46 protein-coding genes and 5 pseudogenes (1 of these 51 only partly in view) are annotated in these 55,057 nt (G+C 55.5%); 32 read left to right on the top strand and 19 right to left on the bottom strand.

The genetic code is table 11. The annotated features are described in order from the left end of the window. The 5 genes from B2J69_RS12710 to B2J69_RS12690 all read right to left on the bottom strand — a co-directional run. A partial coding sequence (locus B2J69_RS12710) for an Ig-like domain-containing protein (protein WP_236722723.1) occupies positions 1–1,346 on the bottom strand: 1,346 nt, incomplete at its 3' end. 95 nt (positions 1,347–1,441) lie between these two features. Beyond that, positions 1,442–2,653, bottom strand: coding sequence for an Ig-like domain-containing protein (locus B2J69_RS12705; RefSeq protein ID WP_081139667.1), 1,212 nt, complete (start codon positions 2,651–2,653; stop codon positions 1,442–1,444). A 41-nt stretch (positions 2,654–2,694) separates the two neighbouring features. Further along, a complete protein-coding gene (locus B2J69_RS12700) occupies positions 2,695–3,516 on the bottom strand; it encodes a hypothetical protein (RefSeq protein ID WP_081139665.1) in 822 nt (273 codons plus the stop codon). A gap of 286 nt (positions 3,517–3,802) precedes the next feature. Beyond that, positions 3,803–4,444, bottom strand: coding sequence for a helix-turn-helix domain-containing protein (locus B2J69_RS12695; protein WP_081139663.1), 642 nt, complete (start codon positions 4,442–4,444; stop codon positions 3,803–3,805). A 49-nt stretch (positions 4,445–4,493) separates the two neighbouring features. Continuing rightward, positions 4,494–5,084: a helix-turn-helix domain-containing protein gene (locus B2J69_RS12690; protein WP_081139661.1), complete on the bottom strand. Its 591-nt coding sequence runs from the start codon at positions 5,082–5,084 to the stop codon at positions 4,494–4,496. Positions 5,085–6,086: 1,002 nt separating this feature from the next. Between B2J69_RS12690 and B2J69_RS12685 the strand changes: the two genes are divergently transcribed. The 10 genes from B2J69_RS12685 (at position 6,087) to B2J69_RS12640 (ending at position 17,651) form a co-directional block, all read left to right on the top strand. Continuing rightward, positions 6,087–6,404, top strand: coding sequence for a hypothetical protein (locus B2J69_RS12685; RefSeq protein WP_081139659.1), 318 nt, complete (start codon positions 6,087–6,089; stop codon positions 6,402–6,404). Between the two features lie 316 nt (positions 6,405–6,720). Further along, positions 6,721–7,230 (top strand): fimbrial protein, encoded by a 510-nt coding sequence (locus B2J69_RS12680; protein ID WP_081139657.1) that lies wholly within the window; start codon positions 6,721–6,723, stop codon positions 7,228–7,230. A gap of 59 nt (positions 7,231–7,289) precedes the next feature. Then, on the top strand, positions 7,290–8,027 hold the full coding sequence (locus B2J69_RS12675; protein WP_081139655.1) for a fimbrial biogenesis chaperone: 738 nt from the start codon (positions 7,290–7,292) through the stop codon (positions 8,025–8,027). Positions 8,028–8,049: 22 nt separating this feature from the next. After that, positions 8,050–10,635 (top strand): fimbria/pilus outer membrane usher protein, encoded by a 2,586-nt coding sequence (locus B2J69_RS12670; protein ID WP_081139654.1) that lies wholly within the window; start codon positions 8,050–8,052, stop codon positions 10,633–10,635. Positions 10,636–10,648: 13 nt separating this feature from the next. Then, positions 10,649–11,704: a fimbrial protein gene (locus tag B2J69_RS12665; protein WP_081139691.1), complete on the top strand. Its 1,056-nt coding sequence runs from the start codon at positions 10,649–10,651 to the stop codon at positions 11,702–11,704. A 32-nt stretch (positions 11,705–11,736) separates the two neighbouring features. Further along, positions 11,737–12,420 (top strand): response regulator transcription factor, encoded by a 684-nt coding sequence (locus tag B2J69_RS12660; RefSeq protein ID WP_143806286.1) that lies wholly within the window; start codon positions 11,737–11,739, stop codon positions 12,418–12,420. A 24-nt stretch (positions 12,421–12,444) separates the two neighbouring features. After that, on the top strand, positions 12,445–13,767 hold the full coding sequence (locus tag B2J69_RS12655) for a TolC family protein (protein WP_081139650.1): 1,323 nt from the start codon (positions 12,445–12,447) through the stop codon (positions 13,765–13,767). A gap of 24 nt (positions 13,768–13,791) precedes the next feature. Then, on the top strand, positions 13,792–15,051 hold the full coding sequence (locus B2J69_RS12650) for an HlyD family secretion protein (protein ID WP_081139649.1): 1,260 nt from the start codon (positions 13,792–13,794) through the stop codon (positions 15,049–15,051). 16 nt (positions 15,052–15,067) lie between these two features. Beyond that, a complete protein-coding gene (locus B2J69_RS12645; protein ID WP_081139647.1) occupies positions 15,068–17,224 on the top strand; it encodes a peptidase domain-containing ABC transporter in 2,157 nt (718 codons plus the stop codon). Further along, complete coding sequence (locus B2J69_RS12640) at positions 17,217–17,651, top strand: DcrB-related protein (protein ID WP_081139645.1); 435 nt, start codon at positions 17,217–17,219, stop codon at positions 17,649–17,651. The genes B2J69_RS12645 and B2J69_RS12640 overlap by 8 nt, the downstream gene beginning before the upstream one ends. 45 nt (positions 17,652–17,696) lie before the next feature. On the opposite strand, the gene B2J69_RS12635 is transcribed toward B2J69_RS12640, so the two are convergent. Both B2J69_RS12635 and B2J69_RS12630 read right to left on the bottom strand, forming a co-directional pair. Next, positions 17,697–18,191, bottom strand: a complete 495-nt coding sequence (locus B2J69_RS12635; protein ID WP_081139643.1) for a FidL-like protein — start codon at positions 18,189–18,191, stop codon at positions 17,697–17,699. Beyond that, entirely contained in the window at positions 18,188–18,997 is an 810-nt protein-coding gene (locus B2J69_RS12630) for a winged helix-turn-helix domain-containing protein (protein ID WP_081139641.1), read from the bottom strand. Before B2J69_RS12630 ends, B2J69_RS12635 begins: the two co-directional genes overlap by 4 nt. A gap of 691 nt (positions 18,998–19,688) precedes the next feature. Between B2J69_RS12630 and B2J69_RS24085 the strand changes: the two genes are divergently transcribed. The 5 genes from B2J69_RS24085 to B2J69_RS12615 all read left to right on the top strand — a co-directional run bounded on the left by B2J69_RS24085 (position 19,689) and on the right by B2J69_RS12615 (position 24,663). Continuing rightward, a complete protein-coding gene (locus tag B2J69_RS24085; RefSeq protein WP_158083435.1) occupies positions 19,689–19,844 on the top strand; it encodes a hypothetical protein in 156 nt (51 codons plus the stop codon). 476 nt (positions 19,845–20,320) lie between these two features. Then, on the top strand, positions 20,321–21,523 hold the full coding sequence (locus tag B2J69_RS12625) for an AAA family ATPase (RefSeq protein WP_081139689.1): 1,203 nt from the start codon (positions 20,321–20,323) through the stop codon (positions 21,521–21,523). Next, positions 21,520–22,491 carry a ParB/RepB/Spo0J family partition protein gene (locus B2J69_RS12620; protein ID WP_081139640.1) on the top strand — a complete coding sequence of 324 codons (972 nt, stop codon included), beginning with the start codon at positions 21,520–21,522 and terminating at the stop codon, positions 22,489–22,491. Before B2J69_RS12625 ends, B2J69_RS12620 begins: the two co-directional genes overlap by 4 nt. 157 nt (positions 22,492–22,648) lie before the next feature. After that, on the top strand, positions 22,649–22,837 hold the full coding sequence (locus B2J69_RS23840) for a hypothetical protein (RefSeq protein ID WP_143806284.1): 189 nt from the start codon (positions 22,649–22,651) through the stop codon (positions 22,835–22,837). A gap of 785 nt (positions 22,838–23,622) precedes the next feature. Continuing rightward, positions 23,623–24,663: a RepB family plasmid replication initiator protein gene (locus B2J69_RS12615; RefSeq protein ID WP_081139638.1), complete on the top strand. Its 1,041-nt coding sequence runs from the start codon at positions 23,623–23,625 to the stop codon at positions 24,661–24,663. Between the two features lie 725 nt (positions 24,664–25,388). Here the strand turns inward: B2J69_RS12615 and B2J69_RS12610 are convergent. Genes B2J69_RS12610 through B2J69_RS12600 form a run of 3 tightly spaced genes read right to left on the bottom strand, consistent with a single transcriptional unit; the run spans position 25,389 to position 27,659 of the window. Next, positions 25,389–25,619: a non-oxidative hydroxyarylic acid decarboxylases subunit D gene (locus B2J69_RS12610; RefSeq protein ID WP_081139636.1), complete on the bottom strand. Its 231-nt coding sequence runs from the start codon at positions 25,617–25,619 to the stop codon at positions 25,389–25,391. 10 nt (positions 25,620–25,629) lie between these two features. Continuing rightward, on the bottom strand, positions 25,630–27,060 hold the full coding sequence (locus tag B2J69_RS12605; RefSeq protein ID WP_081139635.1) for a non-oxidative hydroxyarylic acid decarboxylases subunit C: 1,431 nt from the start codon (positions 27,058–27,060) through the stop codon (positions 25,630–25,632). Positions 27,061–27,062: 2 nt separating this feature from the next. Next, positions 27,063–27,659, bottom strand: a complete 597-nt coding sequence (locus tag B2J69_RS12600; protein WP_081139633.1) for a non-oxidative hydroxyarylic acid decarboxylases subunit B — start codon at positions 27,657–27,659, stop codon at positions 27,063–27,065. 204 nt (positions 27,660–27,863) lie between these two features. Here B2J69_RS12600 and B2J69_RS12595 point away from each other — a divergent pair, with 204 nt between their 5' ends. Together B2J69_RS12595 and B2J69_RS12590 are read left to right on the top strand one after the other, a co-directional pair. Beyond that, a complete protein-coding gene (locus B2J69_RS12595) occupies positions 27,864–28,274 on the top strand; it encodes a MarR family winged helix-turn-helix transcriptional regulator (RefSeq protein WP_081139631.1) in 411 nt (136 codons plus the stop codon). 163 nt (positions 28,275–28,437) lie between these two features. After that, positions 28,438–29,235, top strand: coding sequence for a carboxymuconolactone decarboxylase family protein (locus B2J69_RS12590; RefSeq protein WP_081139687.1), 798 nt, complete (start codon positions 28,438–28,440; stop codon positions 29,233–29,235). Positions 29,236–29,257: 22 nt separating this feature from the next. Here the strand turns inward: B2J69_RS12590 and B2J69_RS12585 are convergent, their stop codons facing one another. Together B2J69_RS12585 and B2J69_RS12580 are read right to left on the bottom strand one after the other, a co-directional pair. After that, positions 29,258–30,154, bottom strand: a complete 897-nt coding sequence (locus tag B2J69_RS12585) for a LysR family transcriptional regulator (RefSeq protein ID WP_081139629.1) — start codon at positions 30,152–30,154, stop codon at positions 29,258–29,260. Positions 30,155–30,232: 78 nt separating this feature from the next. After that, entirely contained in the window at positions 30,233–30,634 is a 402-nt protein-coding gene (locus tag B2J69_RS12580; RefSeq protein ID WP_081139628.1) for a (R)-mandelonitrile lyase, read from the bottom strand. A gap of 220 nt (positions 30,635–30,854) precedes the next feature. Between B2J69_RS12580 and B2J69_RS12575 the strand changes: the two genes are divergently transcribed. The 4 genes and pseudogenes from B2J69_RS12575 to B2J69_RS12560 form a co-directional block, all read left to right on the top strand. Then, a complete protein-coding gene (locus B2J69_RS12575) occupies positions 30,855–31,646 on the top strand; it encodes a DsbA family protein (RefSeq protein ID WP_407944742.1) in 792 nt (263 codons plus the stop codon). A 407-nt stretch (positions 31,647–32,053) separates the two neighbouring features. After that, the gene (locus B2J69_RS12570) at positions 32,054–32,365 is read left to right on the top strand and encodes an antibiotic biosynthesis monooxygenase family protein (RefSeq protein WP_236722725.1); all 312 of its coding nucleotides are present in this window, start codon (positions 32,054–32,056) and stop codon (positions 32,363–32,365) included. A 25-nt stretch (positions 32,366–32,390) separates the two neighbouring features. After that, positions 32,391–32,531 (top strand): annotated as a pseudogene (locus tag B2J69_RS24355) (amino acid-binding protein); the annotation flags it as partial. After that, a pseudogene (locus tag B2J69_RS12560) lies at positions 32,532–32,903 on the top strand (ArsR/SmtB family transcription factor); the annotation flags it as partial. 25 nt (positions 32,904–32,928) lie between these two features. On the opposite strand, the pseudogene B2J69_RS12555 reads toward B2J69_RS12560, so the two are convergent. Then, a pseudogene (locus B2J69_RS12555) lies at positions 32,929–34,004 on the bottom strand (Tn3 family transposase); the annotation flags it as partial. Between B2J69_RS12555 and B2J69_RS12550 the strand changes: the two are divergent. From B2J69_RS12550 to B2J69_RS24350, 4 genes and pseudogenes are all read left to right on the top strand, one after another. Further along, a pseudogene (locus B2J69_RS12550) lies at positions 33,987–34,356 on the top strand (recombinase family protein); the annotation flags it as partial. The pseudogenes B2J69_RS12555 and B2J69_RS12550 overlap by 18 nt on opposite strands. A 55-nt stretch (positions 34,357–34,411) precedes the next feature. Next, positions 34,412–36,286 (top strand): phospholipase effector Tle1 domain-containing protein, encoded by a 1,875-nt coding sequence (locus B2J69_RS12545; protein WP_081139624.1) that lies wholly within the window; start codon positions 34,412–34,414, stop codon positions 36,284–36,286. After that, positions 36,277–36,936 (top strand): DUF2931 family protein, encoded by a 660-nt coding sequence (locus B2J69_RS12540; protein ID WP_081139623.1) that lies wholly within the window; start codon positions 36,277–36,279, stop codon positions 36,934–36,936. Before B2J69_RS12545 ends, B2J69_RS12540 begins: the two co-directional genes overlap by 10 nt. A 102-nt stretch (positions 36,937–37,038) precedes the next feature. Next, positions 37,039–37,375, top strand: a pseudogene (locus tag B2J69_RS24350) (transcriptional regulator); the annotation flags it as partial. Positions 37,376–37,411: 36 nt separating this feature from the next. Here the strand turns inward: B2J69_RS24350 and B2J69_RS12530 are convergent. From B2J69_RS12530 to oxlT, 3 genes are all read right to left on the bottom strand, one after another. Next, positions 37,412–39,823: a membrane-bound PQQ-dependent dehydrogenase, glucose/quinate/shikimate family gene (locus B2J69_RS12530; RefSeq protein ID WP_081139621.1), complete on the bottom strand. Its 2,412-nt coding sequence runs from the start codon at positions 39,821–39,823 to the stop codon at positions 37,412–37,414. Positions 39,824–40,214: 391 nt separating this feature from the next. Then, complete coding sequence (locus B2J69_RS12525) at positions 40,215–41,228, bottom strand: tyrosine-type recombinase/integrase (protein WP_081139620.1); 1,014 nt, start codon at positions 41,226–41,228, stop codon at positions 40,215–40,217. 425 nt (positions 41,229–41,653) lie between these two features. Further along, positions 41,654–42,916: an oxalate/formate MFS antiporter gene (gene oxlT, locus B2J69_RS12520; protein ID WP_407944741.1), complete on the bottom strand. Its 1,263-nt coding sequence runs from the start codon at positions 42,914–42,916 to the stop codon at positions 41,654–41,656. Between the two features lie 393 nt (positions 42,917–43,309). Between oxlT and B2J69_RS12515 the strand changes: the two genes are divergently transcribed. After that, the gene (locus B2J69_RS12515; protein WP_081139618.1) at positions 43,310–44,395 is read left to right on the top strand and encodes an aldo/keto reductase; all 1,086 of its coding nucleotides are present in this window, start codon (positions 43,310–43,312) and stop codon (positions 44,393–44,395) included. A gap of 25 nt (positions 44,396–44,420) precedes the next feature. Here B2J69_RS12515 and B2J69_RS12510 read toward each other — a convergent pair whose 3' ends face one another. Next, positions 44,421–45,899, bottom strand: coding sequence for a Sapep family Mn(2+)-dependent dipeptidase (locus B2J69_RS12510; protein ID WP_081139617.1), 1,479 nt, complete (start codon positions 45,897–45,899; stop codon positions 44,421–44,423). A gap of 222 nt (positions 45,900–46,121) precedes the next feature. On the opposite strand from B2J69_RS12510, the gene B2J69_RS12505 reads away from it, so the two are divergent. From B2J69_RS12505 to B2J69_RS12480, 6 genes are read left to right on the top strand one after another with little or no spacing between them, the layout of a single operon-like run. Then, positions 46,122–48,191, top strand: a complete 2,070-nt coding sequence (locus B2J69_RS12505; RefSeq protein ID WP_081139616.1) for a hydantoinase/oxoprolinase family protein — start codon at positions 46,122–46,124, stop codon at positions 48,189–48,191. After that, positions 48,188–50,200: a hydantoinase B/oxoprolinase family protein gene (locus B2J69_RS12500; RefSeq protein ID WP_081139615.1), complete on the top strand. Its 2,013-nt coding sequence runs from the start codon at positions 48,188–48,190 to the stop codon at positions 50,198–50,200. The genes B2J69_RS12505 and B2J69_RS12500 overlap by 4 nt, the downstream gene beginning before the upstream one ends. Further along, a complete protein-coding gene (locus B2J69_RS12495) occupies positions 50,193–51,269 on the top strand; it encodes an ABC transporter substrate-binding protein (RefSeq protein ID WP_081139614.1) in 1,077 nt (358 codons plus the stop codon). Before B2J69_RS12500 ends, B2J69_RS12495 begins: the two co-directional genes overlap by 8 nt. A 20-nt stretch (positions 51,270–51,289) precedes the next feature. Beyond that, on the top strand, positions 51,290–52,348 hold the full coding sequence (locus B2J69_RS12490; RefSeq protein WP_236722721.1) for an ABC transporter ATP-binding protein: 1,059 nt from the start codon (positions 51,290–51,292) through the stop codon (positions 52,346–52,348). Continuing rightward, positions 52,348–53,217, top strand: coding sequence for an ABC transporter permease (locus B2J69_RS12485; RefSeq protein WP_081139612.1), 870 nt, complete (start codon positions 52,348–52,350; stop codon positions 53,215–53,217). The genes B2J69_RS12490 and B2J69_RS12485 overlap by 1 nt, the downstream gene beginning before the upstream one ends. Beyond that, positions 53,207–54,013: an ABC transporter permease gene (locus B2J69_RS12480; RefSeq protein WP_081139611.1), complete on the top strand. Its 807-nt coding sequence runs from the start codon at positions 53,207–53,209 to the stop codon at positions 54,011–54,013. Before B2J69_RS12485 ends, B2J69_RS12480 begins: the two co-directional genes overlap by 11 nt. Positions 54,014–54,109: 96 nt before the next feature. Here B2J69_RS12480 and malG read toward each other — a convergent pair whose 3' ends face one another. Beyond that, complete coding sequence (gene malG, locus B2J69_RS12475) at positions 54,110–55,000, bottom strand: maltose ABC transporter permease MalG (RefSeq protein ID WP_081139610.1); 891 nt, start codon at positions 54,998–55,000, stop codon at positions 54,110–54,112. Between the two features lie 9 nt (positions 55,001–55,009). Next, positions 55,010–55,057, bottom strand: the end of a protein-coding gene (gene malF, locus B2J69_RS12470) for a maltose ABC transporter permease MalF (protein ID WP_081139609.1). Its footprint extends 1,485 nt past the window's final position; the window shows 48 of its 1,533 coding nt (coding positions 1,486–1,533); the start codon falls outside the window, past its right edge; its stop codon occupies positions 55,010–55,012.

Here is a 55,057-nt window from a genome sequence, read left to right as displayed (position 1 = left end):
TCGTCATCGGTGCCGCTCACCTGCGGCCCCTCGTTGCCCGCCGCGTCCACCGCCGAGACGGTCAGGGCGTGCGCCCCGCTCGCCAGGGCGCTTTCCGGGGTCCAGCTCCAGCTGCCGTCCACGTCCACCGCCGCGCTGCCCACCAGCTGCCCAGCGTCGTAGATATTGACGTGGTCGATATCCGCCGTCGCCTGGCCAGAGTAGGTCGGGCGTGCATCGTCGGTCACCCCGCCGTCCGGGATCGGCCCGGTAACCGGGCCGACGTCATCGAGCAGGCTGATGGAGTCAATAACGATGCCTGAGGACTGGTTGTCAGGCGCCGAGGTGTCCACGGTAAAACTCCAGCCGTCGTCAGCGGTGCCGCTCGCGCGCGGCCCTTCGTTGCCCGCCGCGTCCACCGCTGAGACCGCCAGCTCATGCGCCGAGCCGTCCGTCAGATCCTGCTCCGGGGTCCAGCTCCAGCGGCCGCTCTCGTCCACCGTCGCCGTTGCGATCAGCTCATTGTTGTCGTAGATATTGACGTGATCGATATCGGCCGTTGCCTGGCCGGAGTAGGTTGGGCGCGCGTCGTCAGTCACCCCGCCGTCCGGGATCGGCCCGGTAATAGTGCCGACGTCATCGATCAGGCTGATGGAGTCGATAACGATGCCAGAGGTCTGGTTGTCAGGTGCAGAGGTGTCGACGGTAAAGCTCCAGCCGTCGTCAGCGGTGCCGCTCGCGCGTGGCCCCTCGTTGCCCGCCGCGTCCACCGCCGAAACCGCCAGGTCGTGCGAGGAGTTGTCTGCCAGATCCTCGTCCGGCGTCCAGCTCCAGTGGCCGTTCTCGTCCACCGTTGCGGTGCCAACCAGGCTGCCGTTGTCATAGATATTGACGTGATCGATATCCGCCGTGGCCTGGCCGGAGAAGGTCGGACGTGCGTCGTCAGTCACTCCGCCGTCTGGGATTTCGCCGGTGATGGGCCCGACGTCGTCAATCAGGCTAATAGAGTCGATAATAATGCCGGAGTCGATATTATCCGGCGGCGTGCCGTCGGCCGGGCCGTTAATGATAATCGTGCTGCTGTTGCCCGCCTCGTCGGTGGCCGTCACCTCGACATTCTCGGCATCGACGCCCGCCGGGTTCGGCTGAATGCTCCAGTTGCCGTCCGCGTCCGCCACGGTGCTGGCGACGGTGTCACTGGCTGGATCGGTCACCACCACCACCGCGCCCGGCTCGGCGGTGCCCGCCAGCTCCTCTTCGGTGTTGGTGTTAACCACCGGCGCCGGCGTGCTGGTGTCTACGGTGAAGCTCCAGCCGCCGTCAGCGGTGCCGCTTGCGGTCGGGCCTTCGTTACCCGCCGCATCCACCGCCGAGACGTTGAGATCGTGCGTGGAGCCATCGACCAGATCCTGCTCCGGCGTCCAGCTCCAGCGGCCGCTTTCGTCGACCGTCGCCGTACCGATCAGCTCACCGTGTCATAGATATTGACGTGATCGATATCGCTCGTCGCCTGGCCGGAAAAGGTCGGGCGCGCGTCGTCGGTGACGCCGCCGTCGACGATTTCACCGGTGATGGAGCCGACATCGTCGGTCAGGGTTATGGAGTCAATAATGACGCCAGAGGTGATATTGTCTGGCGCCGTAGTGTCTGGACGCGAGGCATCCGTGGGTGGTGAGATATTGCCTGCGGGATCGACCACCACAACGGTAACGTCGCTATCGCCTTCGTTGACGGGATTAGGCTGAACGCTCCAGTCGCCGTTTTCATCGACGTCAACGGTAACCGTCTCGCCCGTTTCGCCGTCGGTAATGATAACCGTGGCGCCCGGTTCAGCCCTACCCGCCATTTGCTCATCGGTGTTGATATCGATGATGGCCGCGTCTGGCGGCGTGCTGTCGATATACTCATCCGTCAGGCTGGCGCTGTTGCCGGCGTCATCGATCACAGTCACCGTGATGGTGCCGTTCGGCTGTGAAGAAGGTGCCTCAATCGACCAGTTGCCTTCGCTGTCGGTTTGCGTCTCGATCTGCGTGCCGTCAGGCAGTTGAATAACGATCTGCGAGTGAGGGCTGTTTGATGTTCCGGAAAATTCCGGCCGACCGTCATTATCCAGGTCGGTATGGGGATTAAGAGTTACGGTCAGCTTTGTTGGCTCAGCGTCATCGCCTCCACCGCCGCCCTGCGAGGCGGCAATAGCAATGCCGGCCGCGCCGGCGGCACCGCCCAGTAGCAGAAAGGGCAGCCAGCCAAAGCTGTGATCGTTTCCGGCCAGCGGATCGGCGCTGGGGTAGCCTGCGTCGCCCAGCACCAGCTCACCGCTTTTACCCTCGGTAAGCGCAGGCGTATATTCCGCGACGTCGCCTGAGGTAGGGATATATTCGTAATAGTAGCCATTTTCGCCAGGACCGACTAAATGCACATTGTCGTTGTCGTAATACTCTTCCAGCACCACGTCAGGGTGTTCGAAATCATCCTCGCCGATGACCAGCAATAAATTATTGCCGACACGCTTCGTCATCACCATTTGCGGCGCATGACCGGTTGCGCTGTCGATAAGTTCAATATTGAACGCGCCCTGATGCGGGACTTTAATGGTTGTAGTTTGTTCAGTTTCGGTATTAACGGTAAAAGAGGAAACGATCCCCTTAACACTGCGCATATTTATTTTAAGCATAACAGCCTTCTTAATTCACGAAGAGGGTTTAACTGATTAAATTAATGAAGTGAACGCGTTGATTTTTTAACGCCATACACCTCAACATCCACGCTTCTTCGATATTTCAGGCAAGCCTGATCGTCATAGCGACGAGAAGAAATGTCGTGGCAGTTTTTAAGATCCCTGCCTTCTGCCTGATAGACCGGCGCGTTAATCTCGGAGTTGACCAGCCAGGTCGCCACGGTGTTGGTGCGCATTTGCGAAAGCGGATGCTCGAGCGTTAGTATTTCATCCACTTCGCTGTGGTTTCTGACGACGAGTTTATCGATCTGATAAAATTCGTTTTCAATGGTTTTCACCAGATCCGCCAGCACGTCATTGCCGGGTTCGCTTAATTCCATGCCGTGCCCCTGCTGGCTGACGTAGAGCTTATCGGGGCTGATGCTGTAGATCACTTCCGGGCAATCGCGCTCTTTGATTACGCGCGACAGCGTACGCTGCTGCAGATTCAGGCGCATCAGCGCGCTTTCCGCTTCAGATTTTGGCGCCCAGCGCGTGGCAATTTTTCCCTGCGCGTCTAATGTCACCTCAAGGTAGTAGCGCTCGCCGATATCCAGCTCAGGCGAGACCCCGCGCGCCACGCCGGGGCGCGCATAGCGATGCTGACTGAGCTGGCCCACGCTGACGTTAAAGGTTTTTTTACCCGGACAGAGCGCCAGATCGACCGCGCGATCCTGCGGCAAAACGCTGGTGTGATAACGGTCATTGATAAAGACGTTGAGCACGCTACTGGCGGAGGGCGAGGCGGCAATATCACTGCGATAGACAATAATATGCGCATGCGTTTCCAGCGCCTGCCAGTAGCGGCTGCTGGTGGGCAACGTGATTTCCCTGGAGGAGATAACCGGGCTATGCGCCGTTGTCGCGGCGGCATAATGGCTAAAAATATAGCTTAATAACACGGCCAGGATACCAGTAACTATCCCCACCACAACTTTGCGCGATATAACAAGGCTGGGGGGATGTCGTTGGGGACTGTTATTCATATGTTTCTCTCACAAACATGAATTAAAAAAATAACGGATGCGACATCTGAATGAACGGTAACGCACCGACTATTGCCGGAGGATCATCTTTATAATTGTGCGCTTTAACGTGAACGCGTAATCAGAAGGCGTTTTTTTCTTCCACCACCCCCTTATATAACTCAAGTAAAGTCAGATCGTTCAGAAAGGAATAAAATTCTTTTTCTCCTTTGAGATCGAATTTTTTCATTACGTTATACTTATGCGCATAGATCGTTTTTATCGAGAGATCCAGACTCTGCGCTATTTGACGAACTGATTTTCCTTTTTTGAGAAAGCTCAATACCTGCAGCTGCACCAGCGAAATGCGTGAATAGCTACACCCCACGCAGTCAGAGGGCAGATAGGTTTTTGTGCCTTCATCCTGTGCTTTGAGCCATGCGCGCGCAATTTTGTCTCTTACCTGCCTGATGGTTTCTTTGCGGCCAATAACCGTTAGCGCCTGATAGCAGACCGGCAGGATTTCCGATTTGAAGTCATTAGCGCTTTCGGTAAAAACCAGCAATAAGCTGCCGGGCTTACGGAAACGATAAGCTGGCTGACACATAAACAGCCGCCACTGCGAAACGTTAATAATGTTCAGGTCCGCCTGTTGCAGGCTATGAGCGTGCGCACCCGTGAGAAAGGTCACGCGGGCGCCAGGCAGCATTAACTCTTTGAGGATCTCAGCGATGCCCAGCCTGAAGTAATAATTTTCATCCATGCAAACAATTTTCACTTCCATGACGGCTTTCCTTTCGTCGCCCGGCAGGATCTATTCCACAGGAAAAGCGTTAGCTGAATTTGCCATTTACCAGCTCCAGTTCGCCTTTCTCTTTCAGCTCTTTCAGCACCCGACAGATCGAGCTTTTTGAAAGATGAGAGCTATGCTCGATCAGATAAAGTGCGGAAAAGCGTTTTTTTAGATGCGGCGGTAGCTTTGTCCAGCGCGCGATCAATGACAGCACCTCATCGTAGGAATTTCCCTTCGGCAGCTGGATATAGCTCATCAAATCGGAATCGTGACCCGATACAATCGACATAGCATCGTTAAACAGATCTTTCTCAAACACTAATTGCCAGAAGGTGTCGTAATCGATAAAGCTCACTTTGCCGTAGTCTATTCTTTCCAGATAGACTGGAGGATCCTCTAACGCAGGCGTGACGCCGACCACAAAGGGGGCAGAAATAATATTTAAGACTTTATGCCCGTTTTTCAGCTTAAGCAGAAAATCGCCGTCCAGGATAAACATTACCCGGCGAACGTTATCTTTACTCAGATGATAACGGCGTTTACCTCGCGAGATTTCATCGGGGCCAGCAATCTGGGTATAACCCGCCAGCGCATCGATAATTCGCTCATGATTTTCAGTCACTCTGTACATATTAGTTAACTCAATCAAACTGACATTCGCAGCCAGTAATTAGCTTCAACGATGATGAAAAATCCCTCTTTTCACGCTTTACGTCACTTTCCCTGGTTCGTTGAATGTTGCTTTCTGGCTACCTCCTGTGTTTCGTCTTGTAGAAAATCAGTGAACGGACGAGCTATATTAAGTAGGTTCAGAAGAATTTCAATCCCACTACGGGAGCGAAATCAGCACGAAATACAGCAAAAAATTTTCACATCAAAATTTAACGCTATATACACACCACCTTTTCAGTCACTTCGACTAAAAAATGGAATTTTCATGATCGCTAATATCTATTTTCCTAAAAAAAGAATTAATACCCGCCAAATCGGCATACTTGTTAAGGCTGCGCATTTGTTTAATAAAAAATAAACCATTAAACCTATAATGCTACACACGCATCCTCATTAAGGAATAGATGTTGCTTTTTAAAATTCCATCTAACGCTCGCGTCAACTGACACAGGCAACTTTACTGAATTGTCTCAAAATAGACAGTTAAATATAAAACAACCATCTATTTAGTTTTTTATGCCGATATTTGCCTTCTAAAAAGGATAAAAAACCAGATGCAATTTTCCTTTCTTTTATGCCAGATTGCCCGATAACAGCCAACACGTTTACATTCTTTTTTACCAAAAAACAGGTCATCCAGCGCTTTATCACCTGACTGCAACATCAGTTAGTGCATCCTTTAAAAGCCCCCGCTAACAGAGCAGACTTCTTTTCCTGTTTGATAAGGTAATACTAAAAATCGAAAATAAACTATAGGACACAAGACAAAAAAATCATAAAAATATGTAGTTGATGAATACTCAAGTTAAATACATGTTATGTCAAAAAGGCGAAATACAAGCAATTACCTGATAATTATCATTATGGCTTTTTTGCTATTTAACTTCCTCTGACAAATTCATCAAATAAGCACAATCCTAATCAGTAAATTTGCAAAAACTAACCAGAGGAAAATCCTCAAATGAGAATATTAACGCCATATGAAATAGAGCATGTTTCTGGCGCAGGCCTTTTTGATTTTGTCGGTTCAGTCGTGATCGGCGCCGTCGCAGGCATAACCGCTTTTGGTCTTAAATGGGCGATGAGCGGTGGCAGCACCGGAGGCATTATAGGCGCAGGCGTGGTTGGCGGCGCAGGTGGTTTAATCGTTGGGGCGGTAGTTGGTCTGGTTGACGGCGCGCTTTATGGCGCCATTAATGGCTGGAGCACCACATCATCATGGTTCAATAAAATTGTCGAAAATCAGCTTGACCTCAATGCTGATGTAATTACAGGCTAAAAACCCGTGGATATAACACTAATGCCTATTTAAATCTTCAGGGGATGAACATTATTAATTCTTGTTTTTGTATCGTGAATTGTTTATTGCCTGAAATTGAAGCTGAGACCCTCTATCCTGATAACAATGCGCCAGCGCAGCCGGTAAGCGGCTTAGATCGCTGAGCCTTACTGGAAATTCAAGCTGCATTTGCTCCTGATGCTGTGATTTTTTCTGGGAAGGTTTTTTCCAGAGAAGCAACGATGAGTAAAAAGCTCAGGCTGAATGACTCATCACACAGGTAAGTTCGTCATTACATTTATACAAAGGAAAGTATATGAAAAAGGTTTCTGTATTAGCACTCAGCCTGATGGCTGCGGCTTATATTTCTGCTGCTCAGGCCTCAGACGGCACGGTTACGTTTACCGGCCTGATTAAAAGCCAGACCTGCACGGCTAACTCTCCCGTGGTTGTTCTGCCAGAGCTGGGTACTGGCGCATTGACAACGGCCGCGCAGGTTGCGGGTGCGATGGATTTCAAAATTAGTTTGACCGACTGTTCGCCCGCCACGGGAAACGTCTATGCCTATTTTGAACAGGGCGCCAACGTAAATGCTAATGGCCGTCTGAATAATACCGGCGCGGCAACCAATCTTGATCTGCAGCTGCTGGACAGCGCGAAGAGTCCAATTAATATCGGCAGTGCCGATCAGACTTCCTCAGCAACGACCGTTCCGCTGACGAATGGTCAGGCCTCGCTGTCCTATTCGGCGCAGTATTACGCCACCGGACCGGTGACGGCAGGTTCTGTTGCTTCATCAGTGACGTTTTCCATTGTTTATCTTTAATTAATTAAGGTAAGGGCCTTGCCCTCACCTCTTTTTCTGCACGCCCACACTATCGGCTTATGAAACAAATTATTTGTCATCTCATTGCGGCGCTGCTGAGCGCCTGTCTTTTTTCATCGTCTGCCTTAGCTGGCATCACGATTACCGGCACGCGTATTATCTATCCGGCCGCTGAGAAAGAGGTCACTGTGCGCCTGAATAATCGCGCCGATCGGCCCGCTCTGGTTCAGGCCTGGATTGACGACGGCGACGCCCATCAGGCACTGGATAAAATTGATGTGCCCTTTGTTTTGCTGCCGCCGGTCAGTCGCGTAGAGGCGCATAAAGGGCAGACGCTGCGCCTCATTTACACCGGTCATAACCAGGCCGCGACGAAGGAGTCAGTTTTCTGGCTCAACGTACTGGATATTCCACCAACAGATAAAAAGCTGGCGGGTAAAAATCAACTGCAAATGGCGCTGCGGAGCCGCATCAAAATTTTCTTTCGCCCCGGCTCGTTAAGCGAGGAAGGCGCGAAACAGGCGGCGGCTGGCCTGATCTGGCGTAAGGGCAGCAAAAGCGACCGGCTGACGGCAAGCAATCCTTCGCCCTACTTCGTCAATGTATCGCGGGTAACCGTTGACTCGCTCTCAGGGCGCCAGCTCACCACCCAACGCGGCGAGATGCTGGCGCCCGGCGCCACCCAGGAATTTACCCTGCATGGCGGAGCGTTAACCCAGATTAAACCCGATATTCATTATCAGTACCTGGATGATTACGGCGCGGCACGCAGCGTTGATAGCCAGCTTACTCAGTAGTTTTTTCAGGAAACCGTCAAAGATGGCATCTACAGCCTCCTCATTTCAGCCTACAGGCAGAGGCCTTCGTCGCTCTTTTTTTACGCTGTGTCTTACCGCCGCGGCCGCTTCATATGGCGCTGACGATAGCTATGACTTTAACGACGAGTTCGTCAGAAATATGCCCGGCGTAAAAATCGACGTTTCACGCTATGCAAAGGGCAATCCTGTCGATCCGGGGATCTATACGCTGGATATTTATCTCAACGGACGCCAGCTAGGCCGAAACACTGTCCGCGTAATACCTGACAAAGACGGGACTAAAGCCTGTTTGTCATGGGATCTGGTGAAAAGCCTGGCGATAAAAGAGAGCGTCATCACTGACCAGCAAGCAGAGAGATTGCGCGCGGCGGAGGAGTGCCTGTCGCTCGAAGAGGTTGTTAAGGGCAGCAACGCGACCATCAACAGTGGTGATATGCAGCTGGATATTGCTATTCCACAAATTTATCTGGCGCGCGCCGCGCGCGGTTATGTCTCGCCGGCGTTCTGGGAGCGTGGCGAAAACGCTTTTACCCTTAACTACACCACTAACTACTATCGGGCAGTGCGGCGCGACGAGGAGTCTCACTCTTTTTACGGCCGTGCGCTGGCAGGCTTTAATATCAATGGCTGGATGTTGCGTCATGACGGCGCGCTTAGCTGGCAGCGCCAGCGCAATAGCGAGCTTCATCATTACGATAATATTAACAGCTACGTTCAGCGCGATATTACCGCTATCAGGTCGCGTCTGCTGCTGGGTGAAGGCAACACCAGCGGCGAGATATTCGATACCCTCTCCTTTCGCGGCGCACAGCTTTCGACCGTCGATCAAATGTGGCCCGACTCACAGCGTGGATATGCACCGGAGATCCATGGCGTGGCCCGCAGCAATGCGCAGGTTACCGTGAGGCAAAACGGCAGCAAAATTTTTGAGACCACGGTGCCTCCCGGCGCTTTCAATATTAACGATCTCTATCCCACGGGCTACGGTGGTGATCTGGACGTCACCATTCAAGAGGCCGACGGCAGCGAAACCCGCTTTACCGTGCCTTTTGCGGCAATCACACGTCTGAAACGGCCAGGGATGACCTACTACACCCTAACCGGCGGCGTATCGCGTCGGGAGAATCTGGTTTACACCCCTGCCCTGTATCAGGCAACCTTACAGCACGGCATAAGTAACAGCCTGACCGGCTATGCCGGCGTGCAGGGATCGGATAATTATCAGTCGCTGCTATTAGGCGGCGCGTTTGGCTTGCCGATTGGCGCCATTTCGCTGGATATTTCCCATGCAAAAACCGCTTATGGTGGTCAAACCGCTCGGGGAATGAGTTATCGCGCTACCTACAGCAAGAAATTGTCGCTCACCAATACTAACCTGACGATAGCTGCCTGGCGCTTTTCCACCTCGGGATATTACAGCTATAATGACGCCATTCAGATTAACAACCATTATAAAAAGAACGGTAATAAAAAACGCAGCTATCTCTCCCGGCCGAAAGAACGTTTTTCCGTTACCGCCAGCCAAAATTTTGGCGATTCATTTGGCAATCTCTATCTTACTGGTTTTGCTCAGAACTATTGGGATAATAGCGCAGCGAATACCCAGTTCCAGCTTGGCTATACCCATGCTTACAAACAGATATCCTATACATTCTCCGCCAACCGATTATTATATTCCACCGGCGGACAGGATACTCAGCTATCACTTGATGTTTCATTACCCCTGGGAAATAGCGCAAAAAATTATTTTACTGCCAACGCCGCGCATAATAAAGATGGCATTACTACGCAAACGTCAGTGAATGGTATTTCAGGCGATCATAATCAATATAATTATAATATCAGCGCCTCTCGTGATGTGGATAAACGTTATTCTGGTTCGGTAAGCGGACAATATCGCTCGCCTTATAGCACCTTATCACTCTCTCATACGCAAGGAAGCCGATATCACACTACCTCTGCGGGCGCCAGCGGCGCCGTGGTCGCTTTATCCGACGGCATGGCGTTCAGCGCCTATCAGTCTAAAACCTATGCGGTGGTTAAAGCCGCAGATGCAGGCGGCGCGCACGTGGTCGGTTATCCGAATATCGTTTTAAATAAGCAAGGTCTGGCCCTTGTGCCAAATCTTAATCCCTATCGCATCAATGAACTGGCAATTGATCCCAAGGGAATCGATCTTGATGTCGAGCTTGACGCGACACAACAGCGCGTTATTCCCGTGGAAGGCGCCGTTGTGAAGCTGAATTACCAGACCCGCAAAGGAAAATCGTTATTAATTCGCGCCAGACAGGCCGATGGAAACGTATTGCCTTACGGCGCGTCGGTCCAAGATGAAAAGGGCAATAAGGTGAGCACCGTATCGCAGGGCGGCCAGATTTACCTTCGACTGGATAAAGAGATCAATCAGCTGCAGGTTTCCTGGGGAGATCGTTCTGCCGAACGCTGTCAGCTGAATCTCGATCCTGACACGCTGGCATCCAGTGAAAAGTCCGCACTGATAAGCGTCACTGTGCTGTGTTATGGCACTCAGCCTCAGACGGTTGATTACGCGTCCACCAGCGCGGGCACGGTCGGAAAACAGGGATGAACGGGCAATGAAGATGATATTTAATTCTGGCAGTAACCGGTTTTCGCAGCTGATTGTGGTGGTGCTTTTCGCCGTCTCAGTGTTTGCTTTGACGGCAACGCACGCCAGCGCCGCCGATGGCGTTACCCTGAACTGTAAAAAAGACAAGAGCGATGCCGCGCTGGATTTCAGCACCCTGGGGCTGCACATTTCGCCCTCGGTTCCCGTCGGCACCGTGCTCTACAGCGGCAGCGTAACCGTGACTTTTCTCTGCGCGCTGAATAATCTCCTGCAGTATTCTGATGGACTTACCAGCGAAGTCTTTTTTAAACGTCAGGCGATTGCAGAAGGTGCGCTGGGCTATGGGCTGACGCTCTATACCGGCTATGGCGGCGATCTCTCTACTGAACCCGCCAGCATCCCAACCGGTCAAATAGTGAGCACCTTCGCCTATACCAGCGGCGGCACTATCGGTCGCTATACGACGATCTCGCTTACGGTGCCTTTTGAAATTGTCAGAACCTCTTCCTCTATGGCCGCCTCTACCCTTTTGCCCAGCTATGTCAACGTCTTTAACGTGGGCTCTTACGTCAAGGGCAGCGACCTCAAGTTCTACTTCACCAATATTAAACAGGCGATCGCGGTAACAGACGAAACTTGCAAGGTTGCCAGCGATACCAACCAGACGGTTACGCTAGGCAGCTATACCGCCAGTGCTACCAGCGGTCTGGGATCGGGCCCGGGACAGAGCAGCGAGATGACGCCTTTTACCATCAACCTCAACTGCGAAGCGCTATTGTCCGGCCAATTTAACGTGATGATGCAGTTCGATGGCGTAGCCGCCAGCGGTTATTCCGACGCCGGGGTACTGGCATTAAACGCCGCGTCGACCGCCAGCGGCCTCGGCGTGCAGCTAATGAACGAGAGTCAGCAGCCGCTCAGTCTGGGCTCGCCTTTTCACGTGGCCTCTTATCCGCTGGCCAGCGCGTTAATCAGCGTACCGCTGTATGCGCGCTACTACCAGATAGCCGATACGGTCACTCCCGGAAGCGCCAGTGCGGTCGCGCAGTACACCATTAGCTATCAGTAGCAGTCAGGGCGTCTGCACTGTTTTATCTGTTTTTGTTAAATAAGGAGTTATCAGAAGGTATGCCACAGAATATAAGGATGCTACGGGTTGGTGTATCTGACGAGAGCCCGTTTATGGTGTGCGCGGTGGAATCTACGCTGGCGGCTGAATTAACCCATCATCAAATCAGCGCCTGCCCGGCTGATACCGGCCATCTGTTAATCAGCCTAAAAGAGGAGCCGCTGGATATTTTGATCACCGATTTTACCTTTCATCTGGAGCGTCACGATTTGAACGGCGTCAGCAAGCTCGAGGAGATACACCGCCAGCTTCCCAGGCTCGCCATTATTGTACTGACCGCACAAACCAACCCGGCGATTTTGAAAAAAGTGATGAAGATACCGGTCAACGCCATTGTCAGTAAACGCGACGATCGACGGGAGCTGATTAAGGCGTTTCGCTGGGTTTGCTCGGCCACCCACGGCACCTTTTATTCTGAACAGGTAAAACCCCTGACGCAGGCGGCGTTAGCGGAACCCGTAAGCGCATTACTCTCGCCGTCGGAAATTGAAGTTATCCGGCTTTTTGCCATGGGTTACAGCCTGATGGATATAGCCAAAGCGCGCAAGCGCAGCGTCAGTACGGTGGCCACGCAAAAATATAATGCGATGCGCAAACTGCAGCTGCAGTCGAATGCCGATCTCATTAAATATGTCTTCGCTCAGGAACTGATTTAATCCGGGCGTTATGCAGTGAATAACATGAACATGCAAACTTTCAGCTATCTATGGCTGGCGCTGCTTTGCCTGCCTGTGTCTTTGTATGCGACAACCTTACAGCAGGCAGCACAGGCGGCGCTCGCTCATGATTCTGTCTGGCAAGCCAGCCGGCAAACCAGCGAGGCGGACAAACAAAAAAGGTGGCAAGGGCTGTCAGGCATGCTGCCTTCGCTGACGCTAGAGAGCAGCTGGGATCGCCAGCAGCAGCCGGATAAAAAATATCAGAGCGGTGTCACGTCCCACAGCTATGGCGTGCAGCTCAGTCAGCCGCTGTTCGACATCAGCAAATACGCCGGCTGGCGCAAAGGCGCCGCCATCGCCGCCACGGCTGAGGCGCAGATGCGTCAGGCGCAAGAGAAGCTGCTGGCCGCCGTGGCGAACGCTTACTTTAGCGTGCTCTATCAGCAGGAGGTGCTGCGGGCGGCACAGACGGCCACCAGGCAGTTCGCTCAGCAGATGAAGCAGCTGCGCGCCGGTGCAGAAAATGGACTTAATACGCGGATCGAAGTGGATGAAGCCAGCGCAAATTACGCCATCGCTCAGGCGAAAGAGATTGAAGCCAACAGTCAGCTGCTGCTGGCAGGCGAAGCGCTGCAGCGTTTATCGGGTCTGAACAGTGTCGCGCTGGAGCCGGTAGACTTTCGCTGTCTGAATGCGCTGCCCTACCCTTCTCTCGCCGACGCGCTGATGGCCAGTCAGCAGCGCAACAGCGAGATCAGACTGGCGACATCCCACAGTGCGCAGGCGGACGCCGATGTGCTGGCGGCCAACGGCGCGCATCTGCCAGCGGCGTCGCTTTATGCCCGCTACGGCAAGAACTGGAGTCGCAGCGATAACAGCGACAACCTTCTCTACGATGCTATCTTCGGCACCAGCACGAAAACCAGCAATCTGCAGTATGGCGTCAACGTCTCGATGCCGCTGTTCGCGGGCGGTAGTCAGCTTTCGCAATCCTTTGAAGCGGCGCATCGCCGCGAAGCCGCCAAATACTCGCTGCAAGAGGCGCAGCGTAAGGCAGCAGAGGAGACGCGCGCCGCCTGGCTGGGGCTGACTAACGGCAGCGCATTAATCGATGCGCAAAACCATGCGGTCGACGCCGCGCGCGCAAAAGTAGTTTCTGTGCGCTATGGCCGCGAACTGGGATTTCGCACCGTTAATGATGAGATGGAGGCGCAGCAAAAATATTTCGCCGCGTTACAGGATCTGGCGGCGGCGCGTCTGAACTACCTCAGCGCCCTTGTCAGCCTGGCGCAAAGCACCGGCGCGCTGTCGCTGGCCGCGCTGCACGACTTCCAGTGCCGCTAACCTCCCCTGAATGATGAAGACCTAATGGAACAGCCTCTATTTCGCCAGCAGGCGCTCGACGCGGCCAACCGCGGCAGCTCAGGCAGCGTCGCGCTCTACTGCCCGCCCTATCGCTGGCTGCTCATCAGCGTGGTGATGTTTATTACGACGGCGACCGGCCTGTTATTTATTTTTGGCAGCTATACCCGATATGAATCTTCTGTCGGCGAGCTGCTGCCAAAGAATGGCATGGTCATCGTTCCTCCGCCGGTCAGCGCCACCGTTATCGATATCCCGGTTCAGGAAGGCCAAAAGGTCGAGCAAGGCGCGGTGCTGATGGTGCTCTCAGCGGAGGTCTCCACGCAGCTGGGACAGACGCGTCAGGTGGTTGCCGAGAATCTTGCCGCGCAGCGCGCCCGGCTTCAGCAGGATCTGCACAGCCTTAGCAGGCGGCATGACGTTGAGATGCAGGGGATCAAAGAGACGATCAGCGGACTGAAACAGCAGCAGGCGCAGCTCGGGCGCCAGCTGGCGCACCGGCAAAAGCAGGTTGCGCTGGCGCAAGCGCAGCTCAGTAAACTCAGCGCTATGCACGCTCAGGGTTACGCCTCTCGTCGCCAGCTGGAGGAACAGGAGTCGACTCTGCTCGACAGCCAGGCTCGCTATCAGGATGAGCAACGGCAGGCGATTGAGATCCAGCAAAGAGTCGCGCAGGCACAACAGCTGCTGCGTGAGAAGCCGCTTGATGCAGAGAAGAAGCGTAACGATATTGAACGCCAGCTGGCGGATAACCACCAGTCAACGGCGGAAAATGAAGCGCGTCGCGCCTTTGAGCTGCGCGCACCAAAGAGCGGCTACGTCGCCATGATGATGGCAAAAAGCGGTCAGACGTTAAGTGCCGGCCAGTCAGCCGTGGCGATCCTGCCCGGCGACAGCGAACTGGTGGCCCGTATTATGGTAAATACAAGCGCTGTAGGTTTTATCCAGCCCGGCCAGCGCGTGGTGTTGCGCTATAAAGCTTTCCCCTATCAAAAATTTGGTCAGCACTACGGCAAGGTCATCGACGTGTCGCGAGCAGCGCTTTCTCCTCAGGAAGTGGCCCTGATCACCGGGCACAGCCCTGTTCAGGAACAGCAGTATCGCGTGCTGGTGGCGCTGGATAAGCAGACCATTCAAGCCTACCAGCGCAGCGAGCCGCTCAGGCCCGGCATGGCGCTGGAGGCGGACTTTATTGTCGACAAACGTCGTCTTTACCAGTGGGCACTGGAACCCTTGTACGCGCTGGGACATAAAATTTCGCTCTGATTAAAAGGTCTGCTCCGTGTTGCTACTTGAGAAGCTCAACTTCAGCTGGTTTAATCGCCTGCCTTTAATCCGTCAGTCGCAGGCGACAGAGTGCGGCCTGGCCTGCCTCGGCATGATCGCCCATTATCACGGTCATGAAATCGATATGATCGGGCTACGCGGGCGGTTCACCACGTCGCTAAAAGGCGCCACGCTGGCCGACATTATCAGCGTGGCGCAGCAGCTTCATCTGCAATCGCGCGCGCTGCGCATCGAACTGGATGAACTGTCGAAACTGCGTCTTCCCTGCATACTGCACTGGGAGATGAATCACTTTGTGGTGCTAAAGCGAGTAAGCGGCAAAAAAGTAATCCTGCACGATCCGGCGCGCGGCATTCGGGAAGTTCCGCTAAAGGAGGTGGCCTCCGCCTTTACCGGCGTGGCGCTCGAACTGCTGCCCTCGGCAAGCTTTGCCCCGAGACAGGAAAAGGTGCGCATTTCGATGCGTAAGCTGATCGGCAGCGTTACCGGCGTCCGTTCCGCTTTCGTCCAGGTGCTGATTTTATCCATTGCGCTGGAGCTGTTTGGCGTGCTGTCGCCCTTCTTTATGCAGTGGGTCATGGATATGGTGCTGGTGTCAGCAGACTACGCTCTGCTAAATCTGTTGGGCATCGGCTTTATTATGATTGCGCTGTTCCAGACGCTGATTACCGCCCTGCGCTCCTGGGTAATGAGCTGCTTCTCCAGCCAGCTAAGCGTGCAGTGGACCAGCAACGTCTGCCATCACATGCTAAAACTGCCGCTGGACTGGTTTGAAGCGCGCCATGTAGGCGATGTGCTCTCCCGCTATGGATCGCTAAACAGCATCCAGAGCACTCTCACGACGCGCTTTATCAGCACGGTACTGGATGGCGTGATGTCGATCGTCACCGTGGTGATGCTTTGTATCTACAACGTGCCGCTCACCTCGCTGGTGATAGCGCTGTTCATTGCCTATGCCATGCTGCGTTTTACCGCTTTCGACCCGATGCGCCGCGCCAGTGAAGAGCAGATTATCAGCGCAGCCCGCACCCAGTCATCGCTGCTGGAAACCCTGCGCGGCATTCAGGCGATCAAAACCCATAACAAGCAGATGCCGCGTCTTGCCGCCTATATGAATTCTTTGGTCGACAGCACTAACAAAAGCATCGTGATGGAGAAGCTCACTATCCTGTTTGGTTCGGCGCAAGGTTTGCTGACGTCTGTTGGTCGCGTCGTGCTGGTATGGCTGGCGGCGCTTCAGGTTCTGAACGGCCACTTCTCGGCTGGTATGCTGACCGCGTTTATCAGCTTCGCCGATCAGTTTATCAGCCGCGGCGCCGGTCTCATTAACGCCATTATCGATTTCCGCATGCTGCGCATGCACGGCGAGCGGCTGGCAGATATCGTACTTTCCGAAACCGAGCCCAGGCATGAAGGCGATGCTAATCCGTTCGAACCAGAGCCAGCCCATCAGGATATCGTCCTGAACGCAGTCAGCTTCCGTTACGCTGCCGCCGACCCATGGATTATCGAGGACGCCAGCCTGACGATAAAAGCAGGCGAAAGCATTGCCATCGTCGGCGCTTCGGGCCAGGGAAAAACCACGCTGGCCAAAATTATCCTTGGCCTGCTGCAGCCGCAGAAAGGCTCGCTCAGCGTTGGCGGCGTCGATATTGCACAAGCGGGTTTAGTGCGCCATCGCAACCGTATCGGCTGCGTAATGCAGGATGATATTTTGTTCTCAGGATCGATTGCCGAGAACATCAGCTTTTTCGACAGCCAGCCTGACTACGCCAGGATCACCCGCGTCGCGCGTCTGGCGCAAATTCACGGCGACATCATGAGGATGCCGATGAACTACCAGAGTCTGGTCGGCGATATGGGCTCGTTCCTGTCGGGCGGCCAGTTACAGCGTCTGCTGCTGGCGCGCGCCCTCTATCGCCAGCCGCAGATTTTGCTGCTGGATGAAGCGACCAGTCATCTGGATCTTCCTAATGAAGCTCAGATTAACGCGGCCATCAGGCGCATGAACATTACCCGCATTATCATCGCTCATCGCCCTGAAACCATCAGAAGCGCCGACAGGATCGTCAGGCTGCGTGACGGGAAACTCAGCGAGACGGCAGCGGAACACATTTTTACTGACACAGCAATGGAGAGAACAGATGGATAAAAGGATGTGTCGCTTTAGCGAAGGGATGATTACGCTGCCGGAAGGATACAGCGAACGCACGCTGAACACCTTCGCCGATCCCAGCGGCAGAGAGCCGCCCATTACTCTGTCGCGCGACAGCCTGGGCAACTGTAACAGCCTCGAGGAGTATATCGCCAGCCAGCTCGGCCTCTTACAACAGCAAACTAAAGGGTGGAGACAGGCGCCCTGCGAAGAGGCGGAGCTAGGTGAAGGTCTGGCAACCGGCGTGATGCTCAGCTATGACTTTCTACGCCCGGATAATCTTCGCCTGTTTCAAAAGCAGGCGCTCTTTACTCTGGACATGGAGCATCTGCTTATCTTCTCACTCTCCAGCCCTTGTGAGCCGACGCAGGCCGACACCCAGCGCTTCAACGCTATCCTGCAGAGTTTCCGCATCGACATTTGAGAACGTCAGGCGTAAGGAGAAGAAACGCCTGCTTCTCCTTCGCTCTCAGTAGCGCTGGCAGGTAAAAAGATAGGAGAGCGGCCCACCAATCAGATAGGCGTTATGATCGACTTTGGTCACATCAAGCTGCAGATAGGAGGAGTCGAGGGTGAGTTCCGCCAGCAGCAGAGTAAACAGGCTATCGGGCGTGTTGTCGGTAGAGGCAGGGACAATCTTATCGATACGGTAACGATAGGTGTCGGCGTCAATTTTTCCGCCGTCGATCAGGTTAATTTTACGGTTCAGCATTGTCACCTTTTCGCCATCCGTTACCTGTCCGTTTAGCAACAGATAGCCGGAATCCGCATTAATAAAACGCAGGTCTTGCGTCACGGCAAACTCTCTGCGCGCATCATCTTTACGGCTGAGATCGTAACGCGTAAAGGTGGAGCAGCGGAACGGATAGGTTTCCGCACGCTTGCTGTAGGTAACGACGCTGGCCGTCAGCAGGATAAGCAGGGCTAACAGCGCCGTAGTCATGACGAGTGCGCGACGGTTCACTCCATTCTCCAGTCGAGGTAGTAAAAATTATCACAGGCGATCACATGACCGTCGCTGTTCAGCTTGCAGGAAGAAAGGATGGTGCGGCCATAATTCTGCGTAGTGAACGCGGTATTTCTGTCAAAGTAGATGCGCCGACTTTTGTCGCATAGCTGATGGTTTTCTCTGAGCATCTGCTCAATCTGGCTGGTCAGCGTCTGACGCTCTTCGTCATCAATGCCCTGAAGCACCACGGCCTGGCAGCCGCCTGTTAAGCTAAGCGTGGCCGCAGGCGTTTCCTCCCCCTCTTTATGCAGCGCCAGATATCCCCAGACCAACACGCCAAGCAGACAAATTCCGCCCGCCAGAAGATAGAGCCATTGGTATTTTTTTACCGGCGCGTCAGGCGCGATCGGCAAAGAGAAGGGTGCGGCGGGTTCGACCTGCTGCGTAAACACCTTATCCTGTTCTGCGTCATTGACCGGCGCTGAAGAGGAAGCGGTGCGCTCAACAGGGATGTCGGTATTCAGGCGTATGCCGACTTTTGGAATGGTGATAATCAAATTCTCGCAGCCGTACGCTGCCAGCGCTCTACGGAGAATACTGAGATACTGATTAAGATTGCTGTTGGAGCCGCGCAGGCCATATTTATCCCATACGTCCGTCAGCAGGGTCTCGCGCGAGAGTATGTCGCCTTCAGATATCAGCAGGCGCTCAAACAGACGCCCGGTTGAGATGCTGAGGCTTAGTGATTCCTGGGTGGGCAGATGACTTAGCGTGCAGTCATCGGTGTTATAAGTAATGCTGCCATCGATCGTATAAATCATTCAGAGATCACTGGGTTTGCGCCGCGTCTGTAAAGTATAAAACAGCTGACAGGCCTGGGATGACTTTTAGCCTCTAAGCCGCTTCGCCTTGTGACTGTGAATAATAGCATAGCCAGAGGTGGGCGATGGGTTAAGAAACCTGCTGCTACAGGCTGTGTTGACTCAGCGTTTCGCCTGGCGGGCATGCCTGCATTATGCATATGAGCAAAGGTCTGAAGAGCTATGAAAATCCGCGCTGAAAATGAAATTTTGATCCACAGAAAAACTGCGTCAGTTTTATGATTGATATGGTTTTTTTCGAAATTTTCAGCCTGAAAATCGCCAGATTTTCACCGCGGATTATCTCACCACGTTTTTCATCCAGAGCACTCTAAGCCAGCCTGGGCCAGTGCTATGAATGATATTTCGTAACAGCGCAAATACAGATTATGTGGATAAGCAGCGGCGTTGTTAATGGCATATCTACTGGCATAGCGCTGGAACAGGTTGTTACCGCTCTACTGTCTATAGGGCCATAAAAATCAGCGCTGAAAATGAAATTTTGATCCATAGAAAAAGTGCGGCAATTTCATGATTGGTATAGTTTTTTTTGAAATTTTCAGGCTGAAAATCGCCAAATTTTCATCGCCGATTGTCTTTGCACGCTTATCATCCAGTGTACACTAAGCAGATTCTGGGGCAGGAAGGATGAATGATGAATCGTAATGGCGCAAATGCAGGCGTGTGGATAAGCAGCGGCGTCGCTGTTGGCGTATCCGTTGGCATAGCGTTGGGATATATCATTCCCGGTCTGCTTATCGGTGCAATGTCAGGCTGGATGCTATTCAGGTTAAAAAACCCGCCATGACAAAACACTTTTAACCTTATGATTTATAAACATATTTCTTATATTTTCAGCCTGAAAATCGCCAGAAAATAGCGCTAAATTTGAAAATAACCCGATCGTTCTGATTTGAGAAGAGCAAAACGCGCTTTAAAGATAAAATCGAAAGCGACGATATCACTGCTCTCAACAGATGCGCTTGTCAATTTAATGACTATAACGTTTAATTGCTGAACACCTTACCCTGATAAGATAAACTTTCCACAACAAGGTGCGTCAAATCTGCCATAGCGATTTAATATTAAGGGCAATAACGCTATAAAAAATACAAATGTAACCACATGATTTTATTATAATTATTTATCAATTATCTATGCTTCAACCTCACTAACGCTTACCAGAAACCTCCTAAAATCCCACTTTTCTAGCCGTTTTCCATAAAACTGGCAGGCGGAACATTTTTTGGTACAATGCCAAAAAACATTCACTGCGAGGGATTTATGAAGCGGGATTATGGTGACGTCTTTGAAATCGCAAACCGTGCCAATGGCATGCTGCATGGACTCAGCAACCACATTGAGCAACAGCGGCAGGAATTTAATCAGAAAGGGTATTACCAGACCTTTTCGCGCAATGCCGTAGCTAACCTGCCTTTACTCAGCAAACATGCCGTGGTCGCAGCCATCAGCGAGATGGAAGCGAAAGGGTATGAATTTGGCAAGAAGCAGACAGGCAGTACCTCTCAATACGCTTTAAGCATCCAGAACGTGGTTGATATTTATCAGCACCGTAAAGTCCCCAAATATCGCGACAAGCATAAAAGCCCCTTTGTTATCTTTGTGGTTAACCTGAAGGGCGGCGTCTCTAAAACAGTCACCACGGTTACGCTTGCGCACGGTATGCGCGCCCATCCCGCCATGCTGCATAACGACCTGCGCATACTGGTTATCGATCTCGATCCTCAGGCATCCAGCACCATGTTCCTGAGCCATACCAACAGCGTGGGGTCGGTGCTGGAAACTGCAGCCCAGGCGATGCTGAACGATCTCGACACCGATCAGCTTCGTGAACAGTTCATTAAACCTACCGTGATGCCGGGCGTGGACGTTATGCCCGCCTCGATAGACGACGGCTTTGTGGCCAGCGACTGGGATGCGCTGATTGCTGAGCATCTGCCTGGCGTGGCGCCTTCAGAGGTACTGCGTCGCAACGTGATAGATCGGCTGGCGGACGACTATGATTTTATCTTTATCGACACCGGGCCACACCTTGATGCCTTTATGCTGAACGCCATCGCCGCCAGCGATGTGCTGCTGACGCCCACGCCACCCGCACAGGTCGATTTCCATTCCACCCTGAAATACCTGACGCGCCTGCCTGAGATGCTCGAACGCATCGAGAACGAAGGGATTGAGCCGCGTCTCAAAGCCAATATCGGCTTTATGTCCAAGATGACCAGCAAACATGACCATCTCACCTCGCAGAGCTTTGCGCGCGAGGTCTTCACTAAATCGATGCTGGATGCCGTGCTGCCTCGTCTGGATGGCTTTGAGCGCTGCGGTGAGTCGTTTGACACGGTGATCAGCGCAAACCCGAACTCTTATCCGGGAAGCGCCGATGCGTTGCGTAAGGCAAAGCAGGAGGCTGAGCAATTTTCCCGCGCCGTGTTTGACCGTATTGAATACATCAGGAGCTTACAGTGAGTAAACCTCTACAGAAGATTGGCCGCAGCATGGGCCAGTCGCAGATGGCTAATTTTATCAACAGCAACAATCAGTCGCGCGTCTTTACCCTCAAGTCGGGTAAGACGGCGACCTTTAGCCGTCAGTTTATTCCCAGCGGTGAAATCGAGGCGAAAACCTTTGTGGACGCGCAGATTAACGGACGCGATCAGTCCGCACTGACGGAAGAGTCTGTCAAAGAGATTACCCGCACCATTTCGCTGCAGCAGTTTTTTCCGGCGATAGGGCGGGTAGTCGGGGAGCGCATCGAGATTATGGATGGTTCCCGTCGTCGCGCCGCCTGCCTGTTCGCAGGCGCCGGTCTGGAAGTACTGGTCACCGAAGAGCCGATCGATATCAGCGACGCCCGTCAGCTGGCTGCAGATATCCAGACCGCCAAAGAACATAACCTTCGCGAGTTGGGACAACGCTTTATGCTAATGCAGGATCAGGGCATGAGTAAGAGCGACATCGCCAAAGCGGAAGGGATCTCCAACGCGAAGGTGACGCGTGCCTTTCAGGCCGCTTCTGTGCCAGCGGAAATTATCGATATCTTCCCCGTTGTCTCTGAGCTGACCCTGCCTGATTACCAGCTGCTGCTGGATGTGGCAGAAGAGGCGAAGGCCGAAGGCGTAACGATTGCTGAGGTGGTCGAGCAGGTTAACCAACGTGTGCAGGACGATGCCACGGTGGCGACGTCCAATGCCGACGAACAGAAAAACCGCATATTATCGTTCTTTAGCGCAGCGAAAAAGCAGCTGAGTAAGCCCGTTAAAGCGAAAAGCGTGGTGACGGAGAAATTTGGCCAGTTCAGCGATCGTGCCGCCTATGCCAAACGAAAAACGCACGCCGAGAAGCGTCATGTGCAGTATGAGTTTCATCGCCTCTCAGCAGCCATGCTGGAAGAAATCGACGCCGCGATCAAAGCCGTGATCGATAAAGCGAGCTAAGCGTTTAATGCGCCACGCAGTCTATCCTGCGTGGCTTTTTTCATTTGTATAACGGTAATCCAACAAATAAAAACAATATGAATTGCCGAGACCGATCACACTTATCCCTTTGTCAGAAGAATAGGCTGATGACGATTTATTTAAGGGAATCGCTAATATGAGAAAAAGCCTGATCGGATTAAGTGCTCTGTTGATCTCCTGTACCGGTTACGATAATTCAGACAAACAACGTGAAAATCGCTATCTGTTACTCAAAAAGCAACAAGCTATTGAAGAGCAGAAGAAGTTTGAGGCTCCGCTTTCACTTCCGCGTGAACGAACTGTCGATAACTACCTAAAGAAATAATTTCTGGCGTGAAAGCTGGAAAAGGGCATTACGTTTTTATTACGACAAAAAAGCGCGTGGTCAGCCAGCATAAACCGGGTCGTATTATGTCAGACGCGATGATAAGCATCGTCTGAAAAGCAGTCGGGAAAAAGTTTTCCTCAGAGTGTTCACATTTTAAGCATTGGCTGTCGTCGGTGAGTTGCGGGCAGAATACTCAGTAAGGTGCAAGTTTTCCCCGTTATACACAGGAAAGATCCAATTATTCGATCCTTATATGATCCCTAATAGATCCTTAAAGATCCCCGATCCTCTGCAGCCCTTGGTACGTCTGGCCTGAGAGGGTGTTGCTAACCGCTATAGAGAGTAAATTATCCTTTATAGCGAGCAAAACAACCGATGAAGAGAGTAGATTAACCGATGAAGAGAGTGACTGATAACCACTATAGCGAGTAGACGCCTGCATCGGTTGTGCATACTTTTCAGCCTTGTGGATAACGTCGTCAGTGGAGAATCTGACGACCTGCAGATCGACCCGTATAAATAGCGAGCTAATCGAATAGGTTACAGCAAGATCTTATGCAGGTTGCGAGCCAGAAACGCTATCGTCCAGCGGATCCTGGTTGTGCTAACCCGATCACACTATGAAGATCGACTGAACCAGATAACCGCTATAGAGAGCAAACTAACCACTATAGAGAGTAATTAACCTTTGTAGTCAGTAGAACAACCACTGTAGTGAGTGCTAGTATCCGATAAGTTGAGAACAAACCGATGCCACTCAGTTTTAACCCCGGGTTCTGAAGATGACGGAAAATGAGCAGGAAAACAGTCTTATAGAGGCAGCCTTCGCGGAAACCGACAAGCGAACGGGGCAGGTGGTTACTCTGACGCCAAATAACAATAATACGGTTCAGCCCGTCGCCCTGATGAGACTCGGCCTGTTCGTGCCCACACTCAAGTCCACCAGCCATCGCAAGAATAACGCTATGTCCTCGATGGACGTGACGAACGAGCTAAAGCAGCTGTCGATCGTTAAGTCTGAAGGGTATGAAAACATCAAGATCACCGGCGCCCGGCTGGATATGGATAATGATTTCAAAACCTGGGTCGGCATCATTCACGCCTTCGCTAAACACAAGGTGCTCGACAGCAAGGTGACGCTGCCCTTCGTGGACTTTGTTAAGCTTTGCGGCATTCCGTCCGCCCGCTCCTCGCAAAAGCTGCGTGACCGGCTGGAAGCCTCTCTGGCGCGCATCGCCACCAATACGCTGCAGTTCAGCAACAAAGAAGGGGAGCTGTACGTCACCCACCTGGTCCAGTCAGCCAAATACAGCGTAAAAAACGATACGGTTGAAATTCAGGCCGACCCCAAAATCTTTGAACTCTACCAGTTTGATAAAAAAGTGCTGCTGCAGCTGCGCGCCATCAACGAGCTGGCGCGTAAAGAGTCGGCTCAGGCGCTCTACACCTACATTGAAAGCCTGCCGCCCGATCCGGCGCCTATCTCTATGTCACGCCTGCGCGCCAGGCTCAACCTGACCTCCCGACCCATCACGCAGAACGCCACCGTGCGACGCGCTATGGAGCAGTTAAAAAATATCGGCTATCTGGAATACTCTGAGATTACGCGCGGCAAGGTGGTCTACTTCATCATCCATAACCGCAATCCCAAGCTGAAGCCCGCCTCGCTGCCGCTTAGCCTGGGGGATGGCATGGATATCGATCTGGATCTCGATGATATCGAGGAGAGCAGCGATGCCGGCAATCAGCCTGGCGAGATGGTGATGCTCTCTAAGGCGGAGCTTAAGCTGCTGGAAAAGATCCGCAAAGCGCAGGGCAAATAATTCCGCTTTCACCCGCTTCGGGCAGCGCATTATTCGGTATCGCTGCCGGTTTACTCACCTCGTTTTTGCTCTTACTCGCTACAGCGGTTATGAGAAACTGTAACCACTCTGCTTATCCTTTTTAGATAACCACTATAGCGAGCAACTTAGTGTCCATAATGGAACCTGTTACTCGCTATAGCGGTTGGTCAGTGTTGTGCCCCGGCATAGCAATAACCACTATAGCGAGCAGCGTTACTCTCTATAGTGGTTGCTGTAAGCTTTTGCGGCTACGGCAGACCTCTCTTTCTGCGGCGTGGCGCTCAACCCCGATTAAAGTAACCACTATAGAGAGTAGTTTACTCTCTATAGTGGTTAGTTGAGCGACAGGCAGACCGCAAAGCCAGACCCAACGCTGAAGATGACTCACATTTCAGCGCAACAGGTTAGCTAACAGGTAACCACTATAGTGAGTAGCATCACAATCTCGCTATAGTGGTTATTACTATCTGGATGACAGAATGGCGCTGGTGGGTAGAAATAAAGCGCGCGGCGGCGCGTCTGCAGGTTAACAGTAACCACTATAGCGAGTAATTACTCGCTATAGTGGTTAGTCATGCTGGATAACGGCAGTTTTGCAGGTCAATGCATTGAATCAAGCGCTGCGGTGGCTTTTTAACCGAACAACCACTATAGCGAGCATTTGCTCGCTATAGTGGTTAGCGCAACAGGCGTCGGCCAGTGGATTAACGTCGGGCGAGCAGGGGCGGAATGGTCGGCACTTCTGGCGCATTATCGATATCCTGCTGCGTCATTCTGAACGCCTCAGGATAATGTTCGCGCTGCGTGCGGCGCGCGGGCTCCGTGTCGCGCCAGGTATAAAGACAGCGCTGACACTGAAACACCGTCCAGACATTGGCTACCGGCGAGTGCGCCATGGTTTCAATATGCTCATCGGCACAGCGTGGACAAATCATCTTTCCCTCCTTATTGATTGCGGTTAGCCAGCAGTCTGGTCAGTTTTTCAACCCACTGCGCAGTCTCGGGCAGATCTTTGACTGGCTGGCTGTAGTGGCCGCGCGTATCGGGCGCGACGGGCGTAGTGGCGTCGATAATCAGCTTATCGGTGATGCCGGCCGGACTGGATCCCGGATCGAGTTCCAGCACCGACATATTCGGCAGCTGCACCAAATCGCCCGCCGGATTAACCTTGGAAGAGAGCGCCCACATCACCTGCGGCAGATCGAAAGGATCGACGTCTTCATCTACCATGATCACCATTTTCACGTAGCCGAGACCGTGCGGTGTAGTCATTGCGCGCAGGCCCACCGCACGCGCAAAGCCGCCGTAGCGTTTTTTAGTGGAGATAATCGCCAGCAGGCCGTGGGTGTACATGGCGTTCACCGCCTGCACCTCGGGAAATTCCGCCTTAAGCTGCTGATAGAGCGGCACACAGGTCGCCGGGCCCATCAGGTAATCGATCTCCGTCCAGGGCATACCGAGGTAAAGCGATTCAAAAATCGGTCTGGTGCGGTAGCTGACCTTATCGATGCGCACCACCGTCATGTTTCGTCCGCCCGAGTAGTGGCCGGTAAATTCGCCGAACGGCCCTTCGATTTCACGTTTGCGCCCTTCAATAACCCCTTCAAGGATCACTTCAGACCCCCAGGGCACATCGAAACCGGTCAGAGGCGCCGTCGCGATAGGGTAGGGGCTTTCACGCAGCGCGCCGGCCATCTCATATTCTGACTGATCGTACTTAAGCGGCGTGGCGCCCATCAGGGTGATAATCGGGTCGTTGCCGAGGGTAATCGCGATGGGAAGATCCTCGCCGCGCTCTTCGGCTTTATGCAGGTGCAGCGCAATGTCGTGCATCGGTACCGGCTGGAGCCCTAGCTTGCGTTTGCCTTTTACCTCCATGCGATAAATGCCGACATTCTGCTTGCCGAAATGATCGGGATCGAGCGGATCGCGTGAGACCACGCAGGCTTTATCGAGATAGAAACCGCCGTCGCCGTCGTTGAGCCGGAACAGCGGCAGCAAATCAAAAAGATTTATCTCCTCGCCGTCGACGCTGTTCTCTGCCCAGTTTGGATTGTCCCGCCGTTCCGGCGCCACGGGAAAGTTGTCCCAGCGACGGATAAATTCGTCAATCTGCTGCTTTACCGGGGTGTTCGGCGGTAAACCCAGCGAAATCGCATGATTCTGCCAGGAGCCGATAGTGTTCATCACGACGTGCGCATCCCTGAAGCCTTTGATACGCGTAAAAGCGATCGCCGGCGCGCCTTCGCCGATGCGACCCGTTGCGTTAGCCGCCGCGGCGATATCGGGTTCCGCATTGACCTCCTCATCAATATTGAGCAGCTGACCCTGCTGTTCCAGCGCGCGCAGATAGCTGCGCAGATCGTCAAAAGCCATGATTATCTCTCCTGTGCTGTTTCGTGATGGGTGGCGCCGCTCAGGCCCTGCCAGCGCTGCGCCTTGTTGTAACGCAGCCCGAACTGATCCAGAACGCGCGCGACAATATGGTGCGTAACGTCATCGACGCTTTTGGGATGGTTGTAATAGGCGGGCATAGGAGGAACCATCGCGACGCCCATGCGCGACAGCGCCAGCATGTTTTCCAGATGGATGGTGCTGAGCGGCGTTTCACGCGGCACCAGCACCAGTTTGCGGCCTTCTTTGATCACCACGTCTGCCGCGCGTCCGGTCAGTCCTTCTGCATAGCCGGCGCGAATACCCGCCAGGGTCTTCATGCTGCAGGGAATAATGATCATGCCGTCGGTGTGAAAAGATCCTGACGAAATGGTGGCGGCCTGGTCTGCCGGGCTGTGTACGACGTTCGCCAGCGCGGCGACCTCTCGCACGCTTAAAGGTGTCTCCAGCTCAATGGTGGTTTTCGCCCATTTCGACAGGATCAGATGTGTTTCCACCTCTGGCATCTGCTGCAGCGCGCGTAGCAGTGCCACGCCAAGCGGGGCGCCCGTCGCCCCCGTCATTGCGACTATCAACCTCATTTCAACCTCGCTAAACTTGTTCGTGTACGAACTATATATTTACCTTAGCGCGCAACAATGGCGATGACAAGAGAACAGCAGCTATAAAGTTCGTAAACGAACGTTTCATTGTTTTCGATCACAGGTTTACAGCGAGAGGCGTTTATTGCTGAAATAGCGCTATCTCATCCGGCGAGAATCGCCCTGGCATTCGGCATAACAACAATGAATAAAAATCTTAGCAATGTTCCGTTTCACCTGATGCGTCGGCTTTTTCAGGAGCACACCGCGCAATGGCAACGCTCGCTTAACGATCTTACCAAGCAGCAGTATGCCGTGCTTTGCGCCGTGGCTGAGCAGCCAGGCATTGAGCAGATGGAGCTGATGGATGTGTCGGTCAGCACCAAAGCGACGCTGGCGGAGCTGCTGATGCGCATGGAAAAAAAAGGGCTGCTGCGCCGCGAGCAGGGCGTGAGCGACCGCCGTCGTCGGCATATCTTTCTGACCACCGCCGGCGAAACCCTGCTTAATGAGGCGAAACCTTCGGCTGAACGCATTGATGCCGCCTTCCTGAACCGTCTGAGCGATCAAGAACATCAGGAGCTGATCCGGCTGTTAAAAACCATGCTGGAATAAAAGGCGTTCAACCGACCGCCTCCGTTCATGAGATTTGCTCATTACTGCATGCCGCCAGAGGCTATTCATTCTCTGGCGCGCCTTTGTTATTAATAACGCTACCTTTTACGGGCGATCGCTGGCATAGGTCAGCCATAAGCCACTCATGATGCGAGGCGGCGACATGCTCCTGCGGCACCCTCTCTTTCTCTCTTCCGCCATGCTGCTGGCCAGCTGCGCCACCGCACCGGAAAATACCTGGAGCAGCCAATCTATGTCAGAAAATAAACCCGCTTCTCAGGCAGTTGCTCAGGCCGCGCCTGCGATGGCAGCCTACTCGGCGCGTTTTATCAAAGGGGATCTGTGGAATCGACCCGCGCTCTCCGCGCGCGATCGCAGCCTGGTGACCCTGTCCGCGCTGATCAGCCGCAACGACCGTACAGAGCTGGCTGACTACCTTAACCTGGCGCTTGATAATGGCGTTACGCCTGGCGAAATCGCCGAAAGCCTGACGCATCTCGCGTTTTATGCCGGCTGGCCGAATGCGACGTCAGCGGCCGTCACCACTCAGGCGGTATTCGCGGCGCGTCATATCGATTTTTCCCGTTTACCGGGAGCGGACGTCGCGCCGTTGCCGCTGGATGAAGAGGGCGAAGCAAAACGTGCCGCGATGGTCGAGCAGAACTTTGGTCACGTCGCGCCAGGCGTGGTGAAATATACCACCGAGGCGCTGTTCCGCGATCTCTGGCTGCGGCCAGGTTTAGCGCCGCGCGACCGCAGCCTGATCACCGTCAGCGCGCTGGTCACCGCAGGTCAGGTTGCACAGGTGCCTTATCACCTTAACCGCGCCATGGATAACGGCCTCACGCAGGAGCAGGCAGCGGAAGTGCTGACGCAGCTCGCCTTTATCGCCGGCTGGCCGAATATTTTCTCGGCGCTGCCGGTATTTAAAGAGGTTTTTACCTCACGTCAGCCTGCCTGATCGATATCGCCTGAGCCGGGCTTCAGTTCTGGCGATGACGTAGCGCGTCGACCACCATCGTCAGCGCGCGCGAGGATTGTTTGCGGCTCGGATAGTAGAGATGATGGCCTTCCCAGACCGGGCAGTAGTCCGTCAATACCCTTACCAGCCTGTTAGCCTCAATATGCGACGCCACCATCTCTTCCGGTACATAGGCCAGACCAAAACCGTCGAGGGCGGCATCGACCACCTGATAGATCTCATTAAAGGTGAGCTGGCCCTCAACGCGGACTTTGATCTCTCGCCCGTCCTGCTCGAACTCCCAGGCGTAGAGGCCGCCATGGGTGGAAAGTCGCAGATTAATGCAGCGGTGCTGAACCAGATCCTGCGGCGTGGCTGGCTTTCCCTGGGTGTGGAAATAGGCGGGCGATCCCACCACTGCAAAGCGGATATCGGGCCCGATACGCACTGAAATCATGCCGTTGGTGATCTGCTCGCCGAGGCGCACGCCCGCATCGTAGCGGTTAGCGGCGATATCCGTCAGCGCATATTCATTCGCCAGCTCCAGATGGATATCGGGATAGGTCTTAAGCAGGTCGCGCAGCTTTGGCCACAGCAGAAAGCGAATGGCGAAATCCGTCGCCGTAATGCGCACCACGCCAGCGGGTTGATCGCGCATGTCGCTGATAGCGGCCAGTTCGCTCCAGATCTCATCCAGCCGCGGCGCCAGTGACGCCATCAGCCGCTGCCCGGCTTCGGTTGGTGACACGCTCCGCGTCGTGCGCGTCAGGAGCCGTACGCCCAGGCGCGCTTCCAGCCCACGCAGGCTGTGACTGAGGGCGGACTGCGAAACGCCAAGCAGCGCCGCCGCGCGGGTAAAACTCTGTTCGCGCGCCACGGTGACAAACGCGACCAGATCGTTGAGGTTCTCGCGGGACATCACCACGCCTCCTTATGGACGTCACACAGAAAAAAGGCGCGTCCCGCTGAAGGGACGCGCCTGATATTTTGATCGAGATTACTTTGCGCCGTACTGCTCGTCGTCGACCTTTTCCAGCCACTCCACCGCTTTCCCTTCCAGCGCTTCCTGAATGGCGATGTGGGTCAGCGGCGTTTTATCGCTGGCGCCGTGCCAGTGTTTTTCATGTGGCGGGATCCAGACAACGTCCCCGGCTCGAATCTCTCGCGCCGCTTCGCCCCAGGTCTGAACGTAACCAAAGCCCGCCGTGACAATCAGCGTCTGGCCGAGAGGGTGGGTATGCCATGCGGTGCGGGCACCGGGTTCAAAGGTGACGCTGCCGCCGCTGGCGCGCGCCGGTTCGTTGGCAGGGAAGAGCGGATCGACGCGCACCGTGCCGGTAAACCACTCGTCGGGGCCGGCATAGGATGCCTGGGAACCACATTTATAGATGTCAGTCATGCGCTTATCCTTTGGGTTATCGTCATAAACAGTGCTTCTTATTTTAAGGTGGCGTGCATCTATGATTAAGATGCTTAATCAGGATGAAGATATGAGCCTTTTTCATTAATAAACGAATTTTTGCCCGGCTGAATAAATTTTAGACACCAGTGAGGTGCGGTTTAGCTGTCAGGCGTGAAAATAGCGCGCTTTCGTAAACCACTACAGAGACGCGATCCAAATGAAAATGCCTCAATCTTTTAGTTTACTGTTGGCAGCTGGCCTGCTGATGTCCGGCCTCGCCGCGGCGGCGGATCAGCCTGCTGCTCCCTTCACGCCCGAAATGGAAGCGCGCATCGGCGAAATCGCCAGAGATTATCTGCTGGCGCATCCGGAAGTGCTGCTGCAGGTCAGCCAGAAACTTGAGGCGCAGCAGCAGGCGCAACAGATTAAGGCGATGACCGATGCGGCGCTGCGGCAGCAGAACGATCTGCTAAATGACAAAATGACGCCCGCCTTCGGCCCGGCCGATGCAAAAGTGGCCGTCATTGAATTCTTCGATTACCAGTGTATTGTCTGTGCGCGCCAGGCGCCGGTAATCGAAGCGCTAATGAAAGCGAACCCGCAGGTGCGATACATCTTCAAAGAGTGGCCTATTTTTGCGCAACGCTGGGACGCCTCGCTGAATGCCGCTAAAACCGGTCTGCAGATCTGGCAGGAGAAGGGGGCCGAGGCCTACGTTAACTACCACAATGCTATTTACGCCACAGGCCATAATGAAGGGAAGCTGACGCCGGAGGATATCGGCAAAGCGGCCGCGCTGGCCAGCAAGTCGGGCGACATCAATCCGCAGGTGGTGGAAGCGTTAAAGCGTAATGATGCGCTGGCGCAGAAGCTTGGCCTGCAGGGAACGCCGGCGATGATTATCATGCCCCTCACCGGCGCAACGGCAGATAACGTGACGGTGATACCTGGCGGCGCCAGTGAGACAACCCTGCAGGCGGCGATAGACAGAGCCGCCGCCGCAAAATAATGTCCTAAAGCCGGTTTCTCACACCGGCTTTTTCACTGTATTATAATCTGTTGCGCCACAGGCTGAGTAGTTACAGCATCCTGTAACAGCTTTTTTTTAATCGCGTGCCCCATTGGAAATGGCGTGCCCCTCCAGGCTGGACCGCTGCGCGTGATAAGAAGGGTGCTTATCTCTGCTTCGTCTACGTGCATACATCAAACATGAGCGCGAAATAACCTTCTGGTAAGGCCGCCCGCGCCGGCCGAAGGCCGGTAGTAATTGTTTATGTAATTATGAATGATGTAACTAAATACAGGTTTCCCAGTAAAAGGGCGATGATATTTCGCTGTGTAGCGAAGCGTCCATTAAGGGTTGTCCATAAGCTGCATGACAACAACCCATTACTGGAGACCGTAAATGATTGCCGTATTTTTGAAGCCGACGTTTTTCCATACGCCAAAGAACACTATCTGCAACTCGCCGCAGAGCTGCAGCCGCTGCTGGCGGATGTGCCCGGCTTTATCGCTATCGAGCGATTTCAGAGTCTGAGCACGGCAGGAAAGATCCTCTCGCTGTCGTGGTGGGAAGATGAGCAAGCCGTGACCGGCTGGAAGCAAAACCTGATGCATCAGGCTGCGCAGCAGGAAGGTCAAACCGCTATTTTTTCATTCTACCGGATACGCCTTGCTCAGGTGCTGCGTGAATACGCTTCACATCAGGAGCCACTCTACCATTTATGATATCTCTGTTGTTCTGCGTAACACGCCCGGCGAACTGGCCTCACTGGGCGGACTATTGGGTAAAAACGGCATCAATATTCGCGTACAGTACAGCGATCACAGTAACCGGCTTATCCTGCTGACCGATGATGACGTACGGGCCCCAAAAATGGAGAACAGAGCCTGAATGAACCGGCTACAAACCGATAATGCCGAGCAAGCGGACGTCTGCCTTGAAAAGTCGATGTCAGTGGTTGCCTCGGCCATAGCGGACCCGTCACGAGTCGCTATCCTCTGCGCCCTGATGGATAGTCGCGCCTGGACCGCGACTGAACTCAACGCCGTCGCTGGTATTGCGGCCTCGACAGCCAGCGCGCATCTGATGCGCCTGCTCAGCAGCGGCCTGGTGATTTGCCTGACACAGGGACGTCATCGCTACTACAGTCTGACCGGACCTGAGATTGCCGGACTGCTGGAAAATCTGATGGGCGTGTCGATGCATAGTCACCTCTCTCCCGTCACCTCTACCCCAGATCCGATGCGCTACGCCCGAACTTGTTAGGGGTCAGTTTGGATATCAAAAATTATTGTACGTTAAGGTTATTTTTTGACCTTTCTACTTTAGCTGGCCTCAGTCGACGAAACTTACCGGAAGCCGGTATCCGATTACTCTTCCAGATATAATCGCCAGTCAGATTGATGTGTTCCCAGCCTGGCAGGGACAAATGCGGCAACAGTTGCTCGTTGATCTTCACCCCTTTACGCTTCAGAGCATCGATCACTCTTTCCATATAGACGGTATTCCACAGCGAGATAGCTGCCGTCAGCAGCGTCAGTCCACTGGCGCGGTAGCTCTGATTTTCCGGTTTTCGGTCCCTAATTTCACCCAGCCGATGCAGGAATACCGCACGCGCCAGCGCATTACGGGCTTCTCCTTTATTCAGTCCCGCCTATACCCGCCGACGAAGTGCCGGATCGCGGAACCAGTCGAGCATAAACAGCGTTCGTTCAATACGGCCAATTTCCCTCAATGCTTTGGCAAGTCCGTTTTGCTTGGGATTGCTGGCAAGCTTTTTCAGCATCAGGGATGCCGTCACGGTTCCCTGCTTTATCGGGTTGCCAGACGTAGTACTTCACGCCAGTGAACTTCGATCTCTTTCAGACTCAGGCTGGTTGTTGATATCAGTGATTAAAGCACCGGGTATTGGTCAGCTTACCCTTTGATAAACAGCTTCTTGTCATGGAGATCCCTAATTCGCGGACAGAACGTAAATCCCAGCAGATGCATCAAAGCAAAGACATGATCCGTGAAACCAACGGTATCGGTGTAATGCTTCCTGATTTCCAGATCGCTTTCATGAAACAGCAAGCCATCGAGAACGTGGGTTGAATCCCTGACCCGACTGATTATGCATGTGTAAAACGGGCTGTATTGATCCGAAATATAGGTATAAAACTGACGTCCAGGCTTCTGCCCATATTTCGGGTTAACCGGCCCTGCGTAGCGGCCTGAGCCGCCTGTTCTGAAATTTTGTACGTCTGATGATGACGTTGTCCCGTCACCCCAGAATGCCGCCAGTGGTCTTTTCCCCTGCGCATTTACCAGCTCTGCAAGAGCGGCTGAATAGGTTTTATCACGGAGATTGTCAGTCTGGATGTACCCACCTCAATGGCAGGCGCTGTCAGATAAAGACTCATCGCAGGTTGACGCGATTACCCGAGCCATGATAACCGCCATCAATAATATGCTTATCGACCTGATGGCCGCAATGTCGCATAAGGACTGGCTGAGCCGCCGTCAGCGGCAAAAAAAGAGAATTGAACGCGCACATACGCTGGGGAGATGCCGGGGCAAACAGTCCGATCAGGAGCGGCACCAGAAAGTCTTGTACTATCGACAGGTCAAGAAACTCAGTATCCGGGAAACAGCAGATGCAGCAGGGTACAGCCCTTCGCAAATCTGCCGTATTCAGGCGTTGTACCGGCAACCAGAAGCCGAAGATTTTGGTTAGGTCATGATTAAGGTATGATGCGTTGATTTTATGACCATTTTATTCATGAGGGATTATGGCAACGGGATTTTTTCTGTATCACCTGGATAAAACCACCTGCGGGGGGCGGATCCTTTCCGGTGCGTCTGACGACACCTACCAAATCGGTGGCATTGAGCGGCAGCAGGTCAGGGAGGGTGACCCGGTAACCTGCGGGAAGCATGAGGGGCTCTTCCGCGTGTGCGGCGGCATGGGGGACACCTATGAGGTGGGCGGAGAGCTGAAAGAGTGGGCGGGTTCGCTGGACAGCTACAGCTCCTGCCCGTGCCGCGCCCGTTTTATTCCGTCAGTCCAGACGCACACCTACGAGAGCGGCTGCAACGCCGGACGGGTAGCCGAACGGGCCGAGATCGCGAGGAAAAAAGCGCAGGAGTCAGAGCCTGAACAGCGAGCGCAGGCCGCGAAGAAGAAACGGGAAATCACGCTGACCATCGGCGTGTTCTTTGATGGCACAGGCAACAACGCGAATAACAGCGGTGACCGTCAGGCCGCCTGTTCCGGTGAACATTACGGGATGAATGATGCTGATGCTGGATCTGCGTATTCCCAGTGCGTGAGACTAAAACGTGGCTACAGCGGTACTGCTGCAGGGAGCTATATCGGTTACTACAGCAACGTACACTGGTTGAATACACTGTATAGACAGGATATCAGGCCCGATACAGGTGCCGGTCAGTACGCTATTTATATCGAAGGTATCGGTACGGAAGACGGGGCTGGCGACAGCACTTACGGAATGGGAACAGGCCGGGGCGATACTGGCGTAGTGAGAAAAACCGATAAAGTAGTAGCAGCACTTGCCGCCGGTATTCAGGGTTATTTACTCCAGCATGCCAACACCAGTTCCTGCACTATTAAAGAGTTGCAGTTTGATATTTTTGGCTTCAGCCGGGGAGCAGCGGCGGCGCGCCACTTTGCCAATCGAGTGTTCAGCCAGGATCACGCCATTATCACGGCGATTAAAGCAGGTTTGAATGGTATTGAGTTTTCCGGGACGCCCGGAGGAAAAACCCGCTTTCTGGGTATATTCGATACCGTAGCCGCCATCGGGACACCGGTTAACGGCCTCAACCCGCACAGCGCCGATACCGGGGATGTCAATCTGATGCTGCGTCCGGGCGTGGCAGACAAAGTGTTCCATATCACCGCCCAGCACGAATGCCGCTTTAACTTCGCGCTGAATAGCGTAAAACCGGCGTGGCCGGAGCTGGAACTGCCCGGTGCACACTCCGACATTGGTGGTGGCTACAACCCCGACGAACACGAAGCTTACTTCCTTACCCGACCAGAATTTGAAACCGTCCCCCACTTCACCCCTGATACGGAAACCCGGATTTATCGTCAGGCCTGCGCACAGCTTACAGCAATGGACAGCTATCCGGCGATAGCGCCCTTGTTGAATGCGGTAGAGGTGAATGTTGATACCTGGTATGACGACAGAATGCCCGCCGACCGTTACGGAAGGCTACAGAAACGTAGCGGTGCCGCACTGGTTATCGACCGTCCGACGCGTAACGACTGGTCGAAGGTGGTGTTACGGGTGATGCTCGATGCGGCGCAGGATGCCGGGGTAGAATTTTCCCCTATTTTACCTAAAGACGACAACCTGTCACTCCGGCCAGAACTGAACAGCCTGTGTGAAAAAGCGATGGTAATGGGCCGTGCCATAAGGGGAGGACAGCCTGCCTGCGGCTTTACCACGCCAGAAATTCTGATGCTGGCTGAAAAATATATTCACTGCTCAGCCAACTGGAACAGCGTAGTGAGAGACGGCCAGGGAAGTATCAGCGGTGCGGTCAAACCGGCGAAGCTGGTGACGTTCACCAACCGGCCGGACGAGCGCTGGCAACGTACAGTTTATGGTATGGACGGAAATAGAATATGGAAATAATCCGCGTGGCCTGTCTTCTTCCGTTATTGGTACTGACGGCCTGTCAGGGGAAATCTTTGTCCGACTCCGCCGCGCAACGCAATGTACCGGCAGAGTGGACTTTTAACTTTTTCACACCTAAAGCGTTGCCAGCAGTGGTGACGTTTGCCGCTATTCTTGACTCTGATGGAAAGGATTATCGCTTTAACACGCTGAACAGAACGCCCGACCTACCTGACGTTATCGGCGAGTGGAACGACAAAGACCGTGTGTCTGGAGGCTACTGGAATCATGTTAAACGTCCCCCCAGACATATTATTTTTTGCTGGGACTCGATCATCGATAAAAAAGTGTATGAAACTCACCTGACGATCCCTAAACCTGTACTGGACAAAATGCTCAGGCCGAGTGAGTACAGGGATTATCGGGGAAGAACTGCGTATTACGACAGAGTACAAATTGGTCTGGCTCCAGAGGGAAAAGTGGCCGTCTGGTTACAGGGAAGTGGTTCTGAGCCTAATTACCGCGTCACTCCGTCAGTCGTGAAAACCGTCTCAGGGGATAAATTAGATATTTGCAAAGGAATAACTCGGTTTTCCAACGGCTATGAGTACGGAAAAGATACCGAGGATTTTATCAAAGGGAAAAAATATCCTTACGGTAGTTGGTAAGCAACATATTAAATCTTGGAGGATCTGCCCAAGATCCTTTGAGGTTTGGTGGCCAATTTTTTGTCTTAACGTACAATATTTTCCGTTTCCCAAAATGACCCCTGTTACGATCATCTGGCGGGCGAGCTAGCCGTCGCGATTTACCACTTCATGCTGCGGGAAAAGTGGCTCGAATCGGCAGGCACTTCGCTAACGGCAACCGGGCTGACGCATTTTCATGCGAGCGGTCCTGGATCCCCGTCCACGGCGCAAAGCCTGCTGTCCCTGCCTCGACTGGAGCGAAAGGCGTTTCCATCTTGCTGGTGATGCCGGACATGCGCTACTCTCGCTGTTTTTGCAGCGAGGCTGGCTAATCCGCACGCCAGGTTATCGTGAAGTCAGGGTAACGCACAGCGGCAAAACGGCGCTGTGCCGCCATTTCAGATTGCGTCTGCCCTGAGGACATGCGGCCCCATACAGGCCGCACAGCCCGGCATCAGGGCCGGGTGGGCAGCGCCCAGGCCATCAGCGCATCGCCGGAGCGCGTGCCAAGTCCGCCATGACCACCGGCAGCAATCACCACATACTGTCGTCCATCTTTGCCCAGATAGGTGACTGGCGTCGCCTGCCCGCCGGCAGGAAGCCGTGTTCGCCAGAGTTCGCGTCCGGTTTTTTCATCAAACGCGCGCAGATAATCATCTGCGGTCGCCCCCATAAAAATTAAGCCGCTGCGGGTGATAATGTTGCCGCCCATCATAAATATTCCGGTCGGCAGCGGCGCATTAGTATGGGTGCCGAAGATGTTCATATCGCGCGTGGTGCCGGCCGGACGCTCCCAGATGATTTTACGACTGGTCAGATCGATGGCGTAGACTTTACCCCACGGCGGCGCGCTGCAGGGCGCGCCCAGCGCCGTCAGCCAGGGCTTGACCACCGCCGCCCAGGCGGTGCCGTACTGCGGTCCGACCGCAAACTCTTTAGGTTTAGGGTAGGGCTGGCCGCTGCCCCAACCGCGCCAGGGTTTCATCAGCCCCTGATCCGTCGCCTGCTGGCTGGTCATCATCTGCATGGTAAAAGGGATATAGCTGGTGTTCGCGATCAGCACCTTGTGAGCCGGGTCGACTGAGGCACCGTACCAGTCCATTACGCCGTCAAAAGCGGGATAGGCGATAGAGGTGCCGGCGGCGGGCGGCGTAAATTTTCCCTGATAGCGATAGCGATGGAACTGAATACGGCACCAGAGCTGATCGAAAGGCGTCGCACCCCAGGCATCGGTTTCCTTGAGCGGCGGTGGCGAAAGGTCCGGCATGCCGGTAGAGAAGGGCTGCGTGGCGGAAAGACGCTCGCCGGGGAGCGAGGGCGAGGTCGGCACTGCTTTTTCCTCCACCGACGCCAGCGGCTTGCCGGTTCGTCGGTCGAGTAAGAACAGCTGACCCATCTTGGTGGTTTGCACCAGTGCCGGCGTGAGAGTGCCATTTTCATCCGGCAGGTCGACCAGCGTCGGCCCAATGGGCAGGTCAAAATCCCAGACATCGTGATGCACGGTCTGAAAATGCCAGCGCTCTTCGCCAGTATGGATATCGAGCGCTACCAGCGAGCTGGCATATTTTTCGTCAAACGGGCGGCGCTGAGCGCCATAATAGTCCGGCGTTGCGTTACCCAGCGGAATATAGACCAGCCCGAGGGCTGCATCGGCCGTATAGGTTCTCCAGCCATTCGGCGTGCCGCGCGTGTAGGTTTCGCCGGGCTTCAGCGGCGCGTTTGCCGGGTTGCGGCCCATATCCCACACCCAGGCCAGCTGCCCGCTCTTCTCATCGTAGGCCCGTACCACGCCTGATGGCTCGCCCGTTGACTGGTTATCATAAATCCAGCCGCCCAGCACAATACGCCCATCCATTACCATCGGCTGCGACGTGATAAAGTGAAAGCCTGGCGGCACCTCGCCCATATGATCGGTCAGGCTGACATAGCCCTGATTGCCGAAATGCTGGCAGGTTTCGCCGGTACGGGCGTTCAGGGCCACCATGCGTGCATCCGCCGTGGTGCTGATGATTTTCTCCGGGCACTCTGCGTCGTCGTCGACGCGGCTGTAAGCCACGCCGCGGCAGGCAAGATATTCGTTGGCGGCGGTGTTGGAATGAGGATCGAACTTCCACAGCTGTTTACCCGAAGTGGCATCCAGCGCAATCACTTCGCGATGCGGCGTGCAGATATAAAGGTTATCGCCTACTTTCATCGGCGTCACCTCGAAGCTGAACTCACGCCCAGCCTTATCTTCGCCTTTGCGCATCACATCGCCGGTATTATAGCGCCAGGCTGGCTTTAGCTCGGCCACATTCGCCGGGGTGATCTGCGCAAGCGGCGAAAAGCGTTCGCCAGCAGGCGTTTTACCGTAATAGCGCCAGTCGTTATCCTGACTGGATGTCGCTGCAGGCGTGGCCTGCTGCGCAGGAAAAGGCGCATGGGTCACGAAGCGCGCGTCAGTCACCCGCCAGCCGCTATAGAAAATCGCCCCTGTCACCAGCACATATACCAGCCCTGATGCCATGACAGCTCGCCTTTCACGCTGGCGTGACGCCAGCGACCGGACTATCCACGGCAGGCTGAGCCAGATGCCCAACAGGGCGAGTGCAAAGAGCCGCGGCATCAGTTGCCATCCATCCAGTCCGACTTCCGATAGCGCCCAGACAACCGAGGCGATAAAGGTCAGCAGATAGACCCAGAGTCCCGCTACGCGACGCAGCAGGATCAGCACGCCGGCGGCAAAATAGCCGACGCCAGCCAACAGGTACCATGCCGTTCCGCCCTCAGCGGCCAGCCATCCGCCCAGGATCAAAAACAGCAGCCCGCACACGCTGACGATGAGACCGGTAATAAAGGTCAAAACGCTTTTTCGCTTATCAGACACAATCACCTCGAATGTAAAGCAAAGTAAATCAAGCCTAATAAAGAAACAGCAATGACGAGGGAAAACGCGCCACAAAGGATGTAACTTTCTGTAATTCTGGCGGGTCTGATAAAAAGCGTCGCTGATAATGCACAGTTCAGGCAGTTAACAACGCAGAGTGGTACAACACGGATGTGGAACGAATCCAGCCAAATGTGGTCAAAGCCTCACTCTGCATCCTCTTTTGCTATGACGTAAACGCATGGCTGAATCAGGAGAGGTTAACACGATGTATTTGCGTGTAAATCCGCCGCGCATAACGCGCCAGCCTACTCAAAAATGCGTCACCCGCCGCATCTTTTCCCGGAGTTTCACACAGGCTGTCCACTTTTTCTGTGGATAAGTTTCGACGTCACTCGTCTTGATTTTCCATTAAATCGACCATCGCGCCTTTGTGCGCTTCCACATAGCGAATGTAGCGCATCAGCGTTTCGGGCTTTTTCCAGGTGCCTTCCTGCATAATCTGCGGAACAGAATACCCCTTACGCGCCAGATCCTGTGCGGCGCCGACACGCGCGCTATGGCCACTCCAGCGACGATAGCGATTTTTATTGGGTTTAGCGGTGTCGGTATAGCCGGCCGCTTCCCATGCACGAGTGAAAATGCTTTTAAGCGCCGGCGTGCTCATCGGTTCGTCAATGGCGACCATGACTTTGCCGGAACGATGAACGGGAGAAAACAGGAAAGCATCCGGCTCGTTGATTAATCCCGAGGCGACAATCCATTTCGTCACAACCGCTGAGGACTTTGATCCCAGCGCTTTGATTAAACTGCCCGCATCGAGAATGGTCTTGGTCCATGAGCCTTCGAGAATGATACGGCCATCTTCGGCACGCATCACATCCCCAACGCGAAAGCGCGAGACTTCACTGATACGCATCAGCGTGCTGTATGCCACATGAAGAAAGGCAAGATCGCGCATATTGCGCAGGCTCGGCGTCTCTGCCCAGGCGGCCTCAACCTTTTGCAGGTCGCTAAGGCGGAACGGAACCGCCTGTCCGGTTCGCTCACCCGACACCACCGCCACGCGATTGATCTTTTTTACTGCACGCGATACCAGCGGAGAGGTAGAAGGCGGCACCAGACCCGCGTTACGGTGTAACATTGAGATCAGGGACTGATGGGTGCCAATCGTCGATGAGGCGCGTCCGATAGACTGTAGATAGCTAAGATAGTCCCGCAGATCTTCTGGCGACATAGGCAGCAGAGTACGATTGTTCGCGGATGCCCAACGGTGGCAAACGCGCATCACGCTCATCAGCTGGCGCCATGTATTCGGCGCAAACGCCTCTTTGTCCTGAACGAATTCGCGTAAGCGTTGCGCCAAATCGTCATCTGAGGGGGAAAGCGGAACCAGGGCGTTCAAAGTGATTAATCCATCCATATCTGTTTAATTTATCCACTAATCAGCTGGCGATCGCGCTACGCGAATTCTGAAGAAAGAGCAGGGGAGAACTCCTGTAGATTTTGCGTAGCGTTGTCATTTTTATGTAGGTGCACCGTTCTTTTGTGATGACCCGGTCATCATATTTTGCGTAATGGCTGACGGCTGCGACAGCACGCTGAGGTCGGGATCGGCGCTCAATCCGCATGATAGCGAGTTTAACTGGGTTTGTATAAGGCTGATTATATAAAGTTAAAGCAATTCGCCTGTGTCAGACCAGTAGTCAGAAGGACAGAAGCAGGTTTCAGGTTTGACACTACGGATAGCTTTGAAGAGGGTTGCTGCTTCGGCAGAGCATTGCTGAAATGCAGGCCCAGTTTTATCAACAGGACCTGCATAAAATAATATCACGCCTGAGCAAGAAAACGTTTTCGCCAGGGTTTGAGTATGATAATAGCGAGCAACGCACAGATAATATCTAAACTTATCGCACTGCCAAATACCAGGTTCCAGCTCTGCGTGTGCTGATAGAGCAATGCAGCTAACGGACCACCTAATACAGATCCAATGCCCTGCGAAATATAGAGCCAGCCATAGTTTGCCGTGGCAAAGCGGGTACCAAACGTATCCGTCAGAGTCGCAGGAAATAATGAGAAAATCTCACCCCAGCCAAAAAACACAACACCTGAGAGTAAAACGAACAATACCGGATCGTTTTTGCATAACAGCCAAAACGTCATAGCTATACCCTCAAGTCCAAAAGCCAAAAACATCATATTTTCCCGCCCAATACGGTCGGAAATATAACCGCAGACCGGTCGGGTTAATCCATTCATAAAACGGTCTATCGTCATCGCTAACGGCAAGGCCGCCATACCCAGGATGGTTACTGACGTTATGCCGAAATCCTCAGCAAAAATTGCCATTTGTGAGGTGACCATTAATCCTGATGTAGACATCATGGTCATCATAAAAAACATCAGCCAGAACAGAGGCTGTCGCAGCATTTCCTTTGAAGTAAAGCTTCTAATATTGTTGATTGTCTGGGTAGCCCTATTTTCTGCATCATCTCCTTTTGGGATTTTAAGCCCCTGACTGGCAATAAAGCCAACGACAGCCATCATGAGACCAAACTGCCAAAAAGTCTTTTCCAGGCCTGCTGTTGCAAGAGAGGCGGTGATGGGAAACGTGGTTAAAATAGCGCCCATCCCATAACCTGCCGCAACCATGCCTGTTGCAAATCCTCTTTTTTCCGGAAACCAGCGAACCATTAAACCAACCACACCAATATAAACAATTCCTGTGCCAAGTCCTCCAACAACGCCATAGTAGAAGTAGAGTTCAAAAAGGGAGTTAAGCCCTGAAAGAAGTATCCAGCTAACACCCGTCATTAACGTCCCGACAGTAATCAGCACGCGAGGACCGAAGCGATCGATTAACTTTCCCTGTAGTGGAGAAAAGAAAGTCTGGAGAATAATTAAAATTGAAAAGGTAATTTGAATTTCAGCCAGCGGCGCATGTAACTTTTCCATCAAAGGGCGGGTAAACAGCGCCCAGACATATTGAGGACTCGAAATGGAAATCATACAGACTAAGCCCAGAAGGAGTTGCATCCACTTTTTTTTATGCTGGGAAACTACACTTGCTGCTAATACTGAACTTGTCATCATCGCACTCCGCCTTAAACGCATGTCACTGGTTTAAGCATTTACCATGCCATGTTGATGAAGAGGGAGACATTACCGTTTTGCAAGAGAAGATATAAGCAATGGCAAAAATAATGCCCCATAATGTGGCAATTCGCATCGTGACTGTGCGCGGCGCTATGTTTATTAGGTTTGCAGATAAAAGGCGAGATGAAATTATCACCACGAGCAACAGTAACCAGATTCAAATATAAACAAGCGTAAATTTTTCGAGAGAAAATGTAGCATCTGTCAGGACTTTACATAATTTGCACCTCTCTCATTCCTCTCCTACGCTTTTCCCCCTGAGCATCCGTAACACCACTACAACCCATTGCGACTACGATCGCCTTTTTAAGCTGTAAAGGAGAGAAGTAAATGCAATACCGGAAACTGGGTCACTCAGGCCTGATGGTCTCACAATTCGTGCTGGGCACCGTGCCGTTCGGCGGCAAAGCGGGCTTTGAAAAAACCGGCAACGTTAACGCAGACGAAGCGCGGCGCTTTATCGATATCGCGCTCGATCACGGCGTCAATATGATCGATACCGCCGATCTCTACTCGATGGGCGGCGCGGAAGAGGTGGTCGGCAACGCGCTTGGCGACAAACGTGACAGTGTCATTCTAGCCAGCAAAGCGCGCAGCCCGCTGGGCGATGGCCCGAACGAAAGCGGCGCCAGCCGGTTTCATCTTATCAAGGCGTGTGAAGCGAGCCTGCGCCGTCTGAAAACCGACCATATCGACCTTTATCAAATCCACAACTGGGATGGCGTCACCTCGGTGGAAGAGACGCTGCGCGCGCTGGAAGATCTGGTGAAAAGCGGCAAAATCCGCTACTTCGGCACCTCCAACTACACCGCCTGGCAGATGATGAAGACCCTGGGCTGCGCCAGCGAGCAGCATCTGCTCAAGCCGGTCAGCCAGCAAATCTACTACACGCCGGAATCGCGCGAGGCGGAGTTCGAGCTGCTGCCGATGTCTATCGATCAGCAGATTGGCACGCTGATTTGGGGCCCGCTGGGCGAGGGTCTGCTGACCGGCGCGGTGAGCCGTAACGGCAAAGCGCCGCAATCCACCCGCCAGGGCAGCGGCTGGCCGGAGCCCTACGTGCACGATATGGAGCACGCCTATAACGTTATCGAGGTGCTGGAGCAGGTCGGCAAGGAGATTAACGCCTCTATCGCGCAGGTCTGCCTGGCCTGGCTGGCAGCGCGTCCGGGCGTCAGCGCGCTGATCGTCGGCAACCGCAGCGAAACGCATCTGCGCGAAAACCTGAGCGCCTTCGAGCTGACGCTTAGCGATGAGCAGCGTCAGCGTATCGAGCAGGTGTCCCGCCCGGCGCCGCGCTATCCCTACTGGCACCGCTTTACCAGCGGTATGGACCGAATCGATCCCGCTGAACAACCCTTCCTCGATGAGTATCGTCAGACGCTCGACGAACGCAAAGATCAGGCGCAGAAATAGCCTTCAGGCTGGCCACGCGATGTGGTCAGCCCTTATTTCTCTCCAGCAGCCAGGCGTCGAGCCGCATCAAGCCAATCACATACTTCGGCAGCGCTTCCAGCAGCGAGGGCAGATGGATCGTCTCATCCGCGCCGTGCGGAAAACCGTGGCCGTCAGGCAAAAAATCTGGCGTATTTTCTGACGTTCGCACATAGCCAGGGCCGAAGGTAATGGCGTTGGGCAGCACTTTAGAGTGCGTTACGCCGCCCATGGCATAGGGTCGATCGTCACGTCCGGTCAGATCGTTCCAGGTCTGCTGCAGCAGCGAAATAACCGGATGATCTTCCGGCAGATAGAAAGGCGCAACATCGCGCCAGCCCGCCTCTAACTGAATACCGCTGTTTGCCAGCTGTTGCTCGATAATCTCGACGATGTGCTCGCCGCGCCACGACACCGGATAGCGAATATCACAGTTAATCGTCAGGGTATCAGGCTCGCTGCTGTGCCAGACGCCTGCGTTGAGCGTCAGTCTGCCTGACTGCGTATCCTCCAGTCCCAGTCCGGCATTCTCGCCATAGGGTGACGTGAACCACTCAAAGAGAAAATTCGCCAGCTGCCGCTCACGCGCGTTAAGCAGTTCCAGCTCCAGCAAACCAGCCAGCAGCACGCGCGCCGCATTGAGCGTGCCATCAGGAAAGGCGGCGTGGCCGCCATTGCCGCGCGCGGTGAGTCGATACGAACCCTGCTCATGTGACAACGTCACATAAGAGGCGCCGACACCCTGCAATAACGCCAGCTTCTCCTGCACCTTATCGGTGTTGACGCCGTCAATGGCCACGTCTGCGAACGCCGGCACGCTGTTGCTGGCGACGCCTGCGCGGATCTTCGCCAGCACGCCAGCATTCGGCACGCGCAGCGTAAAAGTAAGCTGGCCTTTTTGCGCGTTGTTCACCGGGAACATGCCGTCGGTGACGAGAGAATATTCAGGCAGCGGCGCGTGCTGTCTGTACCACTTCATATCCTCCATGGTGGTCTCTTCCGCCAGCCCGTAAACGATACGCAGGTTATGGTGTAGCGGAATGTTGAGGTCGCGGATCAGCTTCAGCAGGTAAAGGTTCATCACCCCCGGTCCCTTGTTATCCGCTACGCCGCGTCCGATAACAAAGTCGCCATGCCGTGAAAGCTGAAACGGCGGAAAGGTCCAGTTATCGCCTGCGGGCACCACATCCAGATGGTTAATCAGGCCGATATCGCGCGGATGCTTGCCATAGATCACCGATCCGGCGTAGCCATCATGATTTTCGGTGGCAAAGCCTGCCTGTTGCGCCTGCGCGAGCACGTGCCGCAATAGTTCGGCGCACTCGGCGCCGAACGGAGCGCCCGGAAGAGCCTGGTCGGCGCGGCTGATGCCGGGAAAGGCGATCCAGCCGGCGAGGTCAGCAATCAGCGCCTCACGGTGGCGTTCAATCCACTGCTGGATAAGAGGCAGCAGCGTTTGCTCCTGCGCGGTAAGCGTGGCGGTCATCAATCTCTCCTCTTTTTTGTGCCCACCATAAAACATCCCGCCCAAACCGCTTAGCTGGATTTAAGGGAAGCATAGTCAGTAACGGGCACAGCCGCGCCTTCTTGCGATATCCAGCAAAGCTTAGTCATTTTTGTTAGTCGTGTTGACGCCTAAAGCAAAGGAGATTAGCCGCTTACACAGGCGACAAATAACCTGACTAATCAGCAGTGCAGGAGAAAAACGGTGGATAACACTCCCGCAGCCGGCGCAACAGTCGGCGTGGATGTCGGCGGCACTTTTACAGATTTTGTCCTTTACGATCCGCAACGCCAGCAGCGCTTTTTTCATAAACAGCCCAGCACGCCGGCCGACCCGGCCTTAGCGGTCAGCGAAGGGCTACAGGCGATATTGCTCAAGAGCCAGCTGCCTGCCAGCGCGCTCTCGCTGGTGCTGCACGGCACGACGCTGGGGCTAAACGCCATTATCCAGCGGCGCGGGGCCGCCATTGCGCTGGTGATCACGCGCGGCTTTCGCGACGTGCTGGAGATTGCGCGCGCGCGTATGCCATCCTCTTTTGATTTTCACGCCGATCGCGAGCCGCCGTTTTTGCCGCGTCAGCGCGTGCTTGAGATCCCGGCGCGTTTCAGCCCGACAGGCGCGGTCACCCAGTGGCCGACAGGGGCAGACCTGGCGCAGCTGGCGGAGCAAATAGCTGAGCTTAAGGTCAGCGCGGTAGCGCTGGTGACGCTCAACGGCTATGCCAACCCACAGCGCGAAAGCGAGCTGGCGACGCTAATCGGCCAGCAGCTTGACGGGCTGCCGGTCATCTCCTCCGCGCAGCTCTGGCCGGAAATCCGCGAATATGAACGCACGCTGGTGGCCGTCCTCAACGCCTGTATTCAGCCGCTGATGCAGCGCTACTTTACCCGCCTGCATGCGCTGCTGGCGCAACGGGCGATCGACGCGCCGCTGCTGATCACCGCCTCTAACGGCGGCGTGCTGCCGCTGGCGTCGGCGCAGCAGCGGCCGGTGGATACGCTGCTTTCAGGTCCGGCGTCAGGCGCCATCGCCGCGGCGCAGCTTGCCAACGGCTGCGGATTTGTCTCTTTCGACATGGGCGGCACCAGTAGCGATATCTCACTCTCGGCGGAAGGCGAAGTCGAGCGGGTGAACCGCACCGACATTGGTGGCCTGCCGCTGATATTGCCGGTTGTCGGTGTCTCCGCCATCGGCGCGGGCGGAGGTTCGATCGTTCGCGTGGATGAGTACGGCATTTTGAAAGTCGGACCGGAAAGCGCGGGCGCCGAGCCTGGACCCGTCGCCTACCTGCGCGGCGGCGATGCACCCACGCTCACCGACTGTTATCTGCTGAGCGGTATTTTACCCGCAGACGCCACGCTGGCCGGCGCCATCCCCCTCAGTCTGCCCGCCGCGCGCCGCGCGCTCGACCGACTCGGCGCGCAGCTGGGAGAGGATGCGCGCTACAGCGCTGAGCGCGTCGCCAGCGGCGCGATCGCCGTCGCCACCGCACAGATGGCGACGGCGCTAAACACCGCGCTGGCGCAGCGCGGTCTTGTCGCCGACCAGCTAACGCTGATCCCGTTCGGCGGCGCGGGGCCGACGCACGCTAACTTTTTCGCCGAAGAGGCGGGAATTAACCGCATTCTGGTGCCGCTGCGCCCGGGGACGTTCTGCGCGCAAGGCGCAATTGCCGCCGATATCCGGCGCGATTTTGTGCGTAGTCTGCGTCTTCACATTAACCAAACTACTTTCGTCAGCATCAGCGAAAGCGTCAGCGCGCTGCGCGAACAGGCAACAGCGTGGTTCCAGCAGCAGGCGCGCGCGCTGAGCCGCGATGCCTGCTTCACTGTCGAGGCGGATATGCGCTATAGCGGACAGGCCTATGAGCTGACCGTCGATCTCGGCCCGCCGGAAGAGGTGACGCTGGCGGCGATAGTGCAGCGTTTTCAGCAGCTGCACCAGCAGCGCTACGGCTTCGCCAGCGCCGACGCGCCGGTGGAGCTGACTACCCTGCGTCTCGCGCTCATCGCGCCGCTGCCGCGCGCAGCGGAAAAAGCGTATCAGCCGCACCCGGCGCCAGATGCGCCCGTGACCCGCGCGCTCTATCTGCGCGATAGCTGGGTCGAGGCGCGTATCTGGCAGCGTCATCAGATCCCGTTCGACAGCCTGGTGCCGGGACCCGCCGTGGTGGAGCAGGAGGATACGACCACGCTGATCCTGCCGGGCTGGTCGGCCCAGCTCGATGCGGCCGGCAACCTACTGATTACACGTCAGCAGGAGGTCGCACCATGAAACTGGACGCCATCACGCTTGAGATCCTCAATCAGAAACTCACCGCGCTGACGGAAGAGATGTGCCACATTCTCCAGCGCACCGGGCGCACGCTCTATGTGAAAGAAACCGCTGATTTTTGCTGCGCGGTAGCGGACCGCGAGGGACGCTTTTTCGCCTATCCCAAAGGCATCGGCGTATCGGGTTTTGTCGGGCTGAACGCGCTCGCCGCTATTGACGCGGTGGCGGATATCGAGCCTGGCGATGTGATCCTCACCAACGATCCCTGGCGCTCGCGCGGGCTGGCGACCCACCTGCCGGATCTTCAGGTGCTGGCTCCCTGGTTCGTCGACGGCGAGCTGGTGGCCTGGGGCTGGGCGTTCCTGCACGCCTCAGACGTCGGCGGCCGCGTGCCGAGCAGCATTTCGCCCACCAACAGCGATATCTTTCAGGAAGGCTTGCAGATCCCGCCGGTGAAGCTGGTGCGCGCCGGCGCGCTGAACCACGACGTAATGGCTATCCTGACGGCTAACAGCCGCACGCCGGAGGCCATCGCCGGCGATATTCAGGCGATGCTCGCCGCGCTGCAAACCGGACGCGCCCGGCTGACGCGCATTGCCGCGCAGCATGGCCGCCAGCAGATTATCCAGGCCCAGCAGGATCTCCAGGCCTACTCGGCGACGCGCGCGCGTCAGGTGCTGCGCCGCATACCGGACGGGGTTTACGCGTTCGAGGATTACCTGGATGACGCTGCAGGCAGCGGTCTGCCGGTGCGGCTGGCGCTGAACGCCACCTTTCGCGACGGCACGGTGCATCTCGACTTTAGCGGCAGCGACGCGCAGGTGGCGGCGGCCATCAATATTCCGAGCCACGGCGAGCCTCATGCCTGGCTGACGCTGCGTATTCTGGCGCTGGTCTGCACGCTGGATAAGAGCGTGCCGCTTAACGCCGGTTTGCTGGAGCCGGTGAGCCTTTACGCGCCAGCGGGATCGCTGGTCAATCCTCGCTATCCCGCGGCCGTCGGCGTCCGTCATGCGACGGCGGTGCGGGTGAACGACCTGCTTAACGGCCTGCTGGGGCAGGCGCTGCCGGAGGTGATGCCCGCGGCCAGCGGCGGCACCATTATTCCCTTCGTGGTGGCGGAGACGGCGCGCGACGGCAAAGAGCAGAACGTACAGGTTATCGAGCCGATGGTGGGCGGCGGCGGCGCGCGCTATGGCCGGGACGGCATCGACGGCCGCGACAACAGTATCTCCAATCTGGCGAACAACCCGGTGGAGATGGTCGAGGCGGAAACCCATATCGAGATCCTGCAGTATGCGCTGCGTCCCGGTTCTGCGGGTGCCGGCGAATGGCGCGGCGGAATGGGTCAGCAGATCCATATCCGCATTTTACAGGATGACACCACGCTGCTGGCGCGCGGCATGGAGCGCATGCTGTTCCAGCCGTGGGGGGTGAAAGGCGGAGGCGCCGCCGCCCCCAGCGTCATGACGCTTAATCCAGGAAAAGAGAGCGAACGCCTGCTGGGCAAGATCGACCTGCTTGCCGTTAGCGCGGGCGATGAAGTGCTGCTGCAGACGCCGGGCGGCGGAGGCTGGGGCGATCCCTTCTGCCGCGATCCCGACGCCGTGAAACGGGACGTCGACAACCAGCTCATCACTGTCGATATGGCTGCGCAGCAGTATGGCGTCGTTATCGGCGCTGACGGCATTGACCGGGCGGCGACCGCGGCGCGGCGTCAGGCGCCGCGTCAGAGGCTGTCCGCTCTGGGCGTCGCGCGGGAAAACTGGCAGGCGGTCTTCGACGCCCGCGCGCTGACGCGGCTCAATCAGCTGCTCTATCCCCTGAGCGCGCCTGAGCGGCTGCGCGCCCGGAACGCCGTCTTTCAGCCGGCGCTGGCGCTCTTGCCCGCGACCTTCCCACGTGACACCTGTTCAGACATCGCGCCTGCGCGGCACCGTTTTGCCGTCGCGCTGCGCGCGCTGGAAATGCAGTTAACATCCTCAACGCCAGGAGATGGCCATGCGTAAAAATGATAATAAAAATGTTCTGCTCGCCGCGCTGGCGGGCCTGTTATTCACCTCTGCCGCCGTGGCGGCTGACGCGACGGATGCCGTGGTGGTCGGTGTTTACGGCGGCGACTGGGAAAAAAACATTCGCGCCTCCGGTCTGGAGCAGTTCGCCAAAGAGAACCACCTTAAATTAACGGTCGTGCCCGGCGCGGATGCGGAGTGGTTTGCCAAACTGCGCGCCGCCAAAGGCCGTCGCTCGCCCTATGACATCGTGGTTTTTCAGCCTGATACGGTGCAGCGCGCTCAGGCGGCAGGCCTGCTGCAGCCGCTGGACGCCAAAGATATCCCCAACCTCAGCCGCCTCTATCCCAGCGTGCAGTCGCGCTTTGTCTACGACAACCAGACCTACGCGGCCGCCTTTAGCCTGGGTCAGCTCGGGCTGGCCTATCGCAGCGACTTAGTTAAAACGCCGCCAAAAAGCTGGCTGGACCTGTGGAAGCCGGAATATAAAGGCCACGTCGCCATCTCCTCGCCCACCTATGCGGCGGGCCTGCAATTTTTCGCCGGGCTGGTGCATGCGCTGGGCGGCGAGCTGAATCAGCCCGCAGCGGTCGACAAAGCGTTCGCGAAGCTGGCGGATCTGCGCGACAACGCGGTGGCGTTTCCCGACAGTCCCGGCGCGATCCAGACGCTGCTGGAGCGCGGCGACGCCTGGGTAGTGCCTTACTGGGACGGCCGCGTCTTTGCCCTGAAACAGCAGGGCATGAAAATCGACTTCGTCTATCCCTCAGATGGCGCGGTCGTCGGCGCGGCCAACTGGGTGATCCCTAAAGGCGCGCCTAATCTGGCCAACGCCTATAAAGTGGTGAACGCCATGTCCAGCGCCGAGGTGCAAAAAGCCTTCTCGGATAAATCGTTATACGGCATGACCAACCAGGACGTGCAGTACAGCGATAATCTTAAGAAACAGGTGCAGGTAGGCGAAGAGGCGTATCGCAAACTGATCTGGATCGACTATAGCGCCGCGACGCCGCAGCTGGCGGACTGGACGCGGCGCTGGAGCCAGGCGCTGGGCGGCGCAAAATGAGCGTAGTGGAGATAGAAGGCGTGGCGCGACGATTTAACAACCATCGCGCGCTGAATAATGTCAGCATCCGTATCGAACAGGGCGAGTTCTTCTCGCTGTTAGGGCCGAGCGGCTGCGGTAAAACCACGCTGCTGAATATCGTCGCCGGATTTATCGCGCCCGATAGCGGACGCGTTTCGCTGGCGGGCCAGGAGGTGACCGCGCTGCCGCCTTACCGCCGCAATATCGGCATGGTGTTTCAGAACTACGCGCTGTTTCCCCATCTCAGCGTCGGGGAGAACGTCGCATTCGGGCTAAAGGTGCGCAAGCTGCCGCGCGACGAGCAGCAGCGGCGCATCAGCGAAGCCTTGCAGCAGGTGCGGCTCGACGGGTTGGCGGCGCGAATGCCGCACCAGCTTTCCGGCGGCCAGCAGCAGCGCGTGGCCATTGCCCGCGCGCTGGCGATCCAGCCGCAGGTACTGCTGCTGGATGAGCCGCTCTCCAATCTGGATGCGCGGCTGCGTAAGGAGATGCAGGAAGAGCTGCGCGCGCTGCAGCAGCGCGTCGGCATTACCACCATTCTGGTGACACATGACCAGGAAGAGGCGCTGACCCTGTCGGATCGCATCGGCATTTTAGGGCAGGGTGAGCTGCAGCAGATCGGTTCGCCCGCCGTCCTCTATCGGCAGCCGGCAAATCGCTTTGTGGCGGAGTTTGTCGGTCAGGCGAACCTGTTTCAGGTGACGGCGGAAAACGGAGAATACCGTGCGCAACACCACTTTAGCGCGCCCGATCGGCCGCTGCGGCTGGCGGCGGCCGAGTTTGCGCCAGGATCCAGGCTGCTGATCCTGCGGCCAGAGCGCATTCAGTTCTCCGCCACACCCTCGCCGACAGGCGTTAACCAGACGGAAGCCGTGCTGAGCGAGGTGCTTTTTGCCGGCGCGACGCTGCGGCTGGTCTGCGATCTGCCCGGCGGCGGCCAGCTGCATCTTCAGCCGGCCGAAGCGCGCTTTCAGCGGCTGCCGCGCATCGGTGAACGCTGCTGGCTCAGCTGGCGCGCTGAGGACCTTATCGTGCTGCCCGCGCAGGAGGTCGCCTGATGAAGCTGCCGACGCGCCACGCCTTTCCCTGGCTAATGCTGACGCCCAGCCTGATCTTTTTGCTGCTGTTTCTGCTGGTGCCGCTGCTGCTGCTGTTCGACCAGAGCCTGACGCGTGTCGATGCGCTGCTCAACCCGCTGCCGGGCTACAGCTTCGTGCAGTATGCGGCGGTGTTCGGTGATGCGCAGTATCTGCACGCGCTCTGGACCACGCTCTGGGTCTCGCTGCTCACGGCGGCGGTCACCGTGCTGCTCGCCTGGCCTGCGGCCTGGCTGCTGGTGACCACCCAGCGCCGCGGCTGGCGCACGCTGCTCTACGTGATCCTGATTTCGCCGCTGCTCACCAGCGTGGTGATACGCACCTTCGCCTGGATTGTGCTGCTGGCGCAAAATGGCCTGATTAACAGCGTACTGCTCTTTACCGGGCTGATCCCCCAGCCGCTCAGCCTGCTGTGGAATATGAATGCCGTCATTATCGCCTACGTGCAGGTGATGCTGCCGTTTGCCGTGCTGCCGCTTATTACCTCGCTGAACGAGATTGCGCCGTCGCTGCGTCTGGCGTCGATGAGTCTGGGCGCCACGCCGGGCGAAACCTTCCGTCGCGTGGTGCTGCCGCTGACGCTGCCGGGCATGCTAACCGGGTTTATTATTGTCTTTTCGCTGGCGGCGGGCAGTTACATCACGCCGCTGCTGATTGGCGGCCGGCTGCAGCCGCTGTTGCCAATCGCCATTTATCAGCAGGCGATGCAGATCGCCAATCTGCCGCTGGCGGCGGCGCTCTCGCTTACGCTGCTGGTGATGACCCTCGCGGTAGCGGCGGTGGCAGGGCACTTTCTCAAACGCTGGGAGAAGAAAAATCATGGTGAGTGATCGCAGCCTGACGCTGCGGCTGAGCCGTCTTGCCGTGACGGCGGCGGGCGCGCTGGTCTATCTGTTTCTCGCGCTGCCGGTGCTGGTGATCGCGCTCTCCGCCTTTAGCCCGGATCCCTATCCGCAGTTTCCGCCGCACGGTTTTTCTTTGCGCTGGTTCGAGGCGTTAATGCAGGACGAGGGCTGGATGACGTCGCTGAGCGTCAGCGCCCTCTTGCTGATAGTCGCGACGCCGGTAACCGTGGCGCTCGGCACCTTCGCGGCCTGGGCGCTGGCGCGCCTGGAGTTTCGCTACCGCGGCGCGCTGCAGGCGTTTATCCTGTCGCCGCTAATGATCCCGCAGGTAGTCCTCGGCATCGCGCTGCTCTACGTGCTGACCGCCGCAGGCATCGCCGGTTCCCTTAGCGGCCTGGTCATCGGCCATGTGGTGGTGGCGCTTCCTTACGTAGTGCGCACGGTGAGCGTCAGTCTCGCTGCAATGGATCGCCGGCTAGAAGCGGTGTCAATGAGCCTGGGCGCCGGACGCTGGTATAGCTTTCGCAAGGTGACGCTGCCGCTGATCAAACCCGGCATCATGGCCGGCGCGGTATTCGCGGCGGTCACCTCGTTTGGCGAGGTTTCGGTGAGCCTGTTTCTTAGCGCGCCCGACACCATTACCGTGCCGGTGCGGGTGTTCAACTATGTTGACCAGACGTTCGATCCTACCGTCAACGCTATCTCCGTGATTTTTATCCTGCTGGCGGTACTGATCCTCGTGGTGATTGAGAAAACGCTGGGGCTGGTCAAGCTGATGTAGCGTAGCGCACCAATAAAAACGGCGGCCCGAAGGCCGCCAAAAACCCTCAATTATGGTTAGTATTGAGGAAGCAGTGGCACTGCAATGATGAAGAGGTTAGCCCTTTACGCCACCCGCCGTCAGGCCGCTGACCAGCCAGCGCTGCGCCAGCAGAAACACCAGCGTAATCGGGATAGCGGAGAGCACGGCGGCGGCGGCGAAATCGCCCCACAGATAGTTCTGCGGGTTGAGATACTGCTGCATACCGACCGCCAGGGTATAGCTGTTAACGTCGCGCAGCAGCAGCGAAGCGACGGGCACTTCGGTTACTGCGGCGATAAACGCCAGAATAAACACCACCGCCAGGATCGGCACCGAGAGCGGCAGCAGCACCAGGCGAAACGCCTGCCACGGCGTGGCGCCGTCCAGCGCGGCCGCCTCTTCCAGCGACCCGTCAATGGTTTCGAAATAGCCTTTAATCGTCCAGACGTGCAGCGCGATGCCGCCCAGGTAGGCGAAAATTACGCCGCCGTGGGTGTTCAGTCCCAGGAACGGCAGATACTGCCCCAGGCGATCGAACAGCGCATAGAGCGCCACCAACGACAGCACGGCGGGGAACATCTGAAAAATCAGCATCCCTTTCAACAGGCTGGCGCGCCCCGCGAAGCGCATGCGAGCAAAAGCATAGGCGCAAGTGGTAGAAAGCGCCACTATGCCCACTGCGCTAATGGTGGCGATCTTCACCGAGTTCCACAGCCACAGCAGCACCGGGAACGGCGGCGGCGTGACGCGACCATCGGGATGGGTCACGCTGAACCCCAGCGCCAGCCGCCAGTGCTCCCAGGAGATCTGTTCCGGGATCAGGCTGCCGGTGGCAAAGTTGCCGGCGCGCAGTGAAATCGCCATCACCATCAGCAGCGGGAAGAGGATCGCGGCGATAAACGCCAGCAGCAGCAGATGGGTCAGCAGCAGACGCAGCTTCTGCGATTTCGGTTGTACCATAGCCATAACGCCTCCTTAGTCGAACGTCATCCGCACCGCTTTCAGGTTAATCACCGCCAGCGC

It is taken from the genome of Pantoea latae (assembly GCF_002077695.1).
Taxonomy (GTDB): Bacteria; Pseudomonadota; Gammaproteobacteria; order Enterobacterales; family Enterobacteriaceae; genus Pantoea; species Pantoea latae.
This window is presented reverse-complemented; position numbering and strand designations above follow the sequence as displayed.

Coding starts and splice junctions, on each gene's coding strand:
- B2J69_RS12705 (WP_081139667.1), bottom strand. CDS start 2,653: ATGCTTAAAATAAATATGCGCAGTGTTAAGGGGATCGTTTCCTCTTTT.
- B2J69_RS12695 (WP_081139663.1), bottom strand. CDS start 4,444: ATGGAAGTGAAAATTGTTTGCATGGATGAAAATTATTACTTCAGGCTG.
- B2J69_RS12690 (WP_081139661.1), bottom strand. CDS start 5,084: ATGTACAGAGTGACTGAAAATCATGAGCGAATTATCGATGCGCTGGCG.
- B2J69_RS12685 (WP_081139659.1), top strand. CDS start 6,087: ATGAGAATATTAACGCCATATGAAATAGAGCATGTTTCTGGCGCAGGC.
- B2J69_RS12680 (WP_081139657.1), top strand. CDS start 6,721: ATGAAAAAGGTTTCTGTATTAGCACTCAGCCTGATGGCTGCGGCTTAT.
- B2J69_RS12675 (WP_081139655.1), top strand. CDS start 7,290: ATGAAACAAATTATTTGTCATCTCATTGCGGCGCTGCTGAGCGCCTGT.
- B2J69_RS12670 (WP_081139654.1), top strand. CDS start 8,050: ATGGCATCTACAGCCTCCTCATTTCAGCCTACAGGCAGAGGCCTTCGT.
- B2J69_RS12665 (WP_081139691.1), top strand. CDS start 10,649: ATGATATTTAATTCTGGCAGTAACCGGTTTTCGCAGCTGATTGTGGTG.
- B2J69_RS12655 (WP_081139650.1), top strand. CDS start 12,445: ATGAACATGCAAACTTTCAGCTATCTATGGCTGGCGCTGCTTTGCCTG.
- B2J69_RS12650 (WP_081139649.1), top strand. CDS start 13,792: ATGGAACAGCCTCTATTTCGCCAGCAGGCGCTCGACGCGGCCAACCGC.
- B2J69_RS12640 (WP_081139645.1), top strand. CDS start 17,217: ATGGATAAAAGGATGTGTCGCTTTAGCGAAGGGATGATTACGCTGCCG.
- B2J69_RS12630 (WP_081139641.1), bottom strand. CDS start 18,997: ATGATTTATACGATCGATGGCAGCATTACTTATAACACCGATGACTGC.
- B2J69_RS24085 (WP_158083435.1), top strand. CDS start 19,689: ATGATGAATCGTAATGGCGCAAATGCAGGCGTGTGGATAAGCAGCGGC.
- B2J69_RS12625 (WP_081139689.1), top strand. CDS start 20,321: ATGAAGCGGGATTATGGTGACGTCTTTGAAATCGCAAACCGTGCCAAT.
- B2J69_RS23840 (WP_143806284.1), top strand. CDS start 22,649: ATGAGAAAAAGCCTGATCGGATTAAGTGCTCTGTTGATCTCCTGTACC.
- B2J69_RS12615 (WP_081139638.1), top strand. CDS start 23,623: ATGACGGAAAATGAGCAGGAAAACAGTCTTATAGAGGCAGCCTTCGCG.
- B2J69_RS12610 (WP_081139636.1), bottom strand. CDS start 25,619: ATGATTTGTCCACGCTGTGCCGATGAGCATATTGAAACCATGGCGCAC.
- B2J69_RS12605 (WP_081139635.1), bottom strand. CDS start 27,060: ATGGCTTTTGACGATCTGCGCAGCTATCTGCGCGCGCTGGAACAGCAG.
- B2J69_RS12600 (WP_081139633.1), bottom strand. CDS start 27,659: ATGAGGTTGATAGTCGCAATGACGGGGGCGACGGGCGCCCCGCTTGGC.
- B2J69_RS12595 (WP_081139631.1), top strand. CDS start 27,864: ATGAATAAAAATCTTAGCAATGTTCCGTTTCACCTGATGCGTCGGCTT.
- B2J69_RS12590 (WP_081139687.1), top strand. CDS start 28,438: ATGCTCCTGCGGCACCCTCTCTTTCTCTCTTCCGCCATGCTGCTGGCC.
- B2J69_RS12585 (WP_081139629.1), bottom strand. CDS start 30,154: ATGTCCCGCGAGAACCTCAACGATCTGGTCGCGTTTGTCACCGTGGCG.
- B2J69_RS12580 (WP_081139628.1), bottom strand. CDS start 30,634: ATGACTGACATCTATAAATGTGGTTCCCAGGCATCCTATGCCGGCCCC.
- B2J69_RS12575 (WP_407944742.1), top strand. CDS start 30,855: ATGAAAATGCCTCAATCTTTTAGTTTACTGTTGGCAGCTGGCCTGCTG.
- B2J69_RS12545 (WP_081139624.1), top strand. CDS start 34,412: ATGGCAACGGGATTTTTTCTGTATCACCTGGATAAAACCACCTGCGGG.
- B2J69_RS12540 (WP_081139623.1), top strand. CDS start 36,277: ATGGAAATAATCCGCGTGGCCTGTCTTCTTCCGTTATTGGTACTGACG.
- oxlT (WP_407944741.1), bottom strand. CDS start 42,916: ATGATGACAAGTTCAGTATTAGCAGCAAGTGTAGTTTCCCAGCATAAA.
- B2J69_RS12515 (WP_081139618.1), top strand. CDS start 43,310: ATGCAATACCGGAAACTGGGTCACTCAGGCCTGATGGTCTCACAATTC.
- B2J69_RS12510 (WP_081139617.1), bottom strand. CDS start 45,899: ATGACCGCCACGCTTACCGCGCAGGAGCAAACGCTGCTGCCTCTTATC.
- B2J69_RS12500 (WP_081139615.1), top strand. CDS start 48,188: ATGAAACTGGACGCCATCACGCTTGAGATCCTCAATCAGAAACTCACC.
- B2J69_RS12495 (WP_081139614.1), top strand. CDS start 50,193: ATGCGTAAAAATGATAATAAAAATGTTCTGCTCGCCGCGCTGGCGGGC.
- B2J69_RS12485 (WP_081139612.1), top strand. CDS start 52,348: ATGAAGCTGCCGACGCGCCACGCCTTTCCCTGGCTAATGCTGACGCCC.
- B2J69_RS12480 (WP_081139611.1), top strand. CDS start 53,207: ATGGTGAGTGATCGCAGCCTGACGCTGCGGCTGAGCCGTCTTGCCGTG.
- malG (WP_081139610.1), bottom strand. CDS start 55,000: ATGGCTATGGTACAACCGAAATCGCAGAAGCTGCGTCTGCTGCTGACC.